Genomic DNA, 57671 nt, shown 5'->3' on the forward strand with positions numbered 1-57671 from the left:
ATAACCAATCTTCTTCCATAATTCTTTTTTCTTCAGGTCATTTAACGGGACATCATTGATAAACGTTTCGCCATCCGTCCAATCTAGCAGACCAATAACACATTTTAGCAATGTTGTTTTTCCTGCACCATTAGGCCCTAGAATGGATAAGACCTCGCCAGGAGCCAATTTAAAACTCACATCTTCTTTATATAAATAAGGTTTGTTTTTATAATGAAAATTGCCTGCTTTTACTTCTAAGTGCATTACCACGAACCTCCCATACGGCGTAATAAGTATGCAAAAAATGGTGCGCCAATAATTGCAGTTAAGATAGATAATGGAATTTCAGTAGCTGTTAAACTTCTAGCTAAGTTATCAATAATTAACAGATACGTACTACCGATAGCGAGTGATACAGGTAACACATATTGATTATTGTTACCTACAAACATACGTGCAATATGTGGGATGATTAAACCAACCCATCCTACGATACCCGCTACTGCAACCGTAGCTGCTGTGATTATCGTTGTACCTGCAATGATTGCCCATTTTAAAGATACAACAGGAATCCCCATAGATTTAGCTTCATCTTCTGGTAACGTGAGTAAATTGAGTCTCCATCTTAGTGTATACAATATGAGCACACCTATAATGATAATTGGTGCCGCAACATATAAATCTTTATAAGTTGCAGTTCCTAGACTTCCCATTAACCAATATGTTATTGCAGGTAATTTTTCTTCTGGATCAGCTACGAACTTCATTAATGAAATAAGCGCGTTAAATAATGCTGATGTAATGACACCTGCGAGTACAAACATAAAGATTGGAGAATTTTTTTTGATTTCCCGCTACAAAGAATGCAAACAATATCGCCAATAATCCAAATGCTAAAGCCAATATTTGTGCGCCAAATGTGTTACCAAAGAACAATATACCTAGGGAAGCTCCAAATCCAGCTCCTGCTGAAACACCGAGTATGTCTGGCGAAACTAATGGGTTGCCAAACATGCCTTGGAAACTCGCACCAGAAATAGACAATCCACCCCCTATTAATAAGGCTAATAATATTCTTGGAAAACGGACATTCATCACAACTGTTTCTTGCACTGGCGCCCAAGTTTCTTCTATAGGAATAATTTGTGATGTTAAAATTTTAATAATGGTAATAGGATCTATAAAAACTCTTCCTACTCCGAGTGAAATAATTGCTACCACAAGTGGTAAAACAATTAATAATAATATTTTTGATTTCTTCATTAGTTAACTCCTTAATACTTCGCTGCATCAGATGACGGATGTAAAATAGACTCAACATCTTCGTCTGATAATTTATAGTCGTAAAAATCTTGGTAATATGATTTAATTTCATCTTTCATATCATAGTTGAATTTATCTGGGTGATTATGTTGCGCCATCCATTTAAGCATTAATGGCGCATCTCCGTTTGGTGGGAACCAACGATAGATACCTAAAGGGACCTTATAGACCGCTTTGTCTTTAACTGCTTTTACCTGACTCCAATCTTGACCAGACACTTTGTTTTTCAATAAATCATTAGGCTGGGTCTCAGTGAAGTTCGTAATATAGATTTTATCTGGATTCCATTTATAAATTTGCTCCATATTAACTTCTTTTTGACCATCGACACCGTCATCGCCAACATCATCTATACCACCAGTTGCTTCTGTCCATTTTTCACTAAAGAAATTACCGCCACCGACAACAATAGAGTTGTCTGTATGTTGATGTAAGAATAGCACTTTGGGTTTGTCTGATTTTTTCGTGCCTTTTAGACCATCATCAATCATTTTTTGAGATTTTTCTCCCTCTTTCATAAATTTCTCAGTTCTATCGCTCGTCTTACCACCTTTAACATCTGAAGTGACTTTTAACCAGCTGTTAAACGTAGCTAAAGGATCAGCGTCTTCTACCTTGATTGTTTCTAGTCCCATGGTTGGTATACCACTCTCCGCAACTTTATCTAAGGTTTTCTGTTCAGTAGCATTTTCAAAATAGACATCTGGGTTTATTTTAGAGAGTTCTTCTATATTAACATCGCCATTTTTCACAAATTCTGTAGACGCTTTTTTAATATCAGGCGATATTTTAGAAAGTATAGAATTTTCTGCAGCGTTATACGCATTAGGATGTAGACCTTTAATTTCTTTTGTAGAATTCGTCCCTACAAACCAAGTAGAAAAGTATGGTAAGATGCCTCCTACTACAATACTGTCTGGATCTTTCTTTATTTTCACTTCTCGGCCTGTTTGATCTTCCACTATTTTTTCTTCTTTTGTTAATTCTTTCTCTTCTGAATTCGTAGCTGTCGTATTTGAATTACATGCTGTAAGTAATGTAGCTGATAATACAATTCCAGCTAGAGCACTATATTTTTTCTTCATTGATTATCTCCTGTTCTTAGCCATTGTCCTAAACCATGTAAAAATGGCTTTGCTTGATTAATAAAACCGAGTCCGATATGAAACATTGGATCTAACGACGTTACGATTAACTCGCCATTGAAATTGATATCATCAATATAAAAAATAGACCGTCCATCTGGTGTATTTAACAGTGATTTCGCGCCATTTGGTGGAGCAAACGTGCCGTGATAATGCCACTTCATATCATCCACTTTCAAGTATTCATATAAACTATGCGTTTGATAATCAGGGTTTAACGGGAGGTCGCCGTTGGGTCGAACCCACCAACTGAAATTCACTTCAGAATCTTCCCAATGTATGTGAGGAAACCATTGATCCAATACTTCTCCAAAAATTACTAGCCGCTTACCTTGTTTTAAAAAATTTAAAAATATTTGTCTATGTTGTTTCAATAATTGAATATCTAGTCGACACGATAATAAAATTGTGTCATAGCAACTTAAGTCGTATGAACTTAATGTTCTAATATGTATCACGTCATTATATAAATACTTAAATTCCTGTTCTTCTAAAAATCTATTTTGGTATGGTGTCCCATTAACAATCAAAGCTATATTCAATGTTGATAATCCTCCCTAATTCTCGATGCTTCTGTACGTATGGCATTTAACATCTGTAGCCCCACTTGATTTGAAGTGTTGTCTTCGTATGTATAGATACGATACATATCGGTGCCAGCACCTGCATATATCGTTCCTTTATGTGTTCGGTCTACATAAACAATAGGTTGTTGTTCTTGATCCGTTATTAACACTTTTGCTTGCTCAGGAACTGTTTCAAAATAGCCTCTTGAAAAGAAACCCCGCACGCCTCGTCTATATTCCAAATCTTTTACTTTAATGTTCTCAAAAAGCCCATTATCCGTTGCTTTCACTTCTAAAGCCCGATCTTTTAATGGGATGGAAGACCTTTTCCAATTCGATACACAATTCAACCAAGGTAAAGATTTTTCCACTAATGTGAAAATCACTCCGCCTTGGTTGATGTAATCAGTTAATATGGCGTCATGTGCCAAAAGATAAGTTTCATCAATATGGTTTGAAATAATTACGCCATCAAATGTATTTAAATTAGTGTTTGGTAAATCGTATACATTTAAAAACACGAGTCCTCTTTGACGATCTAATTCTGTAAGTCTCGAAAATTGGATGTCTATTGCTAAATATGCGATTTCATTCATTTTTCTACTTCCCTTGCTAAATTTTATATTTATGCGTATTTTATAATATATAAACCATTTTACCGATAATGATTCTCAATTTCAATTAAAAATTTAAAATTGAATTTAAATTAAAAAATTAATTATCATCAAAAATGTTATTTCAAAAAAACAAATTAATTATAAAAGGATGTTTTTAATGACTTATTTAATTGGGCACATTGACCCTGAACATGCATTTGGCGTAACCAAAGAAAATAATATAGACAAAGAAGTAATAGTAGAATATATCCCTCAATATGAAATTCATAAATTAGACATTTTTAAATTTGATGCAATTATTATTCCAAATTTCGTAGATCAAGAATATTTGTATCGTCATAAGCGTTTGATTGATGACTATTTGAACGCTAAAAAAGTCATTGTCTTTTTTGGTCACTTATTCAAACCATTTTTACCAAAAACTGCTTTGTTTATGCCGGAACACATTAATCATTTCAGTGATTATTCGCTATATCCAAACAATGACTCCTCTATCTATGCCAATGTCGATACTGACGACATGACATTTAATAAAGGGGTCGCTGGTTTCTTTGCAAGAGGCCATTACCAAACGCAACCTGAACATGAAATACACTTAACATTTCGTAACGGACATGTTGTGACCTATGTAGATAGAATTTCAACTGAAGGCACACTCTTTATGCACGCTGGCCGTTCACTTTTAGGATACATAGCACAAAATAAAACAACCGATTATATTTCTAGTCAATTTACAACTTGGTTAAAACAAGAAATCACATCGTTACAAGGAGGAGAATTCAATGAATAAAATAGGTGTTATATACTCTGGAAATGAGTCACATTATCGTACATTCCACGAACCTAAGTTTCATCAATTTATAGACCAATTAATTTACCATCCAGATTTTTTAGGAACAGACATTAGCATGCTTGATATATTGATCGTGCCTTCGCAGTTAAACCAGCCCTTATTATTAAAAAGCGTCAATAAAATTCACGCTTTCGCACAATCTGGAGGCACCGTTATCGCATTCGGACCACAACCACATGACTGGTTACCAAATCAAAATTGGGAATTTAGACCTACTAACTTTTGGTGGTGGTTAGAAGAGAATGCTGATAGTGGTTTGCTTTTATCAGCACCGAATCATTCACTATTCGCACGTTACCTTACGCTAAATGATTGCACATGGCATCAACATGGCGTGTTTTGGCCACCAGAAGATGCTGAAATATTAATTGCCTCAAAAAATGGCGGTGCTGTCCTATATGAACAAAACTCCGAACAATATGGTCATTGGATTATTACAACGCTAGATACTGATTATCATTTTGGCTCATATTTCATGCCAGCTACAGAAAAATTTCTCGAAGGCTTTTTTCCGTACTTAGCTTATGAATGAATTTTTATAAATAAGAAAAAACCATAATATTAATGACAATCACGTAGTTTATACAAAAAATGATGGCTTCTACTTTATTTCACGTAGGAGCCATCATTTTTTAGTTATAGTTTTTTTATTTCCCAAGAAATAATGATGATAAGGTTATTCATATTTATTCTAAAATGCTGCAGTCCATCCGCCATCTGCTGTGACGATTGTCCCATTGATAAAACTCGAATCATCAGAAGCTAAAAATAATGCTACTTTAGCAATTTCTTCTGCTTGCCCTGTTTTAGGTATCGCACTTTGTGCTATTTTTGTACGTTCAGCTCCAAAGTGATTAATATTTTTCATTGAATCAGATATATTTGTTTCAATTGCCCCTGGCGCAATCCCATTACAGCGTATACCTTTTTCAGCATACATAAATCCAGTGTTTTTTGTAAGTCCTACGAGAGCATGTTTAGAAGCACTATAAATGGCGCCCGCATGAGCACTATTTAATCCGCCTGTAGAAGTCGTATTGATAATGATACCTTCTTGTTTTTCCAAGAATATTGGCATCGCCTTGCGCATTGCCCTCATCGCACCTTTAGTATTAATATCAAATATTAAATCCCATCGTTCATCCAAGATATCTCCCACAGGCTCAAATCCATCCATAACTCCAGCATTATTGACTAAAATATCTAAAGTACCATAGGATTCTATAGCAGTATCGATCATATTATCGATATCTTCTTGCTCAACTATGTTTACCTCAATGGCTTGAGCAACACCATTATTTTCGTTAATCTCTTTTGACACTGCTTCTGCCTTTTCTAAATTAAGATCAGCTATGATAACTTTAGCGCCTTCTTTAGCATATAATTCAGCAATTGCTTTACCCATTCCAGATGCTGCACCTGTGACAATCGCTACTTTATCTTTTAATTTCATAATATTCTCCCTTTCTTTCTATTTTAATAGCTACTAGTGTAAATATATCATTTCGAGATTTTTTTAGCCCAAAATGAAGTTGTCGCTTTCAATTGCCTTACAACAAATATAAATAATGAAATGATTGTACGTATCTTTTGCTATAATTGGTTCAATGATATATTAGTTAAAAGAAGATATGCCCTATACACCAAATATTTAGTTGATAACATAGCTAAAGTTCATTTCAATAAATTTTAATTTTTCATATTTCTCAGTACAATAGAAATATGAAAAATTTAACACACTAAGGAGAATACAATCATGAAACTAGATGAATTTCACATTGGCGAAGAATTTACGACTAAGCCATATAAAATAAGCGAAGAAGCTATTACTGATTTTGCTAGTGAATTTGATCCACAATATATGCACTTAGATAAAGAAAAAGCGCAACAAGGCAGATTTAATGGTGTCATCGCTTCTGGTATCCAGACACTAGCCATTTCTTTCAAACTATGGATTGAAACAGGAAAATATGGAGAAGATGTCATTGCAGGTACACATATGAATAATATTAAATTTATCAAACCAGTATTTCCGGACGACGAATTACATACAGTTATAAAAGTTATTGATAAAAAGGCTAGTAAAAGAGACCAAGGATTACTTACGGTATTAATGACAACATTTAATCATGAAGAAGTTAAAGTATTTGAAGGCGAACTCACGGCACTTATCAAACGTTAAAATTTTCAAAATATATAACAAAAGCGGGACAAAAACCAACATTTGAAAGTTGTTTTTTGTCCCGTTCTCGTTAATAAATTATTTTATTTCAACTCAATTGATACAAAAATACTTCGTTATACTTTTAACATCATTAGTATAATTTAATACTACCGCCATCTACCATAACCGTTTGTCCTGTGATATATTGTGCATCTTCGCTTCCTAAAAATACTGCTACTGGACCAATATCATTTTCAACATCTCCAAATTTTTGCAACGGAATGCCTTGAACGACCTTTTCATAATAATCTGGGTTATCTTTACGCCACTGATCAACGCCTTCAGAATAAGCGATTGGCGATATGATATTTGCATTAATGCCAAATTCTCCAAATTCATTCGCTATCACACGTGTAATACCACGTATCGCCTCTTTTGCTACAACATATGCACCTTGATTCTTATCACCTTTTACAGCGGCACCTGAACCAAAGTTTATAATATTACCTTTTGTTTCTTTCAAATAAGGTATAACCATTTGGCATAAATAAAATGTCGCATAAAACCCCGTATTCAGAGATAAATTCAAATCTTCTTCTGTAATATCTAAAAAAGAATTCATGCGAGATGCATGTGCATTATTAACCAATATGTCAATTTTTCCATAGTTTACAATTGTAGTATCGACACAAGCTTGCAAAGAATCTTTATTTGTTAAATCTGTTTTAATAAATAATGTTTCGTATCCTTGATCATTCAATGTTTCACTCAATAATCTTCCTTTTTCTTCAGCAATATCAGCGATAACTACTTTAGCATGTTCCTTAGCATAAGACTTCACAATTCCAGAGCCAATACCTCCTGCACCGCCTGTCACAATTGCTACTTTACCTTCTAGTTTAGCCATTAAATCACACTTTCGTTTTTTATATTGGGTTACTTACAAAATGTTATTTATTCATTTGTTTTACATGACTATAAAGTTTCTTCTGAATATTAAGTAGTTGTGTCACTTCATCATCATTCAATACTGAATAAATGTCATTTCTCATTGCTTGACCTTGTTTTTGAGCCTCTTCTAACACATCCAACCCCTTTGCAGTAATAGTAATTAAAATGGAACGTCTATCTTCTTCTTGGTGTTCCCTTACTATGTAACCTTCTTTAACGAGTTTGTTTGTCAAACCGGTAATTGCTCCTGAAGTATAGCCAAGGGACTGCGCAAGCGCTGATGGTTTTTGCGCTCCATGCTCCTTAAGTTTAGATAAGGCAATAATTTGTGAAATATTGACATTCATATTAAATTGTTTCAAAAAAAGTGTCATTGTCGCATCGTTAAATAACTCAGCAGTATGAATGAGTTCGAAAAAATTATTCTTTTCCATGATATCCCTCCTATATATGTTGATATAACAATAGTATATATAAATTTACTTTAGCAGTAAAATACTTAAACCTAAATATTTAACTTTTAATGTATTTACTGTTAAATTATATAATAAGAAATAGAAATTGGGAGGATGTTATTTATGAAAAGATTAGACAATAAAGTTGTAATTATTACTGGGGCAGCACAAGGTATGGGGAAAATGCACGCAGAAAAAGTATTGAATGAAGGTGCAAAAGTCGCGATAACTGACATCAATGAAACGCTCGGTCAAGAGGTTGCACAAGAACTTGGGGAAAGTGCACTTTTTATTAAACATGATGTTTCTAATGAAGCAGATTGGCAAAATGTAGTAGATACGGTAATCAATAAATGGGGCAAAATAGACGTCTTAGTTAACAATGCTGGCATTACTTATAACACGCCTTTAGAAGAGCTCAGTTTAGAAAGTTATATGAAAATTGTAAACATCAATCAAGTGTCTGTATTTTTAGGTATAAAATCAGTCGCTTCAACTATGAAAGAACAACAACACGGTTCAATTATTAACATATCTTCTATGAATGGACTTGTCGGTGGTGCTATTGGTTACACAGATACAAAATTTGCAGTTCGGGGTATGACGAAAGCTGCTTCAAGTGATCTTTCACCATATAATATACGTGTAAACTCAGTACATCCGGGTGTGATTCAAACACCTATGATTGAACAAGAAGGCGTTAAAGAAGCAGTTGAAGAATTTGCGAAAACTATTCCAATGCGTCGTATCGCTTTAACAGAAGAAGTATCTAATATGGTCATCTTTTTAGCTTCAGATGACGCGAGTTACTCTACAGGTTCTGAATTCGTCATCGATGGCGGTCTTACTGCGTTATAAACAACTTATGAAAAGCAAATGTTTTACACATTAAAAACCCCTTCACAACCATTTAAATGGTTGTGAAGGGGTTTTATAATAATTCATAGTATCTATTGAAATCAAATTGCTAATTCTATTTTTTAGGCTCTACATAAGCAACAAATTTTTCAGCATTATCTTTATTTAAATCTGTTAATGAAAATGTGCCAATGCTAAAGCGCATCGTTAATACATTATCATTTAATTCGATATTTTCAATTTCGTCATATCTAATGTTTCTATAGTAAAACTGTCCATCCATATCAACATTTAAAATAAGACGTTCATTTGTTGCGACATAAGCTGCCTCATATACTTTGATTTCACCTTGAACAGGGTACTCCATTTTTCCTAAAACGGAAGGACCTTGTTTCTCAGTTGGAAATAAATCTTCTGGATTAATATTATCTAATATCATTCGATTACCTACCTTTTCAATTAGTCTGCAACTTCTAAGTCTACAGTATTAATATCAATACCCATAGCATCTGCTACACCTTGACCGTAAGCTGGATCTGCTTTATAACAATGTCTAATGTGACGGTGTTTAAGTGGGTCAGTAACTGGCCCCATTTCGTTAGCCGTATTATTAAATAATATTTGTTGCTTATCAGGTGACATGCGACGGAATAATTCACCAGGTTGTTCAAAGTAGTTATCATCATCTTCACGATAGTCATATTCGAATGCTTGACCTTGAATGTCTAAGCCTGGTTTTTTGTATTGCGGTTGGTCTTCAAGCGCACCGTTACTATTTGGATAATAGTGTGTGCCACCGCCTTGATTATTATCTAAAATTCTCATTTGACCATCTCTACTGAATGGACAAATATTTTCAACACCTACACCTTTAGGTTGGTTTACTGGAATTTGCCAATGGTTAGCACCAAGTCTGTAACGTTGTGTGTCACCATATGAGAATAAACGGCCTTGTAACATTTTGTCTGGTGAAAAGTCTAGCCCTGGTACGATGTTTGTTGGTGCAAATGCTGCTTGTTCAACATCTTGGAAATAGTTTTCAGGGTTTCTGTTTAATTCAAACTCTCCTACTTCGATTAATGGGTATTCGTCTTTATACCAAACTTTTGTTAAATCAAATGGATTATCTTTATGGTTGCGTGCTTGTTCTTCAGTCATTACTTGGATGTACATTTTCCATTTAGGGAAGTTACCTTCTTCAATGTTTCCAAATAAATCTCTTTGAGAAGACTCTCTGTCATTTGCTATAACTTGTGCTGCTTCTTCAGGTGAATAGTTTTCTATACCTTGTTGTGTTCTGTGGTGGAATTTAACCCAAACACGCTCGCCTTTATCATTGTACATAGAGTATGTGTGAGACCCAAAGCCATGCATATTTCTGAAACCTTTAGGAATACCACGATCTGACATCACTATCGTAATTTGATGTAACGCTTCTGGTAATAATGTCCAGAAATCCCAGTTTGCTTGAGGATCTCTCATGTTTGTTTTTGGATTACGTTTAACAACATGGTTTAAACTTGCGAATAATTTAGGGTCTCTGAAGAAGAAGACTGGTGTATTGTTACCAACTAAATCCCAGTTACCTTCGTCCGTATAAAATTTCAATGCAAAGCCACGAATGTCACGTTCTGCATCAGCTGCACCACGTTCACCTGCTACTGTTGAAAAACGAGCGAACATTTCAGTTTCTTTTCCAACTTCAGAAAAAATACTTGCACAAGTGTACTGTGTAATATCATTTGTTACTTTAAATGTACCAAACGCACCAGAACCTTTTGCATGCATACGACGTTCCGGAATAACTTCTCTATCGAAGTGCGCCATTTGTTCTATGAAATATATATCTTGCATTAAAAGCGGACCTCTAGGACCTGCTGTCATACTATTTTCTCTATCTCCTACTGGTGCACCAAATAATCCTGTTAGTTTTTTACTCATTATATTATCTCCTTTAATTTACCGCAGTTAAGTGATTCTTTTCTTTATAATTATTGATGACTGCATTTGCAATACTTTCAATAAACAGTTGATTTGAGCCAGGCATTTCAGCTCTATAATAATTACAACCTAAATCATCGCAAACTTTTTTACATTCATAATCATTATCATATAAGACTTCTAAATGTTCACATGTAAAACCTAATGGAACGTATATAAAGTTTTGATAATCATATTGTTCATGTAATGTTTGAGTTAAATCTTGCACATCTGGTCCAATCCAAGGTTCTCCAGTATTACCTTCAGATTGCCAACCGTTAAAAACATGGTTATGTCCAATTCGTGATTGGATTAACTGTGCTGTTTCTTCAAGCTGACTTGGATAAGGATCATTATGTTCCAATATCTTTTCTGGAAGACTATGAGCCGAAACGATAATTGCTGTTTTTTGATGCGCTTCTTCAGGTATTAAATTCAATTGTGTATTTACTGAATCAACCCAATATTGGATAAATTTCTCTTCTTTATAAAATTGATCCAATGTAGTTACTTTAATATTTTTCTCATTTGCATATTGAGATGCGCGTTGGTTATACATTTCTACTGAAAATGAAGAATAATGTGGTGTTAAAACTACACTGACGATTTCATCAATACCCTCCGCACTAATGTCATCTATCGCATCTTCAATGAATGGATGTATATGTTTCAAACCTATATATAATTCATAGCTTATGTCATTCGTCATTGAGTTAAGTGTATAACATAATGTTTCTGCTTGTTTTTCCGTCGTTGTTGCTAAAGGTGATACGCCACCAATATATTCATATCTATCTTTCAAATCTATGTATGCTTCATGGCTTGGTCCGTGTCCATGTCTGATATGCGTATAGTAAGGTAAAATATCTTCTTCCTTATATGGCGTACCATAGGACATACATAATAATGCTACACGTTTCATGTTAAGTGCACCTCCACTAACTCGCTCTTCTTTACAATAATTATCTATTTGTAATTATTATAATCTATTATAACGCAAAAATGATTAAAGTCTATATTTAAATATTTAATAAATCATTTGAATTGATAATACATCCTTATAAGTGATAATGAATTATGCGTTTTCATTATTTTTCATTGTTATCAAATTGTGAAATTACACTTTATTTTCTTGCAATAATCTATGTTTTATATGTAGAAAGTGAAAGTAGTAGCCGTCTGCCTCACATTAAATAATTTAATCCGAATTGAACACATACAGGCTGTAGCTGTGCCCTTGGCAAGCGAGTATGAAATAATATGTAATATAGCAAAATAGAGCTACCAATAATTTGGCAACTCTATTTAACGATAATATTCAATTTACATCACAATTCTTCCGTTATACAAAATCATTTTTTATTATAGTCATTATATATCTTTCCTGTTAAAACCGATCACACCTATGACACACAGTATAATGAAAATAAGTAAAAGGGTTATTATCGGCCCACTTGTAAAATCATCTATCGGCAGACTTGGAATATGCTCAAATGGCGTGATATCTTTCATCCAATCTTTCACATTCAGTAAAGTACCTAAATAATTCACTAAAAAAGTATAAGCAAGATAAGCATAGACTAAAGTCGTTAACTTTATGCCCCATCCAATTACGACAGTTCCTATACCAACAAAACTCAGTATGGCTGGTATATAGACGATAGCTGATTGGATAACCATGTCAAAATCGAGTGGCGTATCCATTGAATAGAATTGTCCAGCATACAAACCGAGTCCTGCGACAAAAATCATCACTACCGCATTCACCACACTGATGATTAGAAAACTCAATAAGTACTTGATACGCGAAATCGGATTCGCTAATACAAGCGTCGCGTACTCTTTATCTATGGCTTTCTTTATTTTAAATAAAGCTAACAGTGTAGGCACCGTACTGATTATTGCCATCACCAACATTAATTGCGGTAAAAATTGTTTGATGTAATCTCCATTTGGATTTTCTAACATAGACAGTAATAATGGATTATCTTTAAAAAAGTCGTCTAAATTTCCAAAAATAGAGCCATATGATAAACCAAGTATAAATAACCCAATAGCAAAATATATAAAACTCATTTTTTGTAATTTTATTTGTAAACCTAGTGGAGATTTCATGTACGATTTCGCATGTTGCTTGCCTTTTTTCTGTGGTAATAATTTAGCTTCAATATCACGCAAACCATTTAACACAAAGGCAGATATAACAAAGATAACTGTAATGCCTAAAATGCACCACACCGGCCACCAATAATCTTCTGAAAAAGCATACGTTCTAGACAGCCAGCCCATCGGTGAAAACATAGATAGCGTCTCGTTGGCTACGTCTCCAAACGCCCTAACCAAATACATGATGAGTAATAGCGCGATACTCACACCGGTTGTTTCACTACTTGATGATACAAATTGGGCAACTAACATGGTCAATGCAGCAAACATAATACCAAATACACCTAAAGCCGAACTATATAAAAATGCCCCAACTAAATCTATACCATCAACGCTTAACAACGTTAGACCTAATGTAAGTAATATCATTAGACTGACATTAAGTAATAAAGTCTGAAGTAGGTGGCCCATCAATGGTGCTTGTTTACCAATAGGCAAAGCAGTCAGTATGATTATTCTACCGTCTTCTTCATCGCCACGCGTACCTCGAGATACTATCAAAATATTCATAATTGCTACCATTATTGCTGTGAATAAAGTCATTTCATGCGTAAAAAGGACACCAATGTTTACATGTTCAAAATCAGCTGGACCGAGCATCGCTTGCATCGCAGGGTTTTTTGACATTTCAATAATAGGACTCATCTTAGATTGGCTCGGGTACATCGACTCAAAAGCAGGTGGAATCATTAACGTTAAAGCAGTTAATAAGACCACCCATAAAATCATTTTTTTACTATTTCTTTTTACATAAAAATAAAATAACTTTGAGGTTTGGTAAAATGATTGTTTCATATCATTCACCTACTTCATCTGTGGCTTCATAATATCGTTTAAATATTGCTTCTAGTGTTGGTGGCATAGATTCCAATTTTTTAATTTCGAAGCGACTTAGATATTCAATTACAGCAGAAATTTTATCTGAATCGACTTCAAAATAATATGTGTTGTCTTCTTGCCTCACATTATTCACACCCGTCACTTGTGTTAACGTTCCTAATTGCTGTCCACTTTCAACGGTGAATTGCATACGTGTAAGATGACGCATCTCGTCTAAAGTCCCAGAAGTTATCATTTTCCCTTTACGGATAATACCTACGCGATCGCACAATTTTTCAACTTCACTTAAAATATGACTCGAGAGTAGTACACTTTTGTTATTGTTTTTAATGTCTTTTATGCATTCTTGAAAAACTTCTTCCATTAAAGGGTCAAGGCCAGAAGTAGGTTCATCTAAGATATATAATTTTGCATCAATACTAAACGCAGTAATTAATGCTACTTTCTGACGGTTTCCCGTAGAATAAGCACTACATTTTTTACTAGTATCTAATTCAAAGCGTTTAATTAATTCATTTTTTCTAGTGTGATTTGCTTTAGGATGAAGACTGAGAAAGAAATCAATAATTTCTCCACCGGTTAAATTTGGCCAAAAATTGACATCACCAGGCACAAAAGCGAGATCTTTATGCACAGCGACTGCATCTTTCAGCGCATTTTTGTCAAAAATTTCAATATTACCTTGTGTTGGTTTCAACATACCTAATATTGCTTTAATTGTCGTCGATTTTCCAGCCCCGTTTGGTCCAATAAAACCATAAACTTCACCCTCATTGAGTTCTAAATTCACACCATCTAAAGCGTAAAATTTACCAAAGCGTTTTGTTAAATTATGAATTTTAAGTAGGGTAATACATACCACCCTTTACACGATTTATAACAGCCCTTTAACTCTAAAATCAGTAACGATTAAAATTATCTTGTCTTCTTTCATATCTGCATCACAAGTTTCTGCATCACTAGAAGGCACACCTAATATGCTAAGTTTTTCTTTTAATTCTTCAGCTTTTGAATCAAAATCTTCATCTATATCAACTTCATTATAATCAACTGCTGTAACTTTTATTTGTTCAGTAACCTCTGCAGTTCGATTTTTATCATTTGATAGCACGTATATATCTTGGCTACCAATACCTCTATCTTTTAAAGCCTTCACATCCGCTACTAAAGCCGAGTCATTTGTATAAGGTTTCACAACAGGTGGCATACGAATCATCCCTTTCCAATACTTCAACTTATTAAGATACTAATTTTTCGCCTTAATCATTAAACTGTTATATCGATTTTCAGTTATATAAAAATAAGTGTTCTCTAACATTAAATCGAACAATTCATCTCTGACCATGTCATCTGTCATTTTAAATTGCGTTTCAACCTTTTCTTGTTCTTCATCTTCAACAAAAATAACTTGATCTTTTCTTACATCTACGGTCTTACGTTTATAAATGAGTTCGAGATGCGCACGCCCTTGATGTATCGCTTCTAAGTTGTCTATCTTATAGGCACTTTGTACAAACTCTTCAATTCGTCTTTCTCTGTGACGCTTACCTTTTGAAGTTTTAAAATCCTTTGTATACTTTAGCTTAACAAGTAAATAAATGACTAATATGAAAAGTATCGTTACAAGAAATAGTAGCGTAGCCATACATAGTCCCCCCTTTTATTCATGTGAATCTTCAATTTAAGTTTACATTTTCCAATATTACAGTTATTTTTCCCTTTGAAAACGCTTTTAAACACTTTTAAAATCTTAAAATTAACTTTTATTGTTTTAAAAGATTACTATTAATAATTTATACTTATTTACTAATACAATCTGACAATATATAAAGTTTAACTTCTATAAAAAAGGTAAAATGTATAGTATGTAAGAATTATGAAGGGTGATATATAATGCTTTTACAAGAAGAAATTAATAACTTGGAACAATTCGATGGTAAGTCACGAAATCAGAAAGTATTCTCAATTTATTTAGATACTAGTCCCGAACAAGGGACAAAGTGGAAGATCGAATTAAAAAATGCCCTAAAAGACTTATCAGACAAAACAAAAAGCAGTGACAATCATGAAGAAAAAAACCAAGCAAAAGACATTATCAATAAAGTAGAAACTGAAATACAGGGCGCTGAACCTAATTTAAAAAGAGGTCTTATTTTGTTTATGACTGCCGACGAGACATTAAAGTTCGAAAAGCACGTAAATATTTCTATAAAAACAGAATTTAAATGGGATACAAAACCTAAATTAGATCAGCTAAAATCATTACAACAAAGCTATCCTTATACGGGTGTTTTAGTTTTACAACAAGACAAAGCACGTGTGATTGAAACTGAAATTGGTACGATTGTAGACGAAGATTATTACACTCTAGATTTAGATATTAATGATTGGAGAGAACATTCTGGACCACAAGGTGATGATTTAACTCAAGGCGGCGCGCAAAGAGATGAATATAAAGAACGTGTGAAAGCTAATCAAGAACGTTGGTTCAAAAGTTTAGTAGCTACTATTGAAAAAAATGCTAAGAAAAAAGGTTGGCACCAACTTTACTTAGCTGGTGAAAAAGAAGAAGTAGAAAAATTAAAAACGATGTTCAATCATAACATTGACCAAGTAACACCAAGTAATATACTAAATTTAAATGCGACAGAAATTATAAATAAAGTAATGGAAGAATAAACTTCAAATCATGCTAGTCACAATATACAAAAAACCTTAATATGTACTAAATTTTAAAATCTGTACTTTGCTTTACCATATAATTTAAAGGGTTTGTTTCCTTATTTTTGTAGGAGACAAGCCTTTTAATTTTTTTGATTCGTTCATAGTTATGAAACTGAATATATTAATATTATTATATCTATTTTTTTCAATTCATTTTGATAGTATTTCAATATAAAAATGCCCCCTTCACATTTAGCTTTTTAAGCCTAAATTTGGGGGCATATCAATAACAATTTATTTTTGTTAAGGTGTTTTTATACATGGATAGTAATGTCACCTATTGTTTTGAGTTGAGGTTGCGTTACCCACTTTCAAAGCTTGGAGCATAATCCCTATAATGAGTATGCTACCTATTGTATCTGTAAAAAAGTGTGCACGTAGATAAATTCTGGAAATGATAATCGAAATGACCAATAATACGCAGATGATAGTTAACCATTTATTATTTTTCAACAATAATATGAGACTCACCAGTAGACAGACACTTAACACGTGCATACTCGGAAAGCTATAGCCATCTATACTAATATCAGGTCTTGGTCGTTGAATAATATATTTAAAAAATGTACCTATCAACAAAACACTGAAACACCAAAATCCATACCACCAAAACTTAAATTGATTATAAATAAATACAAGTATTAAAATCACCAATATCATGAGTAAACAATGCAACGGCTGAAATATATTAGAAATTATATCAAGATATACAACGACACCGTTAGAGTTAATCGTCCCATGTAACCATTGATAAATAAAATTATCTAATGGATCAGTTAAATCTATATGTATACATATCATGAGTATCAATAAGCACAAACTTATTAAAATCATTTTCAAATAGTCTCTCACTTAGTTTAATTTCCTTTCGTTATTAATTCTTCTAGCTACTGCTAATAGCGTTCCATAGGCGATACTTATGCTCAATATAGATGATCCGCCATAGCTTAATAGCGGCAATGTTACCCCTGTTAAAGGAATGATGCCCGAGACTCCTGCTAAATTAATGAACACTTGCATAAATAAATAACTTACGACACCGACGCAAATTAATTTATAAAATTGATTTGTGGTTTTATTTGCATATATAAGCCCTTTAACTAAAATAAAGCCATAAATCAGTAATATAAATAATACACCCAGTAAACCTAATTCTTCTGAAATAACCGTGAAAATAAAGTCAGTATGCGGTTCTGGTAAGTAACCTAGTTTAGCAATGCCATTACCTAGACCTTTTCCAGTAAATCCACCATTTCCAATTGCTGTTAAAGCACTCGTCAGTTGATACCCATCATCTTTTTCGTATTTAAATGGGTCAAGCATGACTTGAATACGTCTTAATCTGTAAATATTTTTAGCATCAAAAATCAAAGTATAGATACTATAAAATACAATTGGAATCACTGCAATTGCCATGATCTGAATTTTCACCTTATTTTTTAAATCTGAATAAATAAGTATGCAAGCAATAATCGCTACTGTTAATAAAGTACCGCCCAAGTCCCCTTGCATTAAGACAAGTAATAGACTAATACCGATGATGCCTAGTGGTGGGATGAGATGTTTCAACTGATAATCCCTTCGACTCGATACACGTTGATTAATCACATAAGAAAGATAAAAAATTGAGGTTAGCTTTAAAAATTCTGAAGATTGAATACTAAATAAACCTAAATTAATCCAGTTCTTGGAACCGTTTATTTCCTTACCAATTAACACAGTAATCAGTAATAGTAACAATGTACCTAACACCATTATTTTCTGTACATTATGCTCTTTAACAGCATTAATGTTAACAAAACTACCAATAAATATAATAATAACTATACCTAAAATCAAAAAAAGCAATTGTCTTTTCATAAAATAATTACTTTCAATAGGTATGCCACCTGTTAATGCGCCCTTAGATGCAGAAACCATACTAGCACTGTACACCATCATTACTCCTATAATACCGAGTATGATAAAACAGAGAATCATACTAAAATCTAAACCTTCTAAACGCCTACGCGCCATTGTTAAAAATCGCTTCATGACTTCACCTCATTATGACTGATAGACTCCAGTAAAACATATTTTTACTATACCCTCAATCATACTTTAGGCTCACCTAACTAAGATTCGATTATACACATTCTCATATTATTAAATATGCTGCTTTAAATCATATGCATTGTGCTACTTTTCATCTTATGATAAACTCTATTAACGACTTAACATATCTATAATAACTATTATATAAATGAATGATTTTTTTAATAATTTCACTCAACAAAGGAGTTTTAACTTGAATAAAGACCGTTTTGATCAAATTGCCAAAAAGTACGATGGCCCGAGTAGAATACATCTTGCTGATACAATTGCAGCAGAGGTAAACAAGGTATTCGAAAACACTTCGTATCAGTCGTTATTAGATTATGGTGGCGGCACTGGTCTAGTAACATTAAATATAGAGCACCATTTTGACGAAGTCATAATGATGGATGCTGCGTCTCAAATGATCGAGGTGTTTGAAAGCAAAATTTCTGAACTAGGTAAAACACATATTAACGCTTATGTAGGTGACATTCTTTCAGATGAAACACAGATTAATACTAGCTATGATGTAGTTTTCCTTTCCTTAGTATTACTACACAGCGGTGATTACAAAGCGTTATTAACAGCATTACGTGCGAAATTAAATTCTGGTGGTCTGCTCGTTCTTGTTGATTTTAATAAGAATGAAAATGTATACCATCCAAAAGTCTATAATGGCTTTGAACAAACGGATATCCAGCAACTATTTACTGAATTAGGCTTAACGGATGTCCAATCACACACATTTTATGAAGGTCAAAATATATTTATGAATAAAGACGCGAGTTTATTTATTGCAACTGGCCGTTCATAATTTAATATACAAAAAGCGAACTTTCAGCTGTTGAAAGTTCGCTTTTTGTATAATTACATCACTGATTTTAAATTTTCTTTTTCAACATCTGACAAAAAGGCATATTGAACTGCTCTTAAATTGATAAATTCAATCTGTTCAATAGAAATAAGTTGATGTTTCATCAATAACGCATATTCTTCATTTAGTGAGGTTTGAGTGACCGTACGATTATCCGTGTTAATAATAAAAGGAATATCCTGTTCTAACAAGTAAGGTATATTTAATTCTGTTAAATCCTTTATCGCTTTCGTTTGAACATTACTTTTCGGACACATTTCTAACATCACATTGTTTCGCTTTATTTCTTGTAACGCTGCTTCATTTTCATTAATGGCAACACCATGACCCACACGTTTTGCGCCTAATTTAATAGACTCCATAACATTATGCATACATCCACATTCACCGGCGTGTAAAGTGAGATTAAACCCTTTATCTAAACCGTATTGAATTGTGGTACGAATATCTTCTGGTGGAAATGCTGCTTCAGGACCTGCAAAATCAATTCCACGCACCACTTCACTATCTCTCTGCTCAAGATAATCGAAAAGCGCTTCATTCACTGTAGCTTCATGCTGTCTCATTGCACAAACCAATAAATTAATTTTGATATCCATCGTTTCTGTTGCAAGTTGGACACCCGCTTCGACTGCTTCCAATACATCTGCTAACGACAAGTCGTGTTCAGTATGCAATAACGGTGCAAAGCGAATTTCTATATACTTTACATTATCCTTACTTGCCTGTTGTGCAACATCTACGACAGCTCTTTTGAGACTATCTTTTGTCTGTAGCACTTTTAATATTTCATCAAAACACTGCAAATATTCATCTAGGCTTTCACAATTTTCACTTACGAGCAAATAGGATTCTTTTAAAGTTATATTTTGTTCAGCAGCAAGTTGCTTTATTAACGCTATACTTGTTGAGCCATCGAGATGACAATGAAGTTCTATTTTAGATATATCTTGTATGGATTTATGCATGTCTGAAACCTTCCTTACTTCCGATATGTCACTATAATTATATTTTGCTGTAGACACAAAGAAAGATTTTATTAGAAATTAATTCATATACTATAACATGATTATTTTAACATGACCATAAAACTATCCGCATTAAAGACAGATGCTCATCAATTATAAATCGCTTATACACTTTAATTTATTATAGTTTTCCAAAATACCCCAAAATGGTTAATGTTATACCTAAACCTATAAAGCATGTGAATAATATTAGGACAATCACTTTGAACTCTAGCATAAAATAATTTCTATCTTGTCCTTTATTTACTAGGAAAACACCACAAAACACTACTAAGATCAATATAATAAGCAAACTATAAGCAATTATATTTAAGATTTCCAACCATATTCCCCTTTCGTGTTTTGTCTTTTTTTAATACTTTAATCAACACGCCACAATATTTAATTCATCTATCTAAATATATTGATACAGCTTCAAATAGTTAACAATTTTATTTACAGATTGCTCGATACTTTCTTTTTCTGTATCTATGACTATTTCTGGCGTTTCTGGTGTTTCATAAGGTGCACTGATACCAGTAAATCCAGCAATTTCTCCACTTCGAGCTTTCTGATACAATCCCTTAGGATCTCTCGCTTCACATTCCTCGAGACTGCATAATGTATGCACTTCTATAAATTCGTCCGTTTGCAATAAACTGCGTACCGTGTCACGATCCGCTTGATAAGGTGAAATAAATGCAGAAACAGTGATTAACCCTGCATCGACCATTAGCTTTCCTACTTCGCCAATCCGTCTAATATTCTCTGTACGGTCTTCTGGACTAAACCCAAGATTATTGTTAAGTCCATGTCTGACGTTATCTCCATCTAATCTATACGTATGTATCTGACGTTGAAATAATGCTTTTTCTAACGCAACAGACACCGTTGATTTACCAGACCCTGATAATCCAGTAAACCAAATCAATACACTTTTGTGGTCGTTACGGCGTTGTCTTTCTTCTTTTTTAACTTCAGATTCGTGCCATGTAATATGTTGAGATGTGTTCATTCACTTCACTCCTTTAAATTATTTCTCTTGCAAGCCTTTAATCAATACTTCTGCTACTTCTGGTCTTGAAAATGCTTTAGGCAGTGATTCTCCATTTTTAAGCTTTTCGCGGACTTTTGTACCACTCAGATGTAAATGTGACGAAGCATCGTGTGGACATGTCTTCGCTGTTGCCATGTTTTCACAAGTTTTGCAGTAAAAGGCGTGTTCGAATTTCAATATTTGTATTCCTAATTCTGCTTCATATTTAGTAATAAGCTCTTGGGCTTCATACGTACCATAGTAATCACCTACACCAGCATGATCACGTCCAACAATAAAATGAGTACAGCCATAATTTTTTCGCACTGTCGCATGTAATATCGCCTCTCGTGGACCCGCATAGCGCATTGCCGCAGGATAAATGACTAAGCGTGCTTTATTTTCCGGGTAATAATTTTTAAGAATGACTTCATAACTCTCCATGCGTACAGCAGCTGGAATATCGTCAGATTTTGTTTCTCCAACTAATGGATTCAATAATAGACCATCAACAGATTCTAAAGCTGCTTTTTGTATGTACTCGTGTGCTCTATGTACTGGATTTCTTGTTTGGAATCCTACAACTGTCTTCCAATTCAAGTCATTAAATAATTGTCTTGTTTCAGCAGGATCTAAATGATAATCTACAAAATCGTCATGCTTTGGTCGATCTAATAAATAGATTGGTCCAGCAAGATAGACATTCCCTTTTTCATATACTTTCTTCACACCTGGATGGTCAACGTCTGTAGTTCCATATACATGTTGCGCTTCTTTCTCTTTGTCGTACGTATATTTCTCCTCTAATTCAAGTACGCCATATAAATGTTCGTCTTCACCATATAATGCGACACGTGTTCCTATCTCTAGTTGCTTTGCTTTATCTTCAGTTACAGGTAAGGTAATTGGGATACTCCACACTAAGCCATTACTTAAATGTAACTCTTCTACTACATTTTTATAATCTGCTTCATTCATAAATCCTGTTAACGGACTGAACCCACCAATAGCAATAAGCTCTAAATCTGACAAACTCCAAGGATTCAGCGTAATAGCAGATAATGATTTCGACTCGGCCAATAATTCCTTTTTTAGTAAGTCACTCACTTCTCTGTTAATGAGTTTTCCACCATGTGCTTCAATCGTATTTGTAATCGTTTCTGTTGTTAATGTCATGCTTATACACTCCCTTTATGTTTTAATCTAGTTCATTCGTATTTGCTTTATTTTTAGAAATTGAAAATGATAATTTTTTATTTTGATATAAAGCATAAGTAATTAAAATAATCCAAATGACAATAAGCGATACTTTAATTGTTATAGATATTACTGGTGTTGGGTCAAAAACGCTGATTAAAGAACTACTATTAGTAAAGATAATCAAACCACTTACGCAAACCGCTAAGATATTCACCGGTAAAATTTTAACAAGCCAAGCTGCGAAAGGCGCTGCAATTAATCCTCCAATACTCAATGACACCACTAAACCTAAATTAATCTGACTCCAACCTAAAAAGATAATAAAGCTAATTGATGCTGAGAGTGCCACGAAAAATTCACTCGCAGACACCGTGCCAATTGCATATCTTGGCTCTAACTTTTTTTGAGCTAGTAACAATGGTGTGTTGACTGGCCCCCAGCCCCCGCCACCAACTGAATCAAGAAAACCTGCTATTGCGCCTTGTGGAATCATAGCGTAACGACCTATTTTACTTGCATCTTTTTGTATTTTGTTGTCTTTTTTAAATAAAAATTGGTATAAAATATAAAAACCCATAGTTAATAAAAACACAGCAATAAAAGGCTTAATTAAATTACTATGTATATGACTTAAAAATGCCGCTCCAATAAATGCTGTAATTGCGCCTGGAATTGCTAATTTAATCATTGTCGGCTTGTGCACATTTTCAAACTTCCAGTGTGCTGTGCCAGAAGCAGCAGTTGTAGCAACTTCAGCAAAATGAATCGTTGCAGATGCGATTGCTGGCGCTATACCGAAAGTTAATAATATCGAGGAAGAAGATGCACCGAATCCCATACCAAGGGAACCATCTATCAATTGTGCGAGAAATCCTGCAAGTGCGAAGATAAATAACTTATACATGTGTCATACTCCTTCCGAATTGTGTTTAGTTCAGTGAATCAAGCCATTTAACCACATCTCTTTGGTTATCTTTTTCTAAATAACGATCTGCTAAAATTGATTTTAAAAATCTTTGCTTTTCTAATGAAGATAACGGACTACGTTTAACGCGTTGTCTACATTCATATAAGAAATCTACATACATTTCATAACGACTCGTAAACTGTTGTTGAAATTCAGCGAGAATTTGTGCGGTAAGCCCTGGACTTGCACCGTTTGTAGAAATACTTAATGTCAACTTGCCACGCCGTAATATACTTGGAAATACCACATCACCTGAGGTCGCTGCTCCAGCCATATTTATCATTGCGTGACTTGGTTTATGTTGCAATACACATTGATTTGTAGATGCGCTATTTGTCGCTACAACAATGAAATCTGCTTGTTGGATATCGTTGATTTCAAATAATTTTTCACTCCATTTGATTGCTGAGCGCTGTACCATATCTTTCAAATTTTCAGTAATAGTGGGGCTAATAACATGAATGTCTTTAGCATAATCGACTAAAGTATTCACTCTTCGTTCTGCAACATTACCGCCGCCAATTACAAAGACTTTCTTGTTTGAAATATCAATCATGAGCGGAATCAATGGCATTATGTCACTCCTTACTATCTTGAGTAATTAAGACTGTTACTGGTTTACAGTTTCAAATGTTTCTTCTACACGTTCTTTTAATGCAATTTGTAAATGACTATGGTTGCCAAGTCGGTCACACAGTACAATGCCATGCTCTCCATGATATTCATCTATAGTTGTTGCTATATGACGTTCTAGAATACCTGTAAACCACAAATATGGAACTACAAATATTTGTGAATGTGCTTTATTGACCGCATCTTGAAGTGCTTCTTCAAATGAAGGTCCACACGCAGCCAAATAACACACTTCGATGTCTAAATTAATATTTATATCTTGTAACTGCGCTTTGATTGTCGAGAGATCTTTTTGTGTTTGAGGGTTATAACTCCCCCTACCTACAATCAACACTTTCGCATCTATATTAGGTGTCATCTGTGTTTCTTCAATTCTTTGATGTAGTATTTCAGTTAAGCGTTGTTGTACTCCTAATGGTTTTCCATAAGAAACTTTGACATGTGGGTACAGTTGCTGATTTCGTTGAATTTCTTTCGGTATATCTTTGAAATAATGTCCTGCACTTAGTAAGAGTACGGGTATCACAGAAATTTCAGTTGCTCCTTTATTGACTAATCGCTGAAAGCCTTGTGACAAGTTAGGCTGTGTTAATTCTAAAAAGCATGTTTCTTGTAATGGCACATCGATTTGATTTTTAACTAATTCAATAAAGTTCACAGCTTCTGTAACAGCTTCATCTACTCTACTACCGTGGCTGACATATAAGACGCCTCGCATACTAAGACCCCCTCTATTGATATGTTAAATTCGCAAGTGACGTTTGTGATTGCCCCGCTTCAAACCAACTGATATGTTCTCTTAATTTGACCACTTCACCTACGACTATCATTGCTGGGTTTTCAATATCTTTGGCAACTTCAACAATGTTCATCAAGTTACCAACCACTGTCTTTTGATTCTCTGATGTACCAAGCTGAACCAAAGCGACCGGTGTATCAATGGGACGTCCGTGTTTAATCAATAGTTCACTAATTTCTGGTAATTTTTTGACACCCATATAAATACACAGTGTTTCTGGACCGAGTGCAAGATGTTTCCAATACGAATCTTTATCTATATTCTTATTAATCACACCTGTAACAAAGGCAACAGATGAGCTATAATCTCTATGTGTAACAGGGATACCTGCATATGCAGGTGCTGCGATACCTGATGTAATACCTGGCACAATTTCAAATGGAATTTGATGTTCCGCTAAAATTTCTGCTTCTTCTCCACCTCTTCCAAAAATAAAAGGATCTCCACCTTTTAATCTTGTAATGGTTTGACCTTTTTTCGCAAAATTCACTAACAATTTATTCGTATCTTCTTGTGGTAAAGAATGACGATGAGGATCTTTGCCACAATACATAAACTTCGCTTTCGGCGATGCATGACTTAATAACTTTTTGTTTACTAGTCGGTCATATAAAATAATATCTGCTTGTTGAATCGCTTTTAATCCCTTTACTGTGATTAAATCAGGATCTCCTGGACCCGCGCCTACTAAAAATACTTTGCCCATCTTGCCACCACCTTCTCAATTTATTAACTATGGAATACTTGACCATCTGTAACTTCGTCTACGATACCTGCACGTATGACGAAATCACCAAAATGTTCACCCTCGGTTCTTTCTTTCGCATATTGGATTAATATCGGTCTCAAGCTTTCTAAAATCTCAGCTTCTGCTATATTTTCTTTAAAAAGCTTATTTAATCGATCACCTGTAAAGCCGCCACCCAAGTACATGTTATATTTTCCTGGTCCCTTTCCTATAAATGCAATTTCTGCTAATGCAGGTCTGGCACATCCGTTAGGGCAACCTGTCATTCGAATCGTAATTTCTTCGTCGTTTAAGCCTGCTTCATCTAATAATTCTTCGATTTTTCCAATAAGTGATGGTAAATAACGTTCGGATTCAGCCATCGCTAAACCACAAGTCGGAAAAGCAACACATGCCATAGAATTTCGTCTTAACCCTGTATAATGTTCGCCATCTGTTAGACTATATTCTGAGATGATTTTTTCTATCTTTGGCTTATCACTGTCAGAAACATGCGCAATAACTAAATTTTGGTTAGGAGTTAGTCTAAAATCACCTTTATGAATTTGAGCAATTTCTCTTAACGCTGTTTTTAATTTATAGTCATCCGTATCTTTGACCCGACCATTTTGTATAAATAGCGTGAAGTGCCATTTACCGCTGCCTTCTGTCCAACCATAGCGATCTCCATTATGGTCAAAATGATATGGTCGCTCACTTTCTAATTGCCATCCAAGACGTGCGTTTAATTCATTTTTAACCCACTCTACGCCTTTGCGATCTACTGTATATTTAAAACGTGCGTTCGTACGGTCTTCACGATTACCATGATCTCGTTGAATCGTTAATATTTTTTCACAAACGTCCACAACTTCTGCTTTAGGAAAATAGCCAATCAGCCGACCTACTTGAGGATAGGTAGCTGTATTGCCATGTTTCATTCCCATGCCACCACCAATCGTTACATTGAAACCGACGAGTTCGTCTTGTTCTATAATGGCAATCAAACCAACATCTTGTGAATAAACATCGATATCATTTGAAGGTGGTACTGCAATACCAATCTTGAATTTACGTGGAAGATACGTTTTACCGTACAATGGCTCAGGTTCTGCATCACTCGTATCTAATACTTTCTCACCATCTAACCAAATTTCATGATAGGCTTGCGTCTTCGGTGACAAGTGTCGACTAATGTCATTCGCAATTTGATTAATTTCTCCATGTACATGAGACTGATAAGGATTTGGATTACACATCACATTACGATTGACATCACCACAAGCTGCTAAAGAATCTAGTAATGCCTGATTTATACTTTGCATAGAACTTTTTAAATTTTTCTTTAAAATGCCATGAAATTGAAATGCTTGTCTTGTCGTAAGTTTGATTGTTCCATTGGCATAAGTATTCGCAATATCATCCATCGCAATCCACTGTTCAGCAGTTGAAGCACCACCTGGCGCGCGTACTCTAATCATGAAACTGTATGCCGGTTCTAATTTTTGCTTGCGACGTTCATCTCTAATATCTCGGTCGTCTTGCATATAACTGCCATGAAACTTTAAAAGTTTTGTATCATCTTCTGTAATCGAGCCAGTAATTCTATCTGCTAAACCTTCAACAATCGTGCCACGGAGATAATTACTCTGCTCTTTGATACGTTCTAATTCATCTAGTTTGTCAGAAAAGCTTACATTCGTTTCAGCCATACATCATCCCTACCTCTCTTTTAATAAACATCTCTTTGATAACGTTTTTCTTTTTTCATTTGTGTAAGATACGCTTCAGCATCCGTTTCAGACATGCCGCCTTCTTGTTCTAATACGTAGCGAATCGTTTCATGGACATCTTTAGCCATTTGTTTTTCATCACCACATATATATAATGCAGCGCCATTCATTATCCATTCGTAAAATGTTGCACTTTGTTCAGCAATACGATGTTGCACATAAATTTTTTCTTCTGAATCGCGTGAAAACGCTACATCTAATTTGCTTAATACATCATCTTTTAACCAAGTTTGCCATTCTGTTTGATATAAAAAATCTGTAGTAAAGTACTGTTCTCCGAAAAACAGCCATGTATTACCAGTTAATCCTAGTTCCTCTCTCTCTTGAAGATATGATCTAAACGGTGCAACTCCAGTACCTGGGCCAATCATTATAACGGGCGTTTCTTCGCTAAATGGAAATTTAAAATTAGGATTCTTCTTCAAATAAATCGGTATACTATCTCCTGGCTGTAAGCGTTCGGCTAATTGTACGGAACAAACACCATCACGTTGACGTTCGTGAGCCTCATATCTTACTGCACCGACTGTAATATGCACTTCATCTGGGTTTGCTTGAAAACTACTTGCAATAGAATATTCTCGTGGTGGTAACTTTCTTAACAATTGATGTAATGACTGTGAATCAAATTGATTCGGCGGAAAATCTCTTAATAAATCGATTAAGTCCCGACCTTCTATGTAACTCTGTATCCATAACGCATCCTCTACTTGCTCGGTTAATGTCGTATTTTCAAATAATGTAGAGGCTTTTAGCACTAAATTCTTTGTTAATTTAGTAATTTCGAAATGGTCTCGTAATGCTTCCTCAAGTGTTAGCTTGTCACCATTGGAATTAATAGGAATTTCGTCTTGCGCATGCCAACCTAAAGTCTCAATAAGTAATGCCACGAGATTAGGATTGTTTTGTGGCACTACGACTAAGCAATCACCTGGCTCATATGCTTCACCATAGTCATCTAGTAAAAACTCAATATGCCTTACTTCTTTGTTAGATCCTCGACCGTTCAAATTAATGTTCTCCAAGACTTCTGCTTCATATGGATTTGACTTGGAATAGCGCTTTTCTTTTGTATCCTGTGCTGTTTCTGCTAGTATTACTGTTTCTTTATGACTGGATGATTGGTTGAGTTGTTGAATATTTTCATTCATCCAGATTTCTGCTTGCTCATCAAAATCTAAATCACAATCATGTCTTGCTACTAAACGTTCGCCGCCTAATTCTGACAATCTAGCATCAAAGTCTTTACCTGTTTGGCAAAAGAACTCATATGATTCATCTCCAAGGGCAAGTACTGAATAACGTACACCTTCTAATTTAGGGGCTTTTCTACCATGTAAAAATTCATGAAATGTAAGTGCATTATCTGGTGGATCACCTTCACCATGCGTAGCTGAAATCACAAATAAATCTTCTACTTTTTTCAAGTCTTTAGGTTTAAATTCGTCCATTGCAGTCAATTTCACAGTGTAGTTATGTTCTACTAATCGATCTGCAAAAATTTCTGCCAAACTTTGCGCGTTACCAGTTTCTGAGCCATAAAGCACTGTAATATTTCTATCAATATTGTCTTCTGACTCACTATTTAATACATATTCTGCTACTTGCTGTGGTGCTTCAGCATCACTGACTAAAGTGTTTTGATATGCTGAAAGATAACCACTCAACCAAACTTTTTGTTCTGTGGTTAAAATGCTAACGACCTGATTGAGTTGGTCTGCTTGATGCTCATTAAATGGACTATTTGATACAGATAAATTCACCGCAAGTTCACCTCTTTTTGTTTTGTATACCATTTGTAAAAATGTTGATTAATCTTTCTAATGCTATTGTATTTCTTAAAGACAATTCTATAAATTAAACATAATATAGTTGTTATATAAATAATGGTTTAATTCTATACATATCCGATGTGTATACTAAGGAATAATAGTAAAAAAAAGAATCTTAATCTAAATCATGGTTTTTCAGTCGTATGAAGACCACATTCTGTCTTGTTAGAATTACTCCATCTACCTTCCCTTGAGTCTCCAGAAGTTGAAACTGCTGATGTACAAGGTATGCAGCCAATACTCGGAAAATTAAAATCATGTAGTTCATTATAATGTAAATCATTTTTTTTAATATAATGCCATACATCATCCCACGTCCAATGAATAAGTGGGCACACTTTTACTGATTTAAATCTTTCATCTTTGTTTACATAATTTGTAAATTGACGACTTGGTGATTGCTCTCTACGCAATCCTGAAACCCAAGCTGTAGCACCTGATAACACTTCTTCCAGTGGCTTAATTTTACGTATGTAACAACATTGATTAGGATCATTCTTCCAAAGTGCTGAATTGAACTGGTCAGCCTGTTCATCTAGAGTTAATTCTGGTTTTTTAAGCTTGATATTTAGTTCTGGATAACGTGTTTTCACTCTATCGATTAAATCATAGGTTTGTTGAAAATGAAGATCTGTATCTAAAAATACGATTTCAGCATTTTTTCTAACACTATGAATCAAATCAATCAAAACCATACCTTCTGCACCAAAGCTACATGCATAAACAATTGAATCACCATACATTTCATACGCCCATGCGATAACCTGACGTGCACCTTTAGTTTCATCTGAAATATCTAAGTCATTAAAAGCGTCGATTTTAAAGTGCTCATATGTTATTTTTTCCTCTGACATTAATGGGTTCATCCCCTTTTCTTTAATGTTCTGTTTTTAAAATTCATATTATTTTTAGTCTTTAGAATTATTCGAAAATAATTATGATACATACTTTACTCATTGTAATTTTTTATGTCAAGCGTACTTTTAAACTATGGTTTCTATTAAAAACAGTATAATTCCGTTAAATGTAAGCGCTTAACATAGCGTATTCAAAATGTTTTCGATAATTATTTTTAAATAATAATTATAATAATGTAATTTTCATTAACAACGTTGTAAAACACGTTACATCAACATTTATTATTTTTTATAAATATTTTTCTTATTTTAATTATTGTAAGCTCATATTTTATTCTTTAATCAAATGACAAAAGCGCCAATAACAACTAAATGTCATTGGCGCTAGTTCATGAATAAATTCAATTTTATCTAATAATTATGCTGAAAAACTAAGTCTTGGAATAAATGTTTCAAAGTGAATGTTATCCATTGCTATACCGATTGTTTGTAATTCAGAAATCATTGCTTTTAAGAATGAATCACCACCACAAATATAAACTTCTGTTTCATTATCTACATATTGTTGTAGTTGTGCTACTTCAATAAAGCCGTCTTCATCACGGAAATGTGTGTCAAAACGTGCAAGTGAAGACTGGTCAGAAATATTGTTTAATTTGTTTTCAAAAGCGACATTTTGCGCATTAGACGTTGATTGTAAGAATGTTGATTCTAAACCTGAACTAACCGCTTCTTTATACATAGAAACAAGTGGTGTAACACCCACACCTGAACCTAAGAATAATTGTTTATTTTCTTTATTCGCTAGAGTAAAACCGCCTACTGGCGCAGATAAGCTCAACGTATCTCCAACTGACACTTCATCGTGTAGTATTGTTGATACTTCACCTTCATGCGCTTCAGTAACATCTTTTCTAACTCCAAATGTTAAGAAGTCTTTACCACCATCAACAATAGAATAATGTCTCTTAGCTTGGTAAGGTAGTTTGTCACTCGTAATATCTACAGTAATATATTGACCAGGAACAAATTGACTTAAATCAATATCATCTGATTTAATTGTAAATGCTTTAATAATCTCAGTTTCTTCAGTGATTTCAGTAACTTCAAATGGTTTGAAGCCATCCCAAGCCATATTGCTATAAACTTCTTTTTCTAAGCCGATAAACGCATCAGCAATTTCTCCATAAGCTTTAATCCATGTTTGGATAATTGGATCTTCATCTTCAAGACCAGTCACTTCTTCAATCGCCCATATTAAATTTTCACCAACAATTGGATAATGTTCGGGTTTAACTTGTAATGCACAGTGTTTGTATACAACTGGCATAATCGCTGGAACAATCGGTGACAAATCTTCGATATTTTCAGCTGCTGCTAATACAGCCATTGCAAGTGCTGAAGATTGTAATCCTCTTTTTTGGTTAGTTTGATTAAATACATTTTTTAATTCTGGATGTTGTTCAAAGAGTCTCTTATAAAAAATTGATGTAATCGTTTGTCCTTTATCTTTTAGTAATGGCACTGTTTCTTTAATTGTTTGTATCTCTTCTTGAGTTAACATATTGGCCCTCCTAATTTATTCTATATACCCATTATTATACGAACTTCATTTACTTACAATGGATTCAAACTTATTTCACACAACATTCACATTCTAGATACATAAATTTGTAACTATTTTCTGTTTTTTTAAAATAAAAAAATGTACATAACATGAATTTGAAATTTATACTACTTAAAAACTTATATTTTAAACTAATAAATTAATCTTTAAAATATGTTATCAATTGAAATTACTTTTTTTCAAGATTAGTATGTGTAATGGATACAAAAGACACGTAGGAGGCTTTACTTTGAAAATTTCAAAAATAGTAAATGCAATGATTTTGGACATGGAAGATAACGAACCATTTTTAGGCACACTCATATTAAATGGCGGTGTCATCTCTGACATTGTGCCACAAGAAGATATTGTAGAGGATGACAGGGCACTAGACTTGGAACAACAATGGATTACACCTGGATTTATAGATACGCACAGTCACCCAACAGGCTATGGATCGACAAAATTAATGGTGAACTGTGCTGCTTCTGACATTTTAAACATTACGGACTTAATTAATAAATTTAATGACAATAAGGATAGCTTAACTAATAACGGATGGTTGATAGGTTACGGTTATAATGAAAAAGCTTTAGCCGAACAACGCCATCCTAATCGCTTTGATTTAGACCAAATTTCTCAAGATACTGCGATTGCGATTATGCATTACTCAGGTCATATGGCTACTGTAAATACAAAAGCACTGCAAATTATGGGGATTGAACTAACAGACGATAACCCAGAAGGTGGTTATTACGAACGAGATTCTGAGGGTTATGTCAACGGTGTGCTTATTGAATTGCCAGCGATTGTTAAATTAAGAGCAGCACTGCCTAAAGCTACAGCAGATAGTTTCGCTTATAGTATGAATTTAGCAATTGATGATTATGTAAAAAACGGTATAACGAATACTTCTGATTTACTCATCGGTGGTAATGGTTACACAGATTATGAAGGTATATTAACATTCTTAAACGCACCTCAACGTATCCGTACACGCTGGGTAATTACGCATGAATTACTAGAAAAACATCCTGAATTTAAAGACGTACATGCCGAAACACTCGATCGCACTTTTCAACAACATAGTAACCGTATGAGTCATTTAGGCGGCGTAAAATTCTTTAATGACGGATCTATTCAATTACAAACTGCTTCTATAAGAGGTACTTACTTAGATGGCGCAACACCACCTGCACCTTTAATGTCACAATCAGTAATGACAGAAAAATTTAAACATTTTCAACAATTAGGCTTTAATATTATTACCCATGCAAATGGTGATTATGCAGCCCAATCTGTAATAGAAGCTTATAAAGATACAGCAATGTATAAAACGAACGCTTTACGCAATAGAGTTGAACATTTACAAACTGCAACGCATTCAGATATTCAAGAAATGGCAGAGCATCATATTGGAGGCTCTTTCTTTATTAATCATGTTTATTATTTTGGTGACTTACACCGTGATGTCTTTTTAGGTAGCGATAAAGCAAACAATTTAGACCCAGTTAAATGGGCAGAAGATGAAAACATGCTGTTTACTTTGCATACTGATGCGCCAGTGACACCAATTTCTCCTTTGGAATCTATCCAGATTGCTGTTGATAGAAAAACTAAAAACGGTGATATACTTGGTGCCCACCAACGTTTATCTCGCAGCTCTGCATATAAAAAGATGACTGCAGATGCAGCGCGTTTGAATCATACAGAAGACTACGAAGGTACAATTAAAGTTGGTCATGTTGCAGACTTTGTCATACTGAATCGTAATCCACTAGAAGAAGATGTAACACTCGATAACAACTTAATTGAAGCAACGATTTGTGACGGTAAATTAGTCTATAAAAAATAATAGCATCACATGGCTTATGCATATTGTTTGAAAGACTTCTATGAGAATAGTATGCATCTAAAGACTACAGTCTCAAACCATATCTACAGAAAGCGTGCACTATAATACGAAACATTGATATAAAAAGGACATGTTGAATTTTGAGTTCAACATGTCCTTTTTAGTGATTTAACATTCATCAAAATTTTGACGAGTCGTCTGAGAGAACCACACGAATCGAAGACTGCACGCTGAGTCAGTGTCCTAGACAAGTCAGTCTAAAATTTTAGGGGTTTAAGTCCTCACATATGAAGTAAGTTATTCATTATTATATTTCTCATTTAATTGATGGATTAGCCTTTTAAATTCAGCTTCTGATTTAAATTCAAAAGTGATGTGTCCTTTTTTATTATGTGTAGAAATAGAAACGCTTGAACCATATTGTTCTTTAAGTTGTCTTTCTTGTTGTTGAATAAACTTAGGTTTCGTAGCTACTTCTTGTGTTTTTTTCTTTGTACTTTTTTCATTATAATTTTCATTTACGTATTGTTCTAAATAACGAACACTCCAAGACTCCCGGGAGACTTGCTTGGCGATTTGACGCATTTTTTGTGCGTCTTTTACAATTAATAAGGTACGCCCATGAGCACCTGATAATGTACCTTCTCTGATCATATTCGATACGTCTTTAGGTAATTGTAACAAACGTAGCATGTTCGCAATATAAGGTCTAGATTTACTTAAACGCTCTGCAACTTCTTGTTGTGTTAGCTTTAAATCATCCATTAATTGACGATAGCTTTCTGCTTCTTCAATAACATTGAGATCTTCGCGTTGTAAGTTTTCAATAATGGCAAGTTCCATCATATCTTCATCAGATAATGCTTTAACAATTGCAGGCACTTCTGCTAACCCTGCTATTTTTGCCGCTCGGTAACGTCGTTCACCTACTACAATGTGATAACCTGTAATAGTCTTTCTTAATACGATAGGTTGTAAAATGCCGTGAAGTTTAATCGATTTTGCTAAGTCATTTAAACGTTCTTCATCAAATGTTTTACGTGGTTGATAAGGGTTTGCTTTAATAGTCGTGACTTTAACTTGTTGAATTTGAGCATCTTCCTCTAATTGCAATCTATGATCTTTTGAATTTTCGATTGTCATACACCTACTTTCATCATCAAATATCTCTTTACGTATATAATATATTCACAGTATATCATCACACTCATGACAGTAAATATACATAAAAAATAATTTGTTTAATCTAAATTTTCAGATAAGTTGTTGACAAAAAGGATTTTGGTGTGTAATCTAAGGTATATCAAATACGAATTGCACATACGAAACACAGTAATAGGGAAAGTAAAACTTACACTGCTGACACAGAGAGTCTTTGTTCGCTGAAAGAAGACACGGAAAGAAAGTTTGAAAATGGCCTTTGAGTGTTGATACCAATATGAGGTGTCAACGGGATCGCCCGTTATAGCGATACAGTATTAACATTTTGTTAAATGGCGTACTGGATTAAATCCACGCGTCGTATATTTCGTTAATACTCATTTTATTCATATAAGATGAGGTTTTTTAATTCCAACGAAGATACGATGTCACTATTCAGTCTCTGTTGCCTATTCAACAATTTGGCGTACTGGATAAGGTTACTTTAGTGATAGAGTAACAAACAAAGGTGGTACCGCGAGCTAAGCTTTCGTCCTTTATATCCGATTATTCGGGTGTAAAGGACGGAAGCTTTTTTTATTTTTAAAAGGAGGTTATCTATTATGAAAAATACTGAACTGGCACAAATTGCTTTGTCACAAGATCATACAGGCGCAGTTGCAAATCCAATCTATTTATCAACAGCATACCAACACCCTCACCTAGGCGAATCAACTGGTTACGACTATACAAGAACGAAAAATCCAACCCGCTCAGCATTTGAGGAAGCTTTTGCAAAACTAGAACGAGGTACTGCTTCATTTGCAACTTCAAGTGGTATGTCAGCCATTCAACTTATTTGTAATTTATTCAAAACTGGTGACGAAATATTGGTATCTTTTGATTTATACGGTGGCACATTTAGACTTTTTGATTTTTACGAGCAACAGTACGGTATTCATTTCAAATATGTAGACTTCCTTAATTATGAAGAAGTAGAACAAAGTATTACTGAAAATACAAAAGCACTATTTATAGAACCGATTTCTAATCCACAAATGATAGAAGTTGATATCGATCCGTACTATATCTTAAGTAAAAAATTCAATTTACTAACAATTATAGATAATACATTTTTAACACCTTATCTTTCAACGCCACTTGAGGATGGTGCAGACATCGTCTTACATTCTGCTACAAAATATATAGGTGGCCATAACGATGTACTTGCTGGCGTTGTCACAGTGAATGACGATGCACTAGCAGAACAATTAGCACAGTTACACAATATGATTGGTGCTACACTATCACCTTTCGATAGTTATTTACTACAACGTGGCTTAAAAACACTACACATCAGAATGGATCGTTCAGAATATAACGCTAAATTACTCGCAGAACGATGTAGTAACTTAGACGCAATTGATAAAGTACTTTATAGCGGACGTACTGGCATGTTGAGCTTACGTTTAAACAAAGCCTATAAAGCTGACAAATTCTTAGAACATTTAGAAGTTTGTTTATTCGCCGAAAGTCTCGGTGGTACTGAAACATTTATAACATTTCCATATACCCAAACCCATGTCGATATGCCAGATGAGGAAAAAGACAAACGTGGCATTGACGAACATTTACTTAGACTATCTATCGGAATTGAAAATTATGAAGATATTGAGAAAGACATCGTACAAGCATTACAAAAATCTAACCAAGGAGTGATTTCATGAGTTTATCAAAAGAGACAGAAGTAATATTCGATGCACATAGAGGTACAGATTATGATTCGGCGAACCCTCCTTTATATGATTCTTCTACGTTTCATCAAAAAGTGTTAGGTGGCAATGCAAAATACGACTACGCACGAAGTGGTAATCCTAATAGAGCATTATTAGAAGAAAAATTAGCCAAACTAGAAGGTGGCAGTCACGCATTTGCTTATGCTTCAGGTATCGCCGCAATTTCAGCAGTATTGCTTACGTTAAATGCTGGTGATCACGTTATTTTACCTGATGATGTTTATGGGGGTACATTCAGACTAACCGAACAGATATTAACACGTTTTAATATTCAATTTTCAACAGTAGATACGACAAACTTAAATGAGATAGAAGATGCGATACAAGACAACACAAAACTAATTTACGTAGAAACACCATCTAATCCATTATTCAAAATTACAGATATTAAAGGTGCAGCTCACATCGCAAAACAACATCAACTCTTACTCGCAGTGGATAACACATTTATGACACCGCTTGGTCAATCACCATTAGCACTTGGTGCAGATATCGTTGTTCATAGTGCAACGAAGTTCTTAAGTGGTCATAGCGACATTATTGCCGGTGTAGCGATTACCAATAATCAAAGCGTAGCAGATGCACTTTATTTATTACAAAATGGTACAGGCACAGCATTATCTGCTCACGATAGCTGGACTTTAGCAAAACATTTAAAAACGTTGCCAGTGAGATTCAATCAATCTGTGGAAAATGCGCAACAACTTTATGAATTTTTAGCTCAGCGTGATGAAATTGCTGAGGTATATTACCCGGGAAATGACGCCTTACATTTATCACAAGCGCGTCACGGTGGTGCAGTATTAGGCTTTAGATTAAAAGACGAAACCAAAGCACAAGCATTTGTAGACGCATTATCATTACCACTCGTATCTGTGAGTTTAGGTGGCGTAGAAACAATTCTTTCTCACCCAGCTACAATGTCACACGCAGCAGTGCCTAAAGAAGTACGCGAAGAACGTAACATTACATTCGGATTATTTAGATTAAGTGTTGGTTTAGAATCTGCGGATGAATTAATTTCAGATTTAAATTACGCAATTAAGGAGGCTTTCAATGAGTCAACTCATCGACAAACTGAAGAACAACATATTAGTAGCTGACGGCGCGATCGGCACCATTCTTTACTCTGAAGGTCTAGATACATGTCCTGAAGCTTACAACTTAACACATCCTGAGAAAGTAGCACATATCCATCGTTCTTATATTGAAGCTGGTGCAGATATTATACAGACCAATACGTATGGTGCAAACTTTGAAAAGTTAAAAGACTTTGGCTTAGAACATAAAGTGAAAGAAATTCATCAATCTGCTGTAAAAATCGCAAAAGAAGCTGCAAAAGATGACACATTCATCTTAGGTACTGTTGGAGGCTTTAGAGGCGTTAAACAAGAAGATTTAGGTCTATCTGCGATTCAGTATCATACAGAAATACAAGTAGATACTTTAGTAGAATCTGGCGTAGATGGTTTACTTTTTGAAACCTATTACGACTTAGAAGAACTTACAAATATTATAAAAGCGACAAAACGTAAACACAATATACCGATTATTGCCCAACTCACTGCTTTGAATACAAATTATTTAAGGGACGGTACAGAGATTAATACAGCGTTACAACAAGTAGCAGCAAGTGGTGCTGATATTGTGGGATTGAATTGTCATCATGGTCCCCATCATATGCAACAATCATTCTCACATATTGAATTACCAGAAGGCGCATACTTATCGTGCTATCCGAACGCAAGTTTGCTTGATATAGAAAACAGCCAATTTAAATACAGCGATAACGCCGAGTATTTTGGCAATGTCGCACAGAAGCTTATTAACGAAGGCGTTCGCGTCATTGGTGGTTGTTGCGGTACAACACCTGAGCACATTGAATTCATTAAATCATCTATAGATAATTTGAAACCTGTAACACAAAAAAATGTAATACCGATCACAAAATATACGAGTACTTCATCTAAATCAAAACAATCTCAGAATCTAACATCAAAAGTAAAACAACGTCCGACGATTATAGTTGAATTAGATACACCGAAACACTTAGATACAGATACATTTTTCAGAAATATCAAAAAACTTGATGACGCCAATATCGATGCGGTCACCTTAGCAGACAATTCTTTAGCAACCGTAAGAATTAGTAATGTCGCTGCAGCAAGCATTATTAAACAACAATACGATATCGAACCATTAGTGCACATCACTTGTCGCGACCGTAACCTTATCGGATTACAATCTCATTTATTAGGGCTATCACTACTAGACATCAATGAAATATTAACCATCACAGGTGACCCTTCTAAGATTGGTAACTTACCTGGTGCTACAAACGTATACGATGTAAACTCCAAAGGTTTAACCGAAATTGCATCGCGTTTCAATCAAGGGATTAACACAGATGGTGATGCGCTGAAGACAAAGACAAACTTCAACATCGCAGGTGCCTTTGATCCAAATGTAAGAAAATTAGACGGTGCAGTAAAACGCTTAGAGAAAAAATTAGAGAGCGGTATGCACTACTTTATTACACAGCCGGTTTATAGTACTGAAAAAATTAAAGAAGTCTATGAAGCAACGAAACATTTAGATGTTCCTTTCTTTATCGGTATTATGCCAGTGACAAGTTATAATAACGCTTTGTTTTTACACAATGAAGTACCTGGTATTAAATTATCAGAAGAAGTGTTAGAACAATTTGAAGCCGTTAAAGATGATAAAGAAAAATCAAAAGAACTGAGCTTGAAACTATCCAAAGAACTGATTGACACAGTACATGAATACTTTAATGGTTTGTATTTAATTACACCATTCCAAAAAGCAGATTACACATTAGAACTTGCAGCTTATTCAAAATCAATTACTTCAACTAAACAGGAGGCAATATTATGACTATTAAAACATCAAACTTAGGTTTTCCAAGATTAGGTAGAAAAAGAGAGTGGAAAAAAGCAATCGAAGGTTACTGGTCTAAAAAATTAGATTTAGATACATTACATCAACAATTAACAGATTTGCATAAAGAAAATTTATTACTACAAAAAAATTACAATTTATCAAGTATTCCTGTCGGCGATTTTTCACTTTATGACCATATTCTTGATACATCTTTACTTTTTAATATTATTCCTGAACGTTTCCAAGGTAGAGACATAGATGATGATTTATTATTCGATATTGCTAGAGGTAATAAAGAACATGTTGCAAGTGCCTTAATCAAATGGTTCAACACAAACTATCACTATATCGTTCCAGAATGGGATCATGCCGAACCGAAACTTAATCACAATGTCTTATTAGAACGCTTTAATTATGCAAAATCTTTAAATGTAAACGCACATCCTGTCATTGTAGGTCCGATTACATTTGTTAAATTATCTAAAGGTGGCGACCAATCTTTCGAAGAAAAAGTAAACACACTGTTACCTTTATATAAAGAAGTACTACAATCACTAAAAGAAGCTGGTGCTGAATATATTCAAATCGACGAACCTGCATTAGTGACAGATGACAGCGCAGATTATGAAGCTATTACACAAGCAGCATATGAGTATTTCGCTGAGGCTGGTTTAGAAAATCATATCGTGATACAAACCTATTTCGAACGTGTTAATCTACAATTTTTAAACAGCTTACCTGTTAAAGGGCTTGGCCTAGATTTCGTTCATGACCATAACTTTAACCTTGAACAAATTAAAGCTGGCGATTTTGATAAAAACAAAACACTTTATGCAGGTATTATCGATGGTCGTAACGTTTGGGCTGCTGACATTGAAGCTAAAAAAGAACTTATCGACACGTTACAAAATTATACAAATGATCTTGTTATTCAACCATCAGCGTCATTATTGCATGTTCCTGTATCATTAGATGACGAAACACTTGAAGAATCAATTGCCGAAGGATTAAGTTTCGCAACTGAAAAATTAGACGAATTAGATGCCTTGAGACGCCTATTTAATGACAATGATGCTGAAAAATATAATCAATTAAAAGCACGCTATGAACGTTTCCAGAATCAATCATTTAAAAACCTTGAATACGATTTTGACAGCGTACGTACTTCAAGACAATCTGCTTTTAAAACGCGTAAACAAGCACAAGACAAACGTCTTAATTTACCAGATTTACCAACGACAACAATTGGTTCATTCCCACAATCTCAAGAAGTACGTAAATATCGTGCTGATTGGAAAAATGACCGCATATCAGATGAAAATTACCAATCATTCTTAAATAATGAGATTGCACGCTGGATTAAAATTCAAGAAGATATTGGTTTAGACGTCTTAGTACATGGTGAATTTGAACGTAATGATATGGTCGAATTCTTTGGTGAAAAACTACAAGGTTTCCTAGTAACTAAATTCGGTTGGGTACAATCATACGGATCACGTGCGGTGAAACCACCTATCATTTATGGCGATGTGAAATGGGCTGAACCACTTACAGTGAAAGAGACACTTTATGCACAAAGTTTAACAGACAAGCCTGTAAAAGGTATGCTCACTGGACCTGTCACAATTCTGAACTGGTCATTTGAACGTGTAGACTTACCGCGTGAAGAAGTACAAGATCAAATTGCGCTCGCTATTAATGAAGAAGTATTGGCACTTGAAAATGAAGGTATTCAAATTATTCAAGTAGACGAACCTGCTTTAAGAGAAGGTTTACCGCTTCGTTCAGAATATCACGAAGACTACTTAAACAAATCTGTGCATTCGTTTAAACTTGCAACATCTTCCGTGGCTGATGAAACACAAATTCATACACATATGTGCTATTCACAATTTGGACAAATCATACACGCAATCTACGACTTAGATGCAGACGTGATTTCTATTGAAACATCTCGTAGCCATGGTGACTTGATTAAAGATTTCGAAGATATTACTTACGATTTAGGTATTGGTTTAGGGGTATATGATATTCATAGTCCACGTATTCCGACTGAATCAGAAGTTACAGAAGCAATCCATCGTGCCTTACAAGAAATTGATCGTTCGTTATTCTGGGTCAACCCAGATTGTGGATTGAAGACACGTAAAGAAGATGAAGTAGTAGAAGCATTAAGTGTCTTAGTAAATGCCGTTGATAAGTTACGAAAATCAACAAATACAGCAACAGTATAACGATTAAAAATGGTGGTGATACACATGAGTTATCCATTATGGGAACAATTAGAACAATTAAAATCATCAAAGTGGGTCGATTTGACCCACACATTTGATGAAACCATTCCATGCTTCAGTGAGTTTGAACGCGCTAAAGTTTCTACCCTGTTTAACGTAGCAGACGATGGCTTTTATGTTCAAAATTGGAATATAGTAAGTCAGTACGGTACACATATTGATGCACCTATTCATTTTGTGGAAAACACACGCTATTTACATGAATTAGATTTAAAAGAACTCGCCCTACCACTTGTTGTTTTAGATTTTTCACAAGAAGTAGCAGAGAATGCAGATTTCATATTAACTCGCACACATGTCGAACAATGGGAATCAACGCATGGAACAATTGAACCCGGCACATTTGTCGCCTTACGCAGTGATTGGTCGAAACGTTGGCCAGACATCGAACAATTCGAGAATAAAGACAGCAATGGCAACCTCCATTTACCCGGTTGGGGCCTCGATGCTTTAAAATACTTGCTCGAAGAACGACAAGTCAAAGCCATTGGTCACGAAACATTTGATACAGATGCTTCGATAGATGTAGCCAAAAATGGTGATATCGTTGGTGAACGTTACGTCCTAGGACAAGATACATTCCAAGTTGAGCTGTTGACGAATTTAGATCAACTACCCACACGTGGTGCCCTTATTTACACGATTAGCCCTAAACCTAAAGACGCGCCAGGATTTCCTGTACGCGCATTCGCTATTACACCCTAATAGCTAAATCTTTAAGATATCATTAGATATACACGAGCACCCCAAACTTAAAACTCTAGCTATTATAATATAAAAGATATTAAGAAATTGAGCACTTCTTATATATCAACTTCTCCTTTTAAAAGATATAATTTATATCCCCTAAATCATTCCCTACCAAGAATGATTTAGGGGAATTTATTATGTGCATTTTTAAAGGTCATCCACTTAATGTGCATTTGTAACCACTTAGTTAGCAATACTGACCGCTTAATTAAACTATGTAGTATTTAATGCTAATATTTGTTTTACTTAACTTAACAGGAGGCGTTGCATATGAAGGTCAGAGTTAAATACAACAATGCATTATCCGAAGATGAAGTTATAATACAAGCTAATGAAAACGCAGAAAATTTGCCAGATATCGTGCAATACATCAAACAATTATCCAACCGAAAAACATTTACAGGCAAACATAATGATGAAATTCACTTTATCAAACAGCGAGATATTATATGTTTCAGGATGGAAAATAAAATACTAACCATCTATACATGGAATCAACACTTTACCCTGAACGAAAGATTATATACTATTAAAAAACAATTAAGTTCAAACTTCCTACAAATATCTAAATCAGAAATCATCAATATCGATTATATCGACCATTTGAAACTCAATAAAACAGGTTGGTTTCCACTCCGAATCTCGGTCATCATCGTATTTATACTCATATATACAATGATTTACTTTGTTATTTGGTCTATTGAAAGTAGAAGAGCACAAAGAGATATAAATGAAATAAACAAGATCATTTCAGAGAATCAAAAACATTAATCCTATTTCAATTAATTAATAAAGTAATTCAATGATGTTATGATTTAAGGACATGATGTTTACACAAACCTCATACAATAAAAGAAGACGAGGTGAATGATTTGCAACTAAATGAAACCAATACTCCTTTTAACAAAGAACAATTGGCACTTATAAATCAACTTCTGCCAACATTATCTTCAAGTCAGCAACAATGGTTAGGCAGTTATTTAGTTAATCCTGAAACGCAGGATGATGAGGTGACACCATCAAACGCAACTGATAGTTCCGTAGCTGAACCTTTAGAAGTACATGTTCTATTTGGTACTGAAACAGGTAATGCTGAAGAAGTTGCCGATCAATTTGAAGCAAAATTAAAGGAACACAATTTAAATGTTCATTTGTCGGAGATGGATGATTTCCCGCTAGATGAACTGACAAATATAGATTACCTGTTTATCATATGTTCTACACAAGGCGTGGGAGAGCCCCCAATCAACGCGATAGATTTTCATGAGTTTATGCACAGTGATAAAGCCCCACGATTAGATGGATTAAACTTCTCTGTACTCGCATTAGGAGACGAAAGCTATCCAGATTTTTGTCAGGCAGGAAGAGACTTTGATGAAATCTTCGGAAAATTAGGCGGTCATCGATTAGCTGAAAGGGTAGATTGTGATTTTGATTTTGAAGAAATAGCAGAACAATGGATTGCAGATATGCTAGAGCTATTAACCAACGTTTCGCCAAACACAGATGCAAATGATGTGATAGACGATGAAGTCACAATTGAAGAACCTCATGGTCAGTATTCCAAATCAAACCCATTTCAAGCTGAAGTAATACAAAATAATGTACTGACTGAAGCCAATGCAACACGCGAAGTCAGACATCTTGAATTATCTCTTGAAGGTTACAACGAATCATATGAGCCTGGAGATAGTTTAGTAGTAATACCTGAAAATGACCCTGCCCTTGTTGAACACTTTATCGATACTTTAGGTTGGGACGCTGAAACACTTGTTTATGTTGATAAAGATGAACAACCATTAACATTACAAGATGCGTTGACACATTACTTTGAAATTTCAAAAATAACACCTGCCCTAATGAAAAGTGCTGCTGAGTTATTTAGTAATCCAATGTTAAACGCAAATGTTCAAAAAAATGATTGGATTCAAGATTATATTTATGGTCGAGATGTCATCGACTTGATTAAAGACTTTACACCCGTATCACTTCAACCAAAAATGTTACCGCAATTATTAAGAAAATTACCACCAAGAGAATATTCAATCGCAAGCAGTAACAACGTTAATCCAAATCGTGTACAAATCACAGTACGTGTCGTGAAATATGAAGCGCATCGTCGTGAACGTCTAGGCGTTTGTTCCGTTCAACTTGCTGAACGTACACAACCTGGTGATCATATGCCTGTTTATCTTAAAAAGAATCCAAACTTCAAATTTCCTTATGAAGAAACCACACCTGTCATTATGATTGGTGCTGGCACAGGCATCGCACCTTACAGAGCCTATCTACAAGAACGCGCACACTTAAAACTTAAAGGATCACAATGGCTTATTTTTGGTAATCAAAATTATAATACAGATTTCCTTTATCAGAGTGATTTAGAGGGCTGGCTGAGTGACGGTGTACTCGGTAAATTAGATTTAGCTTTTTCAAGAGATACTGAAACTAAAATTTATGTCCAACACCGTATTGAAGATAATAGTGCTGAATTTTATAAATGGATAACAGAGGGCGCTACGATTTATCTATGTGGAAATAAAGATGAGATGGCTTCAGGTGTCCATCAAGCATTAGTGAATGTACTGATTAAACATGGTAATTACAGCCAAGATAGTGCAGAAGACTATTTAAGAGATTTAATTAAAAATCAACGTTACCAACGTGATGTTTATTAGTATGTATGTACTATAGCCAAGAACAAAACAACATTAATTCATTTTCTGTTGTTTTCTAACAGCATAATTATCTAAGGTATTTGTAACTCAATTTCTTTTTGTTAAACAAGTCTGATACGATACTTTAAATCATAAACTTACCCAAAGGTAGCGTGATAAATATGGCTCAATGCGCAATCACTTATGACAATGCATTATTGCTTATTAAAAATGATGCACAAGGCCTTCATACAGCATTTAAATTAGAGGGCACTAACCCGATTTCAATAGCTCAAGATCCTTTAAATAGTAATATATTATATTGCGGCACGTTTGACCATGGTTTATGGAAAAGTACCGACAAGGGTGATACATGGGCTCCAATAGGCACAAGGTTCACTTACAATAGCCCATTTAAGAAAGATGATATTCATATGACATCAATCACAGCAGTGACAGTGGTTGATACTGGTAAATCTTCTGGCACCGTAATTGTTGGCACGGAACCAAGTGCGCTTTTCATCTCCTATAATGAGGGACAAACATTTGAACTCCTTACAGATTTTGAACATATACAAGGTAAAAATCAATGGTTCTTCCCGCCTAGACCATTTACGCATCATGTAAAATGGTTTGATACTAATATTAAATCTCCCGGAACAATCAATTTAACTATTGAAGCCGGCGGATTTATTCAATCCAGAGATTATGGTCAACATTGGGAGCTCCCACGCACAGATCGTGTGCTACCTATAGATATTCATGTGCTTAAGAGCCATCCTGATTACCCAAATCAATTGTACGGCGTTTTAGGAGATGCCTTTTTAGAAGGTGGTAGAGATACATTTATTGAAAGCGATGATTATGGTCAAACATGGACGACATTCATTGATGGTATAAAATATAGATACGGCTATGGATTAGCGCTTAATTCTAACAATTCCAGTAATATTGTCATCGCTACATCGAACTCACCGTTTAACGCACATAATTATGATGATGACACGTTTTCAACGATTTACTATGTTGATAAAGAACATGAAAGTGCTTGGACAGAAGCTGATGAAGGTTTACCTGCACCAGAGGGCACCTTAATTTCAGCCATCTCCGAAAAGGATGGTATATTTTACATTGCTAATAATAAAGGGGTTTTCTATTCCGAAAGCGGTGGAAAAAGCTGGACATCATTAGCAATCGAATGGCCTGAATCACTTACACATCAACATGCACATCAATTTATCACTTTGAATTAAAACCATAATAAAATAACAAATCATAAATTAAAACCCCTTAAGCATTTATCTTACGCTTAAGGGGTTATTTATTACATATTCAAACTACGATTATCTTACATATTCAAAAATGCCAGCAGCACCCATGCCAACGCCAATACACATCGTAACCATTCCGTATTTCGTATCTGGCTGTTTCTTCATTTCAGAAAGTAGTCTGCCTACTAACATCGCGCCTGTTGCGCCAAGCGGATGCCCTAGTGAAATTGCACCACCATTAACATTGGTTTTCTCCATATCTAAACCTGTTTCTCTAATGGAAGCTAATGTTTGAGATGCAAATGCTTCGTTTAACTCAACTAAATCAATATCTTTAACATCCAAGTTTGCTAATTTCAATGCTTCTGGAATAGCATACGCTGGACCAATACCCATTAACTTAGGATCTACACCCACAGCTTTAAAGCCAACAAAGCGTGCGATGGGTTTCACGCCTAATTCTTTTACTTTTTCACCAGACATGACTACGACAAACCCTGAACCATCTGTTAAGGGTGCCGAGGAGCCTGCGGTCACTGTACCGTTAGCCTTAAACACTGTAGGTAATTTAGCTAAAGTTTCCTTATTTGTATCTGGTCTGATTAATTCATCGTCTTTAAATACTTCTTTCGAAACGACTGGACCATTTTGATCATAAGTGACTTTATTCACTTCAATCGGTATAATTTCGTCATCAAATTTACCTTCTTGTTGTGCTTTTGTAGCACGTTGATGACTCTGTACTGCATATGCATCTTGGTCTTCTCTAGACACATTGTAAGTTTCTGCTACCATTTCTGCAGTTAGTCCCATTGGATAAGAAACACCTGAATCTTCATCTTGCAGAATCGGATTGTTTGTTGGTTCATTACCACCCATTGGTACTGCACTCATCAATTCAATACCGCCTGCTACAAGGATGTCTGCTTGATTCGCGTTAATCTGGTTTGCTGCATGCGCAATCGTTTGAAGGCCTGATGAACAGTAACGGTTAACCGTTTGTCCTGGTACTTCGTTTGGCATGCCTGCAAGTAATGCAATTGTTCTTGCAATGTTCTGTCCTTGTAAGCCTTCTGGAAATGAATTGCCGACGATAACGTCTTCTACCATACTAGGATCAAATGAACCTCCAACTCTTTCCAATACACCTTTTAATACTTTTGCTGCCACTTCATCTGGTCTTTCGTGAGCCATTGCCCCATTCTTTGCCTTACCAGCTGCTGAACGTCCATAAGCTACAATATATGCATCTCGCATTTAAGTTCACCCTTTCTTTTTACTCTCAACTATTAATTACGTAATGGTTTTCCTTTTTCTAACATGTGTGAAATTCTGTCATACGTTTTTTTATTTTGTAAAAGCTCTAAAAATCTTTCTTTTTCAAGTGTCTGTAAATATCTTTGATTCACGTATGTGTTACGAGGAATGTCACCGCCTGCTAATACTTCTGCCACTTTCAACGTAATTTCATAATCGTAGTCACTGATAAAGTTACCCATACGTTGTGCATCTAACTGACCTTCAGCTAATGCCTTAAAGTCTTTGCCTAAAGCAATATATTGTGATTTTGGTGTAGGTACATAATTAGTTTCTGATTCGTAACGCGCTCTATTTAATGCAACTTCAACACGTCTTTCAGTATTCAATATTACAGTATCCGTCTCTCTCAAATAACCATATTTCACTGCTTCATATGCATTTGTAGAAACTTTTGCGAAACCAACTTGCATTAATATTTTAGTAATTGAATCTTGTTTATCATTGTTTTTATGATTTGTGCGCAATACTCTATCCGTTAATTCTGCGAGTCCACCACCAGCTGGTAGTAAGCCTACGCCTGTCTCAACAAGACCAATATAAGATTCACTTGCAGCTACCACAAATGGTGAATGAAGTACAAGTTCGCAACCGCCACCTAAGGCTCTACCTTGAACTGCAGTAACAACTGGTTTCAACGCATGTTTCAGTCTAGTGAATATATAATGAAGTTTTTCGACCATGGCGCCTACTTCTGATACCACTTGGTTTTCTTCATGTGCTTTTTTCATTTGATACAAATTCGCACCGACACTAAAGTTGTTGCCGCCTGCATAGATGACCATGCTACTATAGTCTTCATCTTCTAATTTGTTAATTGATTCTAATAAATCATCAAGGAATCCGCCAGTAATCACATTATTTTTACTTTGTAATTTTAAAAGTAATTGATCTTTATTCGCCACAGATAAGTTAGAATCTGCTCTTTCCCAAATTTCTTGATCAATATACTCTGCGACTGGTGTAACACGTTCAATAGATTCACCTTCACTGTAGAATGGTTCATTGCGTTGCTCTATCCAATCTGGAAGTGATCCTAATTCTTCTTTCATGCGTGACTTCACACGTTCGAAGCCCATTAAGTCCCACAATTGGAATGGTCCTTGTTTCCAGTTAAAACCCCATACTAATGCGCGATCAATATCTTTAAAATCAGTTGCCGCTTTCGGCACGTTAATCGCTGAATAATAGAAATTATTTCTCAATGTTTCCCATAGAAATATGCCTGCATCATCTTGTGCATTAAAGATAACGTCTAAGTTAGAAGCCAAGTCTTTATTAAACTTGCCTAAAATCTCTAATTGTGGTGGTTGCGGTGGCACATAATCATTTTGCTCTGCATCAAAGACGAAACGCTTTTTATCTACTTTTTTATAAAATCCTTGTTTCGTTTTATTACCTAATGCACCTTTTGCCGCTAATTTTTCCGAAAGTTTTACATCGTGGAAAAATGGTTGTTCATCTGGAACGCTTTGCATACCTTTAATTACGGTCATAGCAATATCAAGACCAACTAAATCTGATAAACCATACGTTCCCATTTTTGGTCGTCCAATACTACGGCCAGTTAAAGCATCCACTTCTGTAATAGAAAAATCTTGGTTTTCAGCTCTGTACATAATGTCATTCATCGTTTGTGTACCAACACGGTTAGCCACAAATCCTGGGACATCATTTGCAACAATGACACCTTTCCCTAATACATCTTCTGCAAATGCTTGTACGCGTTCCACTACCGCTTCAGACGTTTTTTCATTTGGAATTACTTCGACTAATTTCATAATGCGTGGTGGATTAAAGAAATGCATTCCGAAAAAGCGTTCTTTATCTTTTCCTTCAAATACATCTGCAATCGACTCTATTGGAATACCTGATGTGTTCGTCGCAAATATAGCATCATCTTTTGCTACCTTTTTCACTTTATCCCAAACATTATGCTTAATATCCACTTCTTCTTTTACTGCTTCAATATAAATGTCAGCGTCATCTTGCTCAACTAAATCTTCATTAAAGTTGCCATAAGATAAATTTGAGGCAAAGGCTAAGTCAAATAGCTGTGGACGCTTTGGATTAGTTATTACTTCATAAGCTTTTTTGGAAATTTTATTAGGTTCATTCTCATCAATCACAATGTCTAATAATTTTACTTTTAAACCTGCGTTGACAAGGAGCGCAGCGATTTGACTACCCATCGTGCCTGCACCTAACACAGTTGCTTTTCTTATCGTCATACTAAAACCTCCAAATTGTTTTTTCTATATCTTCAATCGTTCATATTTTATATTAAATAAATGCTGAGTCTCCCGTGATTGCTCTTCCAATTACAAGTGCATTGATTTCATGTGTGCCTTCATATGTGTAAATCGCTTCAGCATCTGCAAAGAATCTTGCAATATCGTACTCTCCTGCTAAAATACCATTTCCACCATGCACACCACGGCCCATTGATACTGTTTCTCTTAATCTCAGTGCATTCATCATTTTAGCTGTTGAAGTTGCCACTTCATCATATTCACCTTTTGCTTGCATACGTGCAAGTTGCGCACATGTCGCCATTGCTTGAGCTAGATTGCCTTGCATCATAGCTAATTTCTCTTGAATTAATTGGAACTTACTAATTTCCTTACCAAATTGTTTACGTTGCGTTACATAGTCTGTCGTAGCTTTTAATGCGCCTGCCATCGCTCCTGTAGCCATGTACGCCACGCCTGCACGAGTAGAATATAATACTTTCGCAATGTCTTTAAAGCTATTAATATTTTGCAGCCTTTGTTCTTCTTTCACGACCACATTTTTCAGACGAATTTTGGCGTTAGGAACGATACGGAGTGCAATTTTATTTTCAATAAGTTCGATTTCCACGCCTTCTTGACTAGGCTCGACAATAAAGCCTTTAGGTTTACCAGTATCTACATCTACTGCGTATACTGGCATAACGTCGGCTACATTTGCACCACCAATCCATTTTTTCTCACCATTAATAACCCATTGATCGCCCTCACGTTTCGCAGTAGTTTCTAATCCACCCGCGACATCAGAGCCATGTTCCGGTTCTGTTAATGCAAAGCACGTACGTAATTCGTGTGATTGTAATTTGGGTAAATAATAGGCTTGTTGCTCTTTACTACCACCAAACCAAAATGAATTATGACCTAAGCCTTGATGTACACCGAGTAATGTCGCTAAAGAAACATCAAATTTGGCTATTGTGTATGACATAAAGAATTGGAATAGTTGACTAGGTGTTTTTTCTCCTTCACGTCCTTCAAATAGTAACGGATTTTGGAAATAGTTTAATTTACCCAATTCTTCAAAATAGTCTTCTGGCTCAGTCGCATTTAACCAATGCTCATTAACTGAGTCTCTATATTTTTCTTCTAACATATCATTAAGCTGTTTTAATAATTTAACTTCTCCTTCAGTTAAATCTTTTGCAATACTTAAAATATCCTCTGGATATAATGCTTTGATTACTTCTTCTTTTGTTGGCATAATTAAAACCTCCACTTTAATGTTAACGCTTACAAATCTTGTCAAAAAAATTTATAGTTATTATTTTAAAATATTTATAAAAGCATAAGTTATTTAAGCTAATTCATCATCTTGTTGACGCGCTTTGTCAGCTTTATTATTCATCTTCTTCTGTAACTCTAGCTTATCTGGTTTTGAAGTTGAGTTCAGCGGAATATTTGTTAATTTTAAATACATTCTCGGAATCTTATACCCAGCTATGTGTTCTCTCATGTGTGCGTCTAATTTTTGTTCAAAGTCTGGATCATCTTCAGTCAATACCACTGCTGCTGAAACAGATTCTCCATATTTAGGACTTTCATAGCTCACTACCACACCTTGTGCTACTAATGGATGTGTTGATAAGACCGCTTCTACTTCAGAAGGCAGCACATTTTCACCACCAGTGATAATCATTTCTTTACGTCTATCAACGATATAGATATCACCGTCTTCATCTATTTTTGCTAAATCTCCTGTTAAGAAATATCCATCTTTGAAATTTTTCGCTGTTTCTTCTGGTTTCTTCCAATAACCTGGTGTAACATTGTTACCTTTAACAGCTAATTCGCCAATTTCTCCAGTTTGTATATCTTCAAATTCATCATTTAAAATACGATAGTCCACAAACATGACAGGCTGCCCAATACTACCAGGTTTTTCAGCGCCATTTTCTGGCGTGTTAACCATTGTTAGTGGCGCTTCCGTCAAACCGTAACCATTAACGATAGATAGGCCCATACTGTTAAATTTCTTTTGCACAGCAGGTAGTGGTGCTGACCCACCTTGAAGTAAGAATTCAATGTTATCGAAGTTTTTAAGATCAAAATTCTCTGCAACTAACATTGCATAATACATCGTTGGTATCTGTATTAAATAATTTGGTTTGTAATGTGCCATGAGATCATTTAATGCTTCACCATTGAAGTAGCGTTGTATAATCAGTGTGCCGCCTGCCATTAGCAATGGTAACGTCAAATCGTTAAAGCCTAATACATGAAACATTGGTGTCGAAACAATCGTCTTATACGTAGAATTTATTTTATAAGTGAGCGCCGTATTTATTGGATTATTGACGAAAGTTTCATACGTAAACATAACGCCTTTAGGTAATCCTGTTGTACCACTTGTGTACATTAACGCTGCTAAATCATCTTTTTCTACATGTACCGTTTTGAATGGACGGTGATTGTTTGGATCGACCATATCATCATATTGTTTTGAATCGACATCCATATGAATGAGTTCGTCTGCGATTCCCTCTAAACTTGATAAATGCTTTTGTGAATAAAAAATTAATTTTACATCAGAATCTTGAATCACGCTTTCAATTTCCTGTGTTTTCAAACGCCAATTCATCGGTAAATATACTGCACCTATTTTAAATGTAGCGAATAATAAATCCAGAATAGCTACATCGTTTGGTGAGAAAATACCAACGACATCCCCACGTTCTATACCTTGATCTTGTAAATGATTTGCTAAGTTCTCTGCACGTTTATTTAAATCTTGATATGTCCATTCAGTACCTTTAAATGGATCGATAATTGCTGGCTTTTCCTCATCAAATACTGCTCTCGTTTTAATCCAGTCGTAATTCATATTTTTCTCCCCCTTATTTTTAATTCGATCTTCCGACTTAATTACCTGAGACAGACCTCCCCATGTTTTTTGATAAATATCATTCTGTGTTATGTTAATCTCGTCAGAAATGATTGGTTGAAACTCCATATTTGCTAAAATATCTCGCTCTAAATCTAAACCAGGTGCAATTTCAATTAATTTAATACCTTTGTCCGTCAGTTCAAACACTGCGCGTTCAGTAACAAAATAAACTTCCTGTGCTAATTTTCGTGCATTTTCAACATTAAAATCTATGTTGCCAACTTCTTTTACAAATTTAGGTGACTTACCTTGTGTTTCCACTTGGGCTTCACCGTTCACAAAATTTAGTTGACCCCCAACAACCATTGAAGCTGAAAAAACAATCCTTTTAACTGATTGGCTAATATCAATAAAACCACCACACCCATTCATTTTGTCTCCGAACTTAGACACATTAACGTTGCCATATTGATCCACTTCAGCAAAGCTTAGGAATGCGACATCTATGCCATCGTTATAGATAAAATCCCATGTTAACTCGTGTCTCATGCGTGCACTTAGATTGTAGTTCATACCAAAGTAATTACCGCTACTAATTAAGCCACCAAAAACGCCTGTATCTATATTCGTTTGAACTAAATGATTGGCCTGCTCCTCTTCTAAAACATTCGACAATTCATTATTAATGCCAAAACCAATACTGATTACATCTCCTTCAAGTAAATATTGAGCTGCACGTCTCAAAATCACTTTACGGGTACCTAATGCTATATATGGCTCTCGCATTTCAGTAATCTGATAATGTCCTGAAAGTGCTGGGTCATATTGTGTTTGGACAACCTGTCTGTGATATTTCGGATTGCTATTAACTACAACGTAATCTACAAGTTTACCCGGAATAAATACATCACTCGGATTGAAACGCCCACTTTGGATGACTGCTTTCACTTGCACAATCACTTTACCTTTATTCTTATGTGTAGCTGCTGCAACACTGTAACCCTCTCCAAGATGTGCTTCATGCGTCATATAAATATTACCTTCTGTATCGGCATATGTACCTCGTAACAATGCGACATCAATTTCTGGAAAATCATAATTTAAATATGTTTCTCCGTTGATTTCAATTAAAGATACTAGATCCTCTGTCGTACGCGTATTTACTTTGCCACCAGAATATCTAGGATCAACATTGGTATTCAGCCCAATCTTAGTAATTGTTCCTGGTGAAGCAGATGTTTGACTACGATAATGCGTCGTAATTACACCTTGAGGCACGTAATAGGCTTCAATATCATTATTGCGCATTGCATTGATAGTCTTAGGTGAACCAGTAATAATACTTGTGATTAATCGTTTGATCATACCCCTTGATACAAAAGAATCTAAATCATAACTGTCGCCACGATAATCACTAATATCGTTTGCCAACATAAAGGTGAAGGCTTTAGGCGTTTGATGCTCATCATATTGATCGACTAATGTTTTGAGAATCTCAGCTGGTAAGTTAGCCGTTGATAATGCTGCTAGGGCTATCACATCACCTTCATTAATGATGTCTTTCAAATCTGAAAACGGAATAATTTTCATACTTGCGACTCCTATCTTTGTTTAATCCGGCTATTTTATCTATCATTTTCCCCTTGAATAATCTCTCCCTTTTTAATAAATGTAAACCCTTACATGTAATATACCATTATTATTGAAAATTATGCAAAAATTCTTTATTTTACATAGTAAATTAATAAATAAAACAGATAATGGCGGGCATAAATTAGCGAATTAAAAATCCCTTCAAAATCCACACTTTTTCAGCGCACACCTTGAAGGAACACATACTTTTATAAGATTGTAGTACTTTTTAGGTCAGCATATATTAAAAATATTAGCATGATGCTTAGTTTAATAAGGTTTCTATGCTTTTAATCTTTATTTAACAATTAATACTGGGACAGAACTTCTTTTAGCAATCTTATGCGTAACATCTCCTAAAACGTGTTTAATATTCAAACTCACTCTATGATTACTCATAATTACTAAATCGTATTCACCTTTATCTGTATCGCCAGAAGTAATTTTGTCTAAGATTGTATCTTTAACAGGTCCAAAATCAATATCTACTTTATATTGAACCTTTTTTTCATCTAATTCGTGTAAAAATGGAGCAAGGCTGCTTTCTTTTTCTCTAATAATATCACTTTTTTGTTCAATATAATTTTCTAAATTAGTTGCAAAATTAGCTTCTTCAACAACATGATAAACTGTAACAATTGAATCTGTATCAACCATTTTTACTAAATGGTCAGGAATCGCACTAAAATCATTTTCAAAATCATAGGGTAATAATATATTTTTAAACATATACACTAACCTCCTAGTAGCAAGTATTTAGATACCTATTACTTATATAATACCCTCAAAAATATTTTTTAATTTAGTAACAACAAATGCCAACCATTGGAGAACTAAATTCAAAATAGTTGAAGTTAGAAACTTGATAATAACAGAGTTGTGTCTAAAATCATTTTACATTATGAAAGAATACAAAATTGTTTATCTTAAATATTCTAATTATTATTCTATAAAAAGTTAAATTTAGTTGTTTAGCAATTTGGATTTTAGTATTTTTCTATTTTCTTCTAACGAGTATGGGTCATTATACCAATAGTTTTCAGCTTTAACGTGAAATACATGACCTTGATTTACTGACGGAATATTCTTCCAAACATTAGTTTTTTCAAACTCTGGAGAGGATTTTCTCTCGCTCATTGTAATAATATAGTCTCCAGCGTATTTAGGCATTGATTCTAATGATAAAGCTTTATACCCATCTTTTTTCACTACCTTTTCTAAAGGTTCTGGCATTTTTAAATTAAATGCCTGATACAAAATTTCTCCTCCTCTCCCCCAATCTTTACCGAAAGCATAATATTCTTTATTAAAGTCATCAAAAATTGAAACTGTGGCATTAGTGCCAATGTGCTTTTTAATTTCATTAGCATCTTTAGCTGTCTGTTTCTTCCAATTATTCACCCATTGCTTTGCTTTTTCTTCTTTTCCTAATAATTTTCCTAATTGAATCTGAGTATCTAAATAATTTCTTTTACCATATTCCATCGGGATTGTTTTTGTGATTTTTTGGAACTTCTTCAAGTTTTTGTCATCAGTATCTGCAACAATAAGATCTGGTTTTAGTTCAGCTATTTCTTCTACATTTTCAGCGTTTATTTTTTTAACCTTTTTGAATTCTTCGTTTAATATCTCACTTTGCTTTATGTCTTTGTTCACACCAACTACATGTCCACCTAGTTGCTTTATACCTCCTGCGTATGTATCAGCTGCAACAACTATACGTTGGGGATTTTTGGGTATACTTATCTTTTTACCAGAGTCTAAAGTATACTTTTTTTCATCTTTCGCCTTTTCTTTATGAGCATTATTGCTACATGCAGATAGTAGCAATAATACTATTAAAAATGGTACTGTTAATTTTTTCATCTATAATCCCCCATATATAATTGATATTGATATTCATTATCAATTATATATTTTTTTGTTACTTTAGCAACTACTATTTAAAAGGCTAATGTTATTAATAATATCCTTCTCTTTACTTTAGAATATATTTTTAATTAAAATTATATTTTTATTATTAATCCAATTGTTTTATTACACCCAAAATTGTTTAAACGAGCAATCAATTTTTATAAAGAACTAGCAGTAGTCTGACCCACTCTTGTGGGAAAAATGCTATATGAAGACTACAAATTAAGGCATTACACACGAAATAAAGGGTGAAATCGTAAAAAAGTCGGAGCAATTGTCGACACACAGAAGCTTACTTTCAATAAAATATTTTAATCTACTCATAATTAAATTCGAATGAATCAATTATGTTTCTTTAAATGTTGAACTTTGATATAGTCGGATATTGAATATAAAATATCAGAATTATATTAAAAGTAGGTGTTTTTATTTCTTCAAATATTATTTCTATTCAAAAAATATCGGCTTTAGCACTTCACATTTTAATGTGGGGTGTTTTTCTATGTTTTTAAATCAACGTTTAATAATAGATGTTGTGAAGTCTATCTATTATATAAGTAAAAATTCTATAAGGAGCGTAATGTATGATTGTAAAGGATAGTATTACCAATCCATTTAATATAATTTGTAAAAATAAATATGAAGAAACAAATGCCTTCACATATAATAGGTTAATAAATTATGGAAGTGCTTATTATTATTTAAAAGATACTTCATTTGATTATATTTCTAAAAGTGTTGTTAGTAAGTGTGATGGTGTAGACAACGAGGAATTCAAATCTAGGTTTTATCATTATGGAGAAACTGAAAAATTTTGTATCGAAGAACTAGAAGTAACCTCTACATTTGAAAATAAAGGCGTTATGACCATTATGTTTTGTGACGTTATGCTAGCAATGTTAACTAGTGAATTATCACATCAACATCATATAGAGATTAAATTTATAAACACATCAGATTTGATAAAAGATGGCAAAATAGTAAACGTGTATCAT

Annotated in this window: 50 protein-coding genes, 2 pseudogenes and 1 other annotated feature (2 of these 53 running past the window's edge); of the genes and pseudogenes, 16 read left to right on the forward strand and 36 right to left on the reverse strand. The window is 34.5% G+C overall.

Features of this window, described 5'->3' with window-relative positions; all coding sequences use genetic code 11:
* The 5 genes and pseudogenes from PYW44_RS12630 to PYW44_RS12655 all read right to left on the reverse strand — a co-directional run.
* Positions 1-246 carry the beginning of an ABC transporter ATP-binding protein gene (locus PYW44_RS12630; protein WP_002506114.1) on the reverse strand. Its footprint begins 564 nt before the window's first position, so 246 of the gene's 810 nt are visible here — the first part of the coding sequence; the start codon lies at positions 244-246; the stop codon falls past the left edge of the window.
* Positions 246-1245: pseudogene (locus PYW44_RS13410) on the reverse strand (FecCD family ABC transporter permease). The gene PYW44_RS12630 and the pseudogene PYW44_RS13410 overlap by 1 nt, the downstream one beginning before the upstream one ends.
* An 11-nt stretch (positions 1246-1256) precedes the next feature.
* Positions 1257-2390 carry an ABC transporter substrate-binding protein gene (locus PYW44_RS12645; RefSeq protein WP_021339924.1) on the reverse strand — a complete coding sequence of 378 codons (1134 nt, stop codon included), beginning with the start codon at positions 2388-2390 and terminating at the stop codon, positions 1257-1259.
* Positions 2387-2992, reverse strand: a complete 606-nt coding sequence (locus PYW44_RS12650; RefSeq protein WP_002511942.1) for a hypothetical protein — start codon at positions 2990-2992, stop codon at positions 2387-2389. The genes PYW44_RS12645 and PYW44_RS12650 overlap by 4 nt, the downstream gene beginning before the upstream one ends.
* Positions 2989-3612, reverse strand: a complete 624-nt coding sequence (locus tag PYW44_RS12655) for a hypothetical protein (RefSeq protein WP_021339925.1) — start codon at positions 3610-3612, stop codon at positions 2989-2991. Before PYW44_RS12655 ends, PYW44_RS12650 begins: the two co-directional genes overlap by 4 nt.
* A gap of 178 nt (positions 3613-3790) precedes the next feature.
* Between PYW44_RS12655 and PYW44_RS12660 the strand changes: the two genes are divergently transcribed.
* Entirely contained in the window at positions 3791-4423 is a 633-nt protein-coding gene (locus PYW44_RS12660) for a hypothetical protein (RefSeq protein WP_002506119.1), read from the forward strand.
* Positions 4416-5018 (forward strand): hypothetical protein, encoded by a 603-nt coding sequence (locus PYW44_RS12665; protein ID WP_115075878.1) that lies wholly within the window; start codon positions 4416-4418, stop codon positions 5016-5018. The genes PYW44_RS12660 and PYW44_RS12665 overlap by 8 nt, the downstream gene beginning before the upstream one ends.
* A 159-nt stretch (positions 5019-5177) precedes the next feature.
* Here the strand turns inward: PYW44_RS12665 and PYW44_RS12670 are convergent, their stop codons facing one another.
* Positions 5178-5939, reverse strand: coding sequence for an SDR family oxidoreductase (locus tag PYW44_RS12670; protein WP_115075879.1), 762 nt, complete (start codon positions 5937-5939; stop codon positions 5178-5180).
* Between the two features lie 303 nt (positions 5940-6242).
* Here PYW44_RS12670 and PYW44_RS12675 point away from each other — a divergent pair, with 303 nt between their 5' ends.
* A complete protein-coding gene (locus PYW44_RS12675) occupies positions 6243-6668 on the forward strand; it encodes a MaoC family dehydratase (protein WP_021339928.1) in 426 nt (141 codons plus the stop codon).
* A 133-nt stretch (positions 6669-6801) separates the two neighbouring features.
* Here the strand turns inward: PYW44_RS12675 and PYW44_RS12680 are convergent, their stop codons facing one another.
* Together PYW44_RS12680 and PYW44_RS12685 are read right to left on the reverse strand one after the other, a co-directional pair.
* Positions 6802-7557, reverse strand: coding sequence for an SDR family NAD(P)-dependent oxidoreductase (locus PYW44_RS12680; protein ID WP_002506123.1), 756 nt, complete (start codon positions 7555-7557; stop codon positions 6802-6804).
* 43 nt (positions 7558-7600) lie between these two features.
* Positions 7601-8035 carry a MarR family winged helix-turn-helix transcriptional regulator gene (locus PYW44_RS12685; protein WP_002506124.1) on the reverse strand — a complete coding sequence of 145 codons (435 nt, stop codon included), beginning with the start codon at positions 8033-8035 and terminating at the stop codon, positions 7601-7603.
* Positions 8036-8179: 144 nt separating this feature from the next.
* Between PYW44_RS12685 and PYW44_RS12690 the strand changes: the two genes are divergently transcribed.
* On the forward strand, positions 8180-8914 hold the full coding sequence (locus PYW44_RS12690; protein ID WP_021339929.1) for a glucose 1-dehydrogenase: 735 nt from the start codon (positions 8180-8182) through the stop codon (positions 8912-8914).
* A gap of 115 nt (positions 8915-9029) precedes the next feature.
* Here the strand turns inward: PYW44_RS12690 and PYW44_RS12695 are convergent, their stop codons facing one another.
* From PYW44_RS12695 to PYW44_RS12725, 7 genes are all read right to left on the reverse strand, one after another.
* On the reverse strand, positions 9030-9353 hold the full coding sequence (locus PYW44_RS12695; RefSeq protein ID WP_002506126.1) for a PH domain-containing protein: 324 nt from the start codon (positions 9351-9353) through the stop codon (positions 9030-9032).
* Between the two features lie 20 nt (positions 9354-9373).
* Entirely contained in the window at positions 9374-10855 is a 1482-nt protein-coding gene (locus PYW44_RS12700; RefSeq protein WP_002506127.1) for a catalase, read from the reverse strand.
* A 13-nt stretch (positions 10856-10868) separates the two neighbouring features.
* Positions 10869-11816 (reverse strand): ferrochelatase, encoded by a 948-nt coding sequence (gene hemH, locus PYW44_RS12705; RefSeq protein ID WP_021339930.1) that lies wholly within the window; start codon positions 11814-11816, stop codon positions 10869-10871.
* 449 nt (positions 11817-12265) lie between these two features.
* Positions 12266-13855 (reverse strand): ABC transporter permease, encoded by a 1590-nt coding sequence (locus tag PYW44_RS12710; protein ID WP_021339931.1) that lies wholly within the window; start codon positions 13853-13855, stop codon positions 12266-12268.
* Between the two features lies 1 nt (position 13856).
* The gene (locus PYW44_RS12715; RefSeq protein ID WP_002506130.1) at positions 13857-14753 is read right to left on the reverse strand and encodes an ABC transporter ATP-binding protein; all 897 of its coding nucleotides are present in this window, start codon (positions 14751-14753) and stop codon (positions 13857-13859) included.
* A 21-nt stretch (positions 14754-14774) separates the two neighbouring features.
* Entirely contained in the window at positions 14775-15107 is a 333-nt protein-coding gene (locus PYW44_RS12720; RefSeq protein WP_021339933.1) for a general stress protein, read from the reverse strand.
* Positions 15108-15146: 39 nt separating this feature from the next.
* Positions 15147-15545 (reverse strand): hypothetical protein, encoded by a 399-nt coding sequence (locus tag PYW44_RS12725; RefSeq protein WP_002506132.1) that lies wholly within the window; start codon positions 15543-15545, stop codon positions 15147-15149.
* A gap of 248 nt (positions 15546-15793) precedes the next feature.
* Here PYW44_RS12725 and PYW44_RS12730 point away from each other — a divergent pair, with 248 nt between their 5' ends.
* The gene (locus PYW44_RS12730; RefSeq protein WP_021339934.1) at positions 15794-16579 is read left to right on the forward strand and encodes a VLRF1 family aeRF1-type release factor; all 786 of its coding nucleotides are present in this window, start codon (positions 15794-15796) and stop codon (positions 16577-16579) included.
* A 318-nt stretch (positions 16580-16897) separates the two neighbouring features.
* Here PYW44_RS12730 and PYW44_RS12735 read toward each other — a convergent pair whose 3' ends face one another.
* The gene (locus PYW44_RS12735) at positions 16898-17425 is read right to left on the reverse strand and encodes a phosphatase PAP2 family protein (protein ID WP_233640670.1); all 528 of its coding nucleotides are present in this window, start codon (positions 17423-17425) and stop codon (positions 16898-16900) included.
* 51 nt (positions 17426-17476) lie between these two features.
* Entirely contained in the window at positions 17477-18658 is a 1182-nt protein-coding gene (locus PYW44_RS12740) for an FtsW/RodA/SpoVE family cell cycle protein (protein WP_002506135.1), read from the reverse strand.
* Positions 18659-18911: 253 nt separating this feature from the next.
* Here PYW44_RS12740 and PYW44_RS12745 point away from each other — a divergent pair, with 253 nt between their 5' ends.
* Entirely contained in the window at positions 18912-19514 is a 603-nt protein-coding gene (locus PYW44_RS12745) for a class I SAM-dependent methyltransferase (RefSeq protein WP_002506136.1), read from the forward strand.
* A 53-nt stretch (positions 19515-19567) separates the two neighbouring features.
* Here the strand turns inward: PYW44_RS12745 and add are convergent, their stop codons facing one another.
* From add to PYW44_RS12800, 11 genes are all read right to left on the reverse strand, one after another.
* The gene (gene add / locus PYW44_RS12750; protein ID WP_002506137.1) at positions 19568-20542 is read right to left on the reverse strand and encodes an adenosine deaminase; all 975 of its coding nucleotides are present in this window, start codon (positions 20540-20542) and stop codon (positions 19568-19570) included.
* Between the two features lie 454 nt (positions 20543-20996).
* Positions 20997-21596 carry an adenylyl-sulfate kinase gene (cysC, locus tag PYW44_RS12755; protein ID WP_002506138.1) on the reverse strand — a complete coding sequence of 200 codons (600 nt, stop codon included), beginning with the start codon at positions 21594-21596 and terminating at the stop codon, positions 20997-20999.
* 18 nt (positions 21597-21614) lie between these two features.
* Entirely contained in the window at positions 21615-22793 is a 1179-nt protein-coding gene (gene sat / locus PYW44_RS12760; protein ID WP_021339278.1) for a sulfate adenylyltransferase, read from the reverse strand.
* 22 nt (positions 22794-22815) lie between these two features.
* Entirely contained in the window at positions 22816-23721 is a 906-nt protein-coding gene (locus PYW44_RS12765) for a sulfite exporter TauE/SafE family protein (protein ID WP_002506140.1), read from the reverse strand.
* 25 nt (positions 23722-23746) lie between these two features.
* Positions 23747-24358 carry an NAD(P)-binding protein gene (locus PYW44_RS12770; RefSeq protein WP_002506141.1) on the reverse strand — a complete coding sequence of 204 codons (612 nt, stop codon included), beginning with the start codon at positions 24356-24358 and terminating at the stop codon, positions 23747-23749.
* Between the two features lie 36 nt (positions 24359-24394).
* Complete coding sequence (locus PYW44_RS12775; protein WP_002506142.1) at positions 24395-25135, reverse strand: sirohydrochlorin chelatase; 741 nt, start codon at positions 25133-25135, stop codon at positions 24395-24397.
* A gap of 13 nt (positions 25136-25148) precedes the next feature.
* Entirely contained in the window at positions 25149-25922 is a 774-nt protein-coding gene (cobA, locus tag PYW44_RS12780; RefSeq protein ID WP_021339279.1) for a uroporphyrinogen-III C-methyltransferase, read from the reverse strand.
* Between the two features lie 23 nt (positions 25923-25945).
* Positions 25946-27655: an NADPH-dependent assimilatory sulfite reductase hemoprotein subunit gene (locus PYW44_RS12785; protein WP_021339280.1), complete on the reverse strand. Its 1710-nt coding sequence runs from the start codon at positions 27653-27655 to the stop codon at positions 25946-25948.
* 20 nt (positions 27656-27675) lie between these two features.
* Positions 27676-29532: an assimilatory sulfite reductase (NADPH) flavoprotein subunit gene (locus PYW44_RS12790; RefSeq protein WP_226957289.1), complete on the reverse strand. Its 1857-nt coding sequence runs from the start codon at positions 29530-29532 to the stop codon at positions 27676-27678.
* Positions 29533-29693: 161 nt separating this feature from the next.
* Positions 29694-30422, reverse strand: a complete 729-nt coding sequence (locus PYW44_RS12795; RefSeq protein WP_021339282.1) for a phosphoadenylyl-sulfate reductase — start codon at positions 30420-30422, stop codon at positions 29694-29696.
* A 421-nt stretch (positions 30423-30843) separates the two neighbouring features.
* Positions 30844-31989 (reverse strand): globin domain-containing protein, encoded by a 1146-nt coding sequence (locus PYW44_RS12800; protein ID WP_115075880.1) that lies wholly within the window; start codon positions 31987-31989, stop codon positions 30844-30846.
* Between the two features lie 292 nt (positions 31990-32281).
* On the opposite strand from PYW44_RS12800, the gene PYW44_RS12805 reads away from it, so the two are divergent.
* A complete protein-coding gene (locus tag PYW44_RS12805; protein WP_115075881.1) occupies positions 32282-33886 on the forward strand; it encodes an amidohydrolase in 1605 nt (534 codons plus the stop codon).
* 297 nt (positions 33887-34183) lie between these two features.
* Here the strand turns inward: PYW44_RS12805 and PYW44_RS12810 are convergent, their stop codons facing one another.
* Positions 34184-35029 carry a ParB/RepB/Spo0J family partition protein gene (locus PYW44_RS12810; protein WP_021339285.1) on the reverse strand — a complete coding sequence of 282 codons (846 nt, stop codon included), beginning with the start codon at positions 35027-35029 and terminating at the stop codon, positions 34184-34186.
* Positions 35030-35209: 180 nt separating this feature from the next.
* Positions 35210-35587 (forward strand) — a binding site (T-box leader).
* Positions 35588-35649: 62 nt separating this feature from the next.
* Between PYW44_RS12810 and PYW44_RS12815 the strand changes: the two genes are divergently transcribed.
* The 8 genes from PYW44_RS12815 (at position 35650) to PYW44_RS12850 (ending at position 46680) form a co-directional block, all read left to right on the forward strand.
* The gene (locus tag PYW44_RS12815; RefSeq protein ID WP_002506150.1) at positions 35650-36753 is read left to right on the forward strand and encodes a PLP-dependent transferase; all 1104 of its coding nucleotides are present in this window, start codon (positions 35650-35652) and stop codon (positions 36751-36753) included.
* Positions 36750-37925, forward strand: a complete 1176-nt coding sequence (gene metC, locus PYW44_RS12820; RefSeq protein WP_021339286.1) for a cystathionine beta-lyase MetC — start codon at positions 36750-36752, stop codon at positions 37923-37925. Before PYW44_RS12815 ends, metC begins: the two co-directional genes overlap by 4 nt.
* On the forward strand, positions 37879-39720 hold the full coding sequence (locus tag PYW44_RS12825) for a bifunctional homocysteine S-methyltransferase/methylenetetrahydrofolate reductase (RefSeq protein WP_021339287.1): 1842 nt from the start codon (positions 37879-37881) through the stop codon (positions 39718-39720). The genes metC and PYW44_RS12825 overlap by 47 nt, the downstream gene beginning before the upstream one ends.
* Positions 39714-41960, forward strand: coding sequence for a 5-methyltetrahydropteroyltriglutamate--homocysteine S-methyltransferase (metE, locus tag PYW44_RS12830; protein WP_031266001.1), 2247 nt, complete (start codon positions 39714-39716; stop codon positions 41958-41960). The genes PYW44_RS12825 and metE overlap by 7 nt, the downstream gene beginning before the upstream one ends.
* Positions 41961-41984: 24 nt before the next feature.
* Positions 41985-42725 (forward strand): cyclase family protein, encoded by a 741-nt coding sequence (locus tag PYW44_RS12835; protein ID WP_002511910.1) that lies wholly within the window; start codon positions 41985-41987, stop codon positions 42723-42725.
* 315 nt (positions 42726-43040) lie between these two features.
* Positions 43041-43541 (forward strand): LytTR family transcriptional regulator DNA-binding domain-containing protein, encoded by a 501-nt coding sequence (locus PYW44_RS12840; RefSeq protein WP_021339288.1) that lies wholly within the window; start codon positions 43041-43043, stop codon positions 43539-43541.
* Positions 43542-43642: 101 nt separating this feature from the next.
* Positions 43643-45448: an assimilatory sulfite reductase (NADPH) flavoprotein subunit gene (locus PYW44_RS12845; RefSeq protein WP_021339289.1), complete on the forward strand. Its 1806-nt coding sequence runs from the start codon at positions 43643-43645 to the stop codon at positions 45446-45448.
* A gap of 161 nt (positions 45449-45609) precedes the next feature.
* A complete protein-coding gene (locus tag PYW44_RS12850) occupies positions 45610-46680 on the forward strand; it encodes a beta propeller repeat protein (RefSeq protein ID WP_021339290.1) in 1071 nt (356 codons plus the stop codon).
* Positions 46681-46770: 90 nt separating this feature from the next.
* Here PYW44_RS12850 and PYW44_RS12855 read toward each other — a convergent pair whose 3' ends face one another.
* The 7 genes and pseudogenes from PYW44_RS12855 to PYW44_RS12885 form a co-directional block, all read right to left on the reverse strand.
* On the reverse strand, positions 46771-47955 hold the full coding sequence (locus PYW44_RS12855) for a thiolase family protein (protein ID WP_002506159.1): 1185 nt from the start codon (positions 47953-47955) through the stop codon (positions 46771-46773).
* A 32-nt stretch (positions 47956-47987) separates the two neighbouring features.
* Positions 47988-50246 (reverse strand): 3-hydroxyacyl-CoA dehydrogenase/crotonase FadB, encoded by a 2259-nt coding sequence (fadB, locus tag PYW44_RS12860; RefSeq protein WP_002506160.1) that lies wholly within the window; start codon positions 50244-50246, stop codon positions 47988-47990.
* A 52-nt stretch (positions 50247-50298) separates the two neighbouring features.
* Positions 50299-51507, reverse strand: coding sequence for an acyl-CoA dehydrogenase FadE (fadE, locus tag PYW44_RS12865; RefSeq protein ID WP_002511908.1), 1209 nt, complete (start codon positions 51505-51507; stop codon positions 50299-50301).
* 93 nt (positions 51508-51600) lie between these two features.
* On the reverse strand, positions 51601-53127 hold the full coding sequence (gene fadD / locus PYW44_RS12870) for a long-chain-fatty-acid--CoA ligase FadD (protein WP_002506162.1): 1527 nt from the start codon (positions 53125-53127) through the stop codon (positions 51601-51603).
* A gap of 21 nt (positions 53128-53148) precedes the next feature.
* Positions 53149-54720 (reverse strand): annotated as a pseudogene (gene fadX / locus PYW44_RS12875) (fatty acid degradation protein FadX); the annotation flags it as partial.
* A gap of 339 nt (positions 54721-55059) precedes the next feature.
* On the reverse strand, positions 55060-55491 hold the full coding sequence (locus PYW44_RS12880; RefSeq protein WP_021339291.1) for a universal stress protein: 432 nt from the start codon (positions 55489-55491) through the stop codon (positions 55060-55062).
* A gap of 234 nt (positions 55492-55725) precedes the next feature.
* A complete protein-coding gene (locus tag PYW44_RS12885) occupies positions 55726-56628 on the reverse strand; it encodes an ABC transporter substrate-binding protein (protein WP_002506165.1) in 903 nt (300 codons plus the stop codon).
* A 632-nt stretch (positions 56629-57260) separates the two neighbouring features.
* Between PYW44_RS12885 and PYW44_RS12890 the strand changes: the two genes are divergently transcribed.
* On the forward strand, positions 57261-57671 hold the 5' portion of the coding sequence (locus tag PYW44_RS12890; RefSeq protein WP_002506166.1) for a hypothetical protein. It continues 210 nt past the right edge of the window; 411 of the gene's 621 nt are visible here — the first part of the coding sequence; it begins with the start codon at positions 57261-57263; the stop codon falls past the right edge of the window.

The sequence above is a fragment of the Staphylococcus equorum genome (assembly GCF_029024965.1).
GTDB lineage: Bacteria > Bacillota > Bacilli > Staphylococcales > Staphylococcaceae > Staphylococcus > Staphylococcus equorum.

Excerpts from the sequence above, each read along its gene's own strand:
- PYW44_RS12840 (WP_021339288.1), top strand. The coding sequence starts at position 43,041 with ATGAAGGTCAGAGTTAAATACAACAATGCATTATCCGAAGATGAAGTT.
- PYW44_RS12720 (WP_021339933.1), bottom strand. The coding sequence starts at position 15,107 with ATGCCACCTGTTGTGAAACCTTATACAAATGACTCGGCTTTAGTAGCG.
- PYW44_RS12835 (WP_002511910.1), top strand. The coding sequence starts at position 41,985 with ATGAGTTATCCATTATGGGAACAATTAGAACAATTAAAATCATCAAAG.
- PYW44_RS12815 (WP_002506150.1), top strand. The coding sequence starts at position 35,650 with ATGAAAAATACTGAACTGGCACAAATTGCTTTGTCACAAGATCATACA.
- PYW44_RS12825 (WP_021339287.1), top strand. The coding sequence starts at position 37,879 with ATGAGTCAACTCATCGACAAACTGAAGAACAACATATTAGTAGCTGAC.
- fadB (WP_002506160.1), bottom strand. The coding sequence starts at position 50,246 with ATGACGATAAGAAAAGCAACTGTGTTAGGTGCAGGCACGATGGGTAGT.
- PYW44_RS12735 (WP_233640670.1), bottom strand. The coding sequence starts at position 17,425 with ATGATATGTATACATATAGATTTAACTGATCCATTAGATAATTTTATT.
- PYW44_RS12800 (WP_115075880.1), bottom strand. The coding sequence starts at position 31,989 with ATGTTAACTCAAGAAGAGATACAAACAATTAAAGAAACAGTGCCATTA.
- PYW44_RS12690 (WP_021339929.1), top strand. The coding sequence starts at position 8,180 with ATGAAAAGATTAGACAATAAAGTTGTAATTATTACTGGGGCAGCACAA.
- fadD (WP_002506162.1), bottom strand. The coding sequence starts at position 53,127 with ATGAATTACGACTGGATTAAAACGAGAGCAGTATTTGATGAGGAAAAG.
- PYW44_RS12660 (WP_002506119.1), top strand. The coding sequence starts at position 3,791 with ATGACTTATTTAATTGGGCACATTGACCCTGAACATGCATTTGGCGTA.
- PYW44_RS12855 (WP_002506159.1), bottom strand. The coding sequence starts at position 47,955 with ATGCGAGATGCATATATTGTAGCTTATGGACGTTCAGCAGCTGGTAAG.
- PYW44_RS12710 (WP_021339931.1), bottom strand. The coding sequence starts at position 13,855 with ATGAAACAATCATTTTACCAAACCTCAAAGTTATTTTATTTTTATGTA.
- sat (WP_021339278.1), bottom strand. The coding sequence starts at position 22,793 with ATGACATTAACAACAGAAACGATTACAAATACGATTGAAGCACATGGT.
- PYW44_RS12695 (WP_002506126.1), bottom strand. The coding sequence starts at position 9,353 with ATGATATTAGATAATATTAATCCAGAAGATTTATTTCCAACTGAGAAA.
- PYW44_RS12675 (WP_021339928.1), top strand. The coding sequence starts at position 6,243 with ATGAAACTAGATGAATTTCACATTGGCGAAGAATTTACGACTAAGCCA.
- PYW44_RS12885 (WP_002506165.1), bottom strand. The coding sequence starts at position 56,628 with ATGAAAAAATTAACAGTACCATTTTTAATAGTATTATTGCTACTATCT.
- PYW44_RS12670 (WP_115075879.1), bottom strand. The coding sequence starts at position 5,939 with ATGAAATTAAAAGATAAAGTAGCGATTGTCACAGGTGCAGCATCTGGA.
- PYW44_RS12795 (WP_021339282.1), bottom strand. The coding sequence starts at position 30,422 with ATGTCAGAGGAAAAAATAACATATGAGCACTTTAAAATCGACGCTTTT.
- hemH (WP_021339930.1), bottom strand. The coding sequence starts at position 11,816 with ATGAAACGTGTAGCATTATTATGTATGTCCTATGGTACGCCATATAAG.
- PYW44_RS12765 (WP_002506140.1), bottom strand. The coding sequence starts at position 23,721 with ATGTATAAGTTATTTATCTTCGCACTTGCAGGATTTCTCGCACAATTG.
- PYW44_RS12645 (WP_021339924.1), bottom strand. The coding sequence starts at position 2,390 with ATGAAGAAAAAATATAGTGCTCTAGCTGGAATTGTATTATCAGCTACA.
- PYW44_RS12685 (WP_002506124.1), bottom strand. The coding sequence starts at position 8,035 with ATGGAAAAGAATAATTTTTTCGAACTCATTCATACTGCTGAGTTATTT.
- PYW44_RS12725 (WP_002506132.1), bottom strand. The coding sequence starts at position 15,545 with ATGGCTACGCTACTATTTCTTGTAACGATACTTTTCATATTAGTCATT.
- PYW44_RS12700 (WP_002506127.1), bottom strand. The coding sequence starts at position 10,855 with ATGAGTAAAAAACTAACAGGATTATTTGGTGCACCAGTAGGAGATAGA.
- PYW44_RS12665 (WP_115075878.1), top strand. The coding sequence starts at position 4,416 with ATGAATAAAATAGGTGTTATATACTCTGGAAATGAGTCACATTATCGT.
- PYW44_RS12740 (WP_002506135.1), bottom strand. The coding sequence starts at position 18,658 with ATGAAGCGATTTTTAACAATGGCGCGTAGGCGTTTAGAAGGTTTAGAT.
- PYW44_RS12680 (WP_002506123.1), bottom strand. The coding sequence starts at position 7,557 with ATGGCTAAACTAGAAGGTAAAGTAGCAATTGTGACAGGCGGTGCAGGA.
- PYW44_RS12850 (WP_021339290.1), top strand. The coding sequence starts at position 45,610 with ATGGCTCAATGCGCAATCACTTATGACAATGCATTATTGCTTATTAAA.
- cobA (WP_021339279.1), bottom strand. The coding sequence starts at position 25,922 with ATGGGCAAAGTATTTTTAGTAGGCGCGGGTCCAGGAGATCCTGATTTA.
- PYW44_RS12655 (WP_021339925.1), bottom strand. The coding sequence starts at position 3,612 with ATGAATGAAATCGCATATTTAGCAATAGACATCCAATTTTCGAGACTT.
- metC (WP_021339286.1), top strand. The coding sequence starts at position 36,750 with ATGAGTTTATCAAAAGAGACAGAAGTAATATTCGATGCACATAGAGGT.
- cysC (WP_002506138.1), bottom strand. The coding sequence starts at position 21,596 with ATGAACACATCTCAACATATTACATGGCACGAATCTGAAGTTAAAAAA.
- PYW44_RS12810 (WP_021339285.1), bottom strand. The coding sequence starts at position 35,029 with ATGACAATCGAAAATTCAAAAGATCATAGATTGCAATTAGAGGAAGAT.
- PYW44_RS12790 (WP_226957289.1), bottom strand. The coding sequence starts at position 29,532 with ATGGTATACAAAACAAAAAGAGGTGAACTTGCGGTGAATTTATCTGTA.
- add (WP_002506137.1), bottom strand. The coding sequence starts at position 20,542 with ATGCATAAATCCATACAAGATATATCTAAAATAGAACTTCATTGTCAT.
- PYW44_RS12775 (WP_002506142.1), bottom strand. The coding sequence starts at position 25,135 with ATGCGAGGCGTCTTATATGTCAGCCACGGTAGTAGAGTAGATGAAGCT.
- PYW44_RS12785 (WP_021339280.1), bottom strand. The coding sequence starts at position 27,655 with ATGGCTGAAACGAATGTAAGCTTTTCTGACAAACTAGATGAATTAGAA.
- PYW44_RS12880 (WP_021339291.1), bottom strand. The coding sequence starts at position 55,491 with ATGTTTAAAAATATATTATTACCCTATGATTTTGAAAATGATTTTAGT.
- fadE (WP_002511908.1), bottom strand. The coding sequence starts at position 51,507 with ATGCCAACAAAAGAAGAAGTAATCAAAGCATTATATCCAGAGGATATT.
- PYW44_RS12730 (WP_021339934.1), top strand. The coding sequence starts at position 15,794 with ATGCTTTTACAAGAAGAAATTAATAACTTGGAACAATTCGATGGTAAG.
- PYW44_RS12770 (WP_002506141.1), bottom strand. The coding sequence starts at position 24,358 with ATGCCATTGATTCCGCTCATGATTGATATTTCAAACAAGAAAGTCTTT.